The organism is Xanthomonas arboricola pv. juglandis, assembly GCF_001013475.1.
In the GTDB taxonomy this organism is placed as follows: domain Bacteria; phylum Pseudomonadota; class Gammaproteobacteria; order Xanthomonadales; family Xanthomonadaceae; genus Xanthomonas; species Xanthomonas arboricola.
The window spans coordinates 229,292-286,605 of record NZ_JZEF01000006.1 but is presented as its reverse complement, the minus strand read 5'-3'; the positions used below and the strand labels follow the sequence as shown (position 1 = coordinate 286,605).

The 57,314-nt window shown below is 64.8% G+C and carries 43 protein-coding genes, 2 tRNA genes, 2 rRNA genes, 1 other RNA gene and 3 pseudogenes (2 of these 51 running past the window's edge); 28 read left to right on the top strand and 23 right to left on the bottom strand.

What is annotated here, in order from left to right:
- From XARJCFBP2528_RS20435 to XARJCFBP2528_RS21720, 6 genes are all read left to right on the top strand, one after another.
- Positions 1-150, top strand: partial view of a glycoside hydrolase family 84 protein gene (locus XARJCFBP2528_RS20435; protein WP_026064812.1) — the end only. Its footprint begins 1,833 nt before the window's first position; the window shows 150 of its 1,983 coding nt (coding positions 1,834-1,983); its start codon lies off the left edge, out of view; it ends in the stop codon at positions 148-150.
- 422 nt (positions 151-572) lie between these two features.
- A protein-coding gene (locus XARJCFBP2528_RS20425) for an IS3 family transposase (protein WP_155410737.1) occupies positions 573-1,717 on the top strand; the annotation gives its coding sequence in 2 pieces (ribosomal slippage) (positions 573-810 and positions 810-1,717; 1,146 coding nt in all).
- A gap of 115 nt (positions 1,718-1,832) precedes the next feature.
- Positions 1,833-3,104: a Mu transposase C-terminal domain-containing protein gene (locus XARJCFBP2528_RS20420; protein ID WP_162200832.1), complete on the top strand. Its 1,272-nt coding sequence runs from the start codon at positions 1,833-1,835 to the stop codon at positions 3,102-3,104.
- Entirely contained in the window at positions 3,101-4,000 is a 900-nt protein-coding gene (locus tag XARJCFBP2528_RS20415) for a TniB family NTP-binding protein (RefSeq protein ID WP_016901983.1), read from the top strand. The genes XARJCFBP2528_RS20420 and XARJCFBP2528_RS20415 overlap by 4 nt, the downstream gene beginning before the upstream one ends.
- Entirely contained in the window at positions 3,997-5,016 is a 1,020-nt protein-coding gene (locus tag XARJCFBP2528_RS24480; RefSeq protein WP_080591319.1) for a TniQ family protein, read from the top strand. The genes XARJCFBP2528_RS20415 and XARJCFBP2528_RS24480 overlap by 4 nt, the downstream gene beginning before the upstream one ends.
- 755 nt (positions 5,017-5,771) lie before the next feature.
- Positions 5,772-6,371 (top strand): type III effector, encoded by a 600-nt coding sequence (locus XARJCFBP2528_RS21720; RefSeq protein ID WP_144422148.1) that lies wholly within the window; start codon positions 5,772-5,774, stop codon positions 6,369-6,371.
- 1,013 nt (positions 6,372-7,384) lie between these two features.
- Here the strand turns inward: XARJCFBP2528_RS21720 and XARJCFBP2528_RS23625 are convergent.
- Positions 7,385-7,558: pseudogene (locus tag XARJCFBP2528_RS23625) on the bottom strand (kinase); the annotation flags it as partial.
- Between the two features lie 6 nt (positions 7,559-7,564).
- On the opposite strand from XARJCFBP2528_RS23625, the gene XARJCFBP2528_RS20400 reads away from it, so the two are divergent.
- Positions 7,565-8,176 carry a PH domain-containing protein gene (locus XARJCFBP2528_RS20400; protein WP_016901979.1) on the top strand — a complete coding sequence of 204 codons (612 nt, stop codon included), beginning with the start codon at positions 7,565-7,567 and terminating at the stop codon, positions 8,174-8,176.
- A gap of 99 nt (positions 8,177-8,275) precedes the next feature.
- Here XARJCFBP2528_RS20400 and speE read toward each other — a convergent pair whose 3' ends face one another.
- Positions 8,276-9,133 (bottom strand): polyamine aminopropyltransferase, encoded by an 858-nt coding sequence (gene speE / locus XARJCFBP2528_RS20395; RefSeq protein ID WP_016901978.1) that lies wholly within the window; start codon positions 9,131-9,133, stop codon positions 8,276-8,278.
- 234 nt (positions 9,134-9,367) lie between these two features.
- On the opposite strand from speE, the gene speA reads away from it, so the two are divergent.
- The 4 genes from speA (at position 9,368) to XARJCFBP2528_RS20375 (ending at position 18,874) form a co-directional block, all read left to right on the top strand.
- On the top strand, positions 9,368-11,254 hold the full coding sequence (gene speA, locus XARJCFBP2528_RS20390) for an arginine decarboxylase (protein ID WP_016901977.1): 1,887 nt from the start codon (positions 9,368-9,370) through the stop codon (positions 11,252-11,254).
- Between the two features lie 888 nt (positions 11,255-12,142).
- Entirely contained in the window at positions 12,143-16,126 is a 3,984-nt protein-coding gene (locus XARJCFBP2528_RS20385) for a non-ribosomal peptide synthetase (RefSeq protein WP_016901976.1), read from the top strand.
- Entirely contained in the window at positions 16,119-17,453 is a 1,335-nt protein-coding gene (locus tag XARJCFBP2528_RS20380; protein WP_016901975.1) for a glycosyltransferase, read from the top strand. The genes XARJCFBP2528_RS20385 and XARJCFBP2528_RS20380 overlap by 8 nt, the downstream gene beginning before the upstream one ends.
- Before the next feature lie 293 nt (positions 17,454-17,746).
- Positions 17,747-18,874, top strand: a complete 1,128-nt coding sequence (locus tag XARJCFBP2528_RS20375) for an acyltransferase family protein (protein WP_016901974.1) — start codon at positions 17,747-17,749, stop codon at positions 18,872-18,874.
- A gap of 165 nt (positions 18,875-19,039) precedes the next feature.
- Here XARJCFBP2528_RS20375 and XARJCFBP2528_RS20370 read toward each other — a convergent pair whose 3' ends face one another.
- From XARJCFBP2528_RS20370 to radC, 5 genes are all read right to left on the bottom strand, one after another.
- Positions 19,040-19,795: an SDR family NAD(P)-dependent oxidoreductase gene (locus tag XARJCFBP2528_RS20370; protein WP_016901972.1), complete on the bottom strand. Its 756-nt coding sequence runs from the start codon at positions 19,793-19,795 to the stop codon at positions 19,040-19,042.
- 40 nt (positions 19,796-19,835) lie between these two features.
- Positions 19,836-20,387 (bottom strand): hypothetical protein, encoded by a 552-nt coding sequence (locus XARJCFBP2528_RS20365; RefSeq protein WP_016901971.1) that lies wholly within the window; start codon positions 20,385-20,387, stop codon positions 19,836-19,838.
- 5 nt (positions 20,388-20,392) lie between these two features.
- Positions 20,393-21,274 (bottom strand): SPOR domain-containing protein, encoded by an 882-nt coding sequence (locus XARJCFBP2528_RS20360; protein WP_016901970.1) that lies wholly within the window; start codon positions 21,272-21,274, stop codon positions 20,393-20,395.
- A 45-nt stretch (positions 21,275-21,319) separates the two neighbouring features.
- Positions 21,320-23,008 carry an arginine--tRNA ligase gene (argS, locus tag XARJCFBP2528_RS20355; protein ID WP_016901969.1) on the bottom strand — a complete coding sequence of 563 codons (1,689 nt, stop codon included), beginning with the start codon at positions 23,006-23,008 and terminating at the stop codon, positions 21,320-21,322.
- Between the two features lie 86 nt (positions 23,009-23,094).
- On the bottom strand, positions 23,095-23,772 hold the full coding sequence (gene radC, locus XARJCFBP2528_RS20350; RefSeq protein WP_016901968.1) for a RadC family protein: 678 nt from the start codon (positions 23,770-23,772) through the stop codon (positions 23,095-23,097).
- Positions 23,773-23,868: 96 nt separating this feature from the next.
- Between radC and coaBC the strand changes: the two genes are divergently transcribed.
- The 3 genes from coaBC to XARJCFBP2528_RS23760 are packed head-to-tail and all read left to right on the top strand — an operon-like array spanning position 23,869 to position 27,960.
- On the top strand, positions 23,869-25,137 hold the full coding sequence (coaBC, locus tag XARJCFBP2528_RS20345; RefSeq protein WP_026064187.1) for a bifunctional phosphopantothenoylcysteine decarboxylase/phosphopantothenate--cysteine ligase CoaBC: 1,269 nt from the start codon (positions 23,869-23,871) through the stop codon (positions 25,135-25,137).
- Entirely contained in the window at positions 25,134-25,601 is a 468-nt protein-coding gene (gene dut / locus XARJCFBP2528_RS20340; protein ID WP_016901966.1) for a dUTP diphosphatase, read from the top strand. The genes coaBC and dut overlap by 4 nt, the downstream gene beginning before the upstream one ends.
- A gap of 13 nt (positions 25,602-25,614) precedes the next feature.
- Positions 25,615-27,960: a phosphomannomutase/phosphoglucomutase gene (locus XARJCFBP2528_RS23760; protein ID WP_016901965.1), complete on the top strand. Its 2,346-nt coding sequence runs from the start codon at positions 25,615-25,617 to the stop codon at positions 27,958-27,960.
- Between the two features lie 313 nt (positions 27,961-28,273).
- Here the strand turns inward: XARJCFBP2528_RS23760 and XARJCFBP2528_RS20330 are convergent, their stop codons facing one another.
- The 10 genes from XARJCFBP2528_RS20330 to pyrE form a co-directional block, all read right to left on the bottom strand.
- A complete protein-coding gene (locus XARJCFBP2528_RS20330) occupies positions 28,274-28,807 on the bottom strand; it encodes a hypothetical protein (protein ID WP_016901964.1) in 534 nt (177 codons plus the stop codon).
- Positions 28,808-29,057: 250 nt separating this feature from the next.
- Complete coding sequence (locus XARJCFBP2528_RS20325; protein ID WP_016901963.1) at positions 29,058-29,399, bottom strand: lipid-A-disaccharide synthase N-terminal domain-containing protein; 342 nt, start codon at positions 29,397-29,399, stop codon at positions 29,058-29,060.
- On the bottom strand, positions 29,399-30,121 hold the full coding sequence (locus XARJCFBP2528_RS20320) for a glycosyltransferase family 2 protein (protein WP_024940453.1): 723 nt from the start codon (positions 30,119-30,121) through the stop codon (positions 29,399-29,401). The genes XARJCFBP2528_RS20325 and XARJCFBP2528_RS20320 overlap by 1 nt, the downstream gene beginning before the upstream one ends.
- A gap of 324 nt (positions 30,122-30,445) precedes the next feature.
- A complete protein-coding gene (locus XARJCFBP2528_RS20315) occupies positions 30,446-31,411 on the bottom strand; it encodes an NAD-dependent epimerase/dehydratase family protein (RefSeq protein ID WP_016901961.1) in 966 nt (321 codons plus the stop codon).
- A 48-nt stretch (positions 31,412-31,459) separates the two neighbouring features.
- The gene (locus XARJCFBP2528_RS20310; protein ID WP_039816709.1) at positions 31,460-32,185 is read right to left on the bottom strand and encodes a suppressor of fused domain protein; all 726 of its coding nucleotides are present in this window, start codon (positions 32,183-32,185) and stop codon (positions 31,460-31,462) included.
- Between the two features lie 43 nt (positions 32,186-32,228).
- Positions 32,229-32,537, bottom strand: coding sequence for a helix-hairpin-helix domain-containing protein (locus XARJCFBP2528_RS20305; RefSeq protein ID WP_016901959.1), 309 nt, complete (start codon positions 32,535-32,537; stop codon positions 32,229-32,231).
- Between the two features lie 33 nt (positions 32,538-32,570).
- A complete protein-coding gene (locus XARJCFBP2528_RS20300; protein WP_016901958.1) occupies positions 32,571-33,500 on the bottom strand; it encodes a ParB/RepB/Spo0J family partition protein in 930 nt (309 codons plus the stop codon).
- A complete protein-coding gene (locus tag XARJCFBP2528_RS20295; RefSeq protein WP_016901957.1) occupies positions 33,500-34,297 on the bottom strand; it encodes a ParA family protein in 798 nt (265 codons plus the stop codon). Before XARJCFBP2528_RS20295 ends, XARJCFBP2528_RS20300 begins: the two co-directional genes overlap by 1 nt.
- 115 nt (positions 34,298-34,412) lie before the next feature.
- The gene (locus XARJCFBP2528_RS20290) at positions 34,413-35,078 is read right to left on the bottom strand and encodes a hypothetical protein (RefSeq protein WP_100224744.1); all 666 of its coding nucleotides are present in this window, start codon (positions 35,076-35,078) and stop codon (positions 34,413-34,415) included.
- A 22-nt stretch (positions 35,079-35,100) separates the two neighbouring features.
- On the bottom strand, positions 35,101-35,760 hold the full coding sequence (gene pyrE, locus XARJCFBP2528_RS20285) for an orotate phosphoribosyltransferase (RefSeq protein ID WP_016901955.1): 660 nt from the start codon (positions 35,758-35,760) through the stop codon (positions 35,101-35,103).
- A 125-nt stretch (positions 35,761-35,885) separates the two neighbouring features.
- Between pyrE and XARJCFBP2528_RS20280 the strand changes: the two genes are divergently transcribed.
- The 3 genes from XARJCFBP2528_RS20280 (at position 35,886) to XARJCFBP2528_RS20270 (ending at position 38,509) form a co-directional block, all read left to right on the top strand.
- A complete protein-coding gene (locus XARJCFBP2528_RS20280) occupies positions 35,886-36,686 on the top strand; it encodes an exodeoxyribonuclease III (protein ID WP_016901954.1) in 801 nt (266 codons plus the stop codon).
- A gap of 241 nt (positions 36,687-36,927) precedes the next feature.
- The gene (locus XARJCFBP2528_RS20275; RefSeq protein WP_016901953.1) at positions 36,928-38,223 is read left to right on the top strand and encodes an AmpG family muropeptide MFS transporter; all 1,296 of its coding nucleotides are present in this window, start codon (positions 36,928-36,930) and stop codon (positions 38,221-38,223) included.
- 58 nt (positions 38,224-38,281) lie between these two features.
- A complete protein-coding gene (locus XARJCFBP2528_RS20270) occupies positions 38,282-38,509 on the top strand; it encodes a hypothetical protein (RefSeq protein ID WP_016901952.1) in 228 nt (75 codons plus the stop codon).
- An 89-nt stretch (positions 38,510-38,598) separates the two neighbouring features.
- Here the strand turns inward: XARJCFBP2528_RS20270 and XARJCFBP2528_RS20265 are convergent, their stop codons facing one another.
- Together XARJCFBP2528_RS20265 and XARJCFBP2528_RS20260 are read right to left on the bottom strand one after the other, a co-directional pair.
- Entirely contained in the window at positions 38,599-39,741 is a 1,143-nt protein-coding gene (locus XARJCFBP2528_RS20265; RefSeq protein ID WP_016901949.1) for an anhydro-N-acetylmuramic acid kinase, read from the bottom strand.
- Positions 39,742-40,023: 282 nt separating this feature from the next.
- A complete protein-coding gene (locus XARJCFBP2528_RS20260; RefSeq protein WP_016901948.1) occupies positions 40,024-41,442 on the bottom strand; it encodes a M23 family metallopeptidase in 1,419 nt (472 codons plus the stop codon).
- 171 nt (positions 41,443-41,613) lie between these two features.
- Between XARJCFBP2528_RS20260 and tyrS the strand changes: the two genes are divergently transcribed.
- The 7 genes and pseudogenes from tyrS (at position 41,614) to XARJCFBP2528_RS20225 (ending at position 48,855) form a co-directional block, all read left to right on the top strand.
- Positions 41,614-42,825 carry a tyrosine--tRNA ligase gene (gene tyrS, locus XARJCFBP2528_RS20255; RefSeq protein WP_016901947.1) on the top strand — a complete coding sequence of 404 codons (1,212 nt, stop codon included), beginning with the start codon at positions 41,614-41,616 and terminating at the stop codon, positions 42,823-42,825.
- Between the two features lie 424 nt (positions 42,826-43,249).
- A tRNA-Ala gene (locus XARJCFBP2528_RS20250) sits at positions 43,250-43,325 on the top strand.
- Between the two features lie 19 nt (positions 43,326-43,344).
- Positions 43,345-43,421 (top strand) — tRNA-Ile (locus XARJCFBP2528_RS20245).
- Between the two features lie 227 nt (positions 43,422-43,648).
- Positions 43,649-46,529, top strand: a 23S ribosomal RNA gene (locus XARJCFBP2528_RS20240).
- A 112-nt stretch (positions 46,530-46,641) separates the two neighbouring features.
- Positions 46,642-46,756: ribosomal RNA gene (rrf, locus tag XARJCFBP2528_RS20235) — 5S ribosomal RNA — on the top strand.
- 49 nt (positions 46,757-46,805) lie between these two features.
- A pseudogene (locus tag XARJCFBP2528_RS20230) lies at positions 46,806-47,222 on the top strand (DUF4380 domain-containing protein); the annotation flags it as partial.
- A 31-nt stretch (positions 47,223-47,253) separates the two neighbouring features.
- Positions 47,254-48,855 carry an OpgD/OpgG family glucan biosynthesis protein gene (locus XARJCFBP2528_RS20225; RefSeq protein WP_039510564.1) on the top strand — a complete coding sequence of 534 codons (1,602 nt, stop codon included), beginning with the start codon at positions 47,254-47,256 and terminating at the stop codon, positions 48,853-48,855.
- A 147-nt stretch (positions 48,856-49,002) separates the two neighbouring features.
- Here the strand turns inward: XARJCFBP2528_RS20225 and XARJCFBP2528_RS20220 are convergent, their stop codons facing one another.
- Positions 49,003-50,247, bottom strand: a complete 1,245-nt coding sequence (locus XARJCFBP2528_RS20220; protein ID WP_026064766.1) for a GAF domain-containing sensor histidine kinase — start codon at positions 50,245-50,247, stop codon at positions 49,003-49,005.
- A gap of 508 nt (positions 50,248-50,755) precedes the next feature.
- Positions 50,756-51,391 (bottom strand): thymidine kinase, encoded by a 636-nt coding sequence (locus tag XARJCFBP2528_RS20215; RefSeq protein ID WP_016904282.1) that lies wholly within the window; start codon positions 51,389-51,391, stop codon positions 50,756-50,758.
- Between the two features lie 113 nt (positions 51,392-51,504).
- Between XARJCFBP2528_RS20215 and rep the strand changes: the two genes are divergently transcribed.
- On the top strand, positions 51,505-53,481 hold the full coding sequence (rep, locus tag XARJCFBP2528_RS20210; protein WP_016904281.1) for a DNA helicase Rep: 1,977 nt from the start codon (positions 51,505-51,507) through the stop codon (positions 53,479-53,481).
- 63 nt (positions 53,482-53,544) lie between these two features.
- Positions 53,545-54,135: a GNAT family N-acetyltransferase gene (locus XARJCFBP2528_RS20205; RefSeq protein WP_016904280.1), complete on the top strand. Its 591-nt coding sequence runs from the start codon at positions 53,545-53,547 to the stop codon at positions 54,133-54,135.
- Positions 54,136-54,139: 4 nt separating this feature from the next.
- On the opposite strand, the gene XARJCFBP2528_RS23015 is transcribed toward XARJCFBP2528_RS20205, so the two are convergent.
- Positions 54,140-54,215: non-coding RNA, sX9 sRNA (locus tag XARJCFBP2528_RS23015), on the bottom strand.
- A gap of 77 nt (positions 54,216-54,292) precedes the next feature.
- Here XARJCFBP2528_RS23015 and XARJCFBP2528_RS20200 point away from each other — a divergent pair.
- A pseudogene (locus XARJCFBP2528_RS20200) lies at positions 54,293-55,328 on the top strand (DUF4272 domain-containing protein).
- Between the two features lie 136 nt (positions 55,329-55,464).
- On the opposite strand, the gene XARJCFBP2528_RS20195 reads toward XARJCFBP2528_RS20200, so the two are convergent.
- Positions 55,465-56,133 (bottom strand): YceH family protein, encoded by a 669-nt coding sequence (locus XARJCFBP2528_RS20195; RefSeq protein ID WP_047125039.1) that lies wholly within the window; start codon positions 56,131-56,133, stop codon positions 55,465-55,467.
- A 294-nt stretch (positions 56,134-56,427) separates the two neighbouring features.
- Between XARJCFBP2528_RS20195 and XARJCFBP2528_RS20190 the strand changes: the two genes are divergently transcribed.
- A protein-coding gene (locus tag XARJCFBP2528_RS20190; protein WP_026064699.1) for a 5'-nucleotidase, lipoprotein e(P4) family crosses the window boundary here: on the top strand, positions 56,428-57,314 show its 5' portion. The gene runs 76 nt beyond the window's last position; only the first 887 of its 963 coding nucleotides appear in the window; its start codon is at positions 56,428-56,430; its stop codon lies beyond the right edge, outside the window.

The window sequence follows — 57,314 nt, the reverse complement described above, 5'->3', positions numbered from 1 at the left end:
GCCGCAGCGATCCCCTCGATCCCCGGCGCCACGCGCTTCGGTGGCCCGGTCAAGATCGCCGATGGCGTGCTGGACCGCTTCGTCGCCGACGCGCCGCGCCTGATCGCCTACCGCGCGCCGGCGGCAGCCGAAGCGGCCGGCGCGCAGTGAGGAGCCGGGGCGGCGACCGGACGACCGGCTAGCCGCCTGGAGGGCGCCGCCGGTGCACGGCATCGGCGCGTGACCCTGTCCACTGTGGTTTCCCCGCGCCGTTGCGCACCACCTGGCGATTGCTCGCCAGGAAGATCGGCGCACCGTTGGCGTGGTGACAATTGGCAGAGTCTTTGCAACCGTATCGCCCAATCTCAAAGGCTTGGGCTTCAAGATGCGAGCGAAGGTATTGCAACCCACTGGCAAAGTTGGTGACACTAGCTTCGAATTCGATCCAAGTGACGCCACTGGGTTCCCAAGGCGCTTGCCGCCCGCTCGAAAAATTGGCCTAGGCCGCCGTGCACTTACCGGTCTCATCCTGATACGCCCAGGGTTTCCTAGACATCTCAAGGCCATGGAAAATGGCTGATTCGGAGGTGTCCATGAGCAGTAAGCGGTATACGGATGAGTTCAAGATCGAGGCGGTCCGGCAAGTGACTGATCGTGGGTTCAAGGTGGCAGAAGTCGCCGAGCGACTGGGTGTCACCACGCACAGCCTCTACGCCTGGCTGCGCAAGTTCGGCAAGCCTGGCGTGGTGCAGCGCGCCGAGGTGGACCAGAGCGCCGAGGTTCGGCGGCTGAAGGCAGAGTTGCGTCGAGTGACCGAGGAGCGCGACATCCTAAAAAAGGCCGCCGCGTACTTTGCCAAGGGGTAAAGGCAAAGTACGCCTTCATGCAAGCCCACTGCGGGGAATTCAGGGTGTGTGCGATGTGCCGGGTGTTGCGGGTCAACCGGGCGGGTTATTACGCCTGGTTACGCTCGCCCGACAGTGAGCGCGCCAAGGAAGATGATCGCTTGCTTGGACTAATCAAGCACCACTGGCTGGCCAGCGGCAGTGTTTATGGGCATCGCAAGATCACCACGGATCTGCGCGATCTAGGTGAGCGTTGTAGTCGCCATCGGGTGCATCGGCTGATGCGCACCGAGGGACTGCGTGCCCAGGTGGGCTATGGTCGCAAACCGCGCTTCCATGGAGGGATGCAGTGCAAGGCGGCTGCCAACCTGCTTGACCGACAGTTCGACGTGACGGAGCCGGACACGGCCTGGGCGAGTGATTTCACCTTCATCCGCACGCATGAAGGCTGGATGTATTTGGCTGTTGTGATCGATCTGTTTTCCAGGCAGGTCGTCGGCTGGGCGATGCGCGATCGGGCCGACACCGAGTTGGTCGTGCAGGCCTTGTTGTCTGCGGTGTGGCGGCGCAAACCCAACGCTGGTTGCTTGGTTCATTCGGACCAAGGGTCTGTCTACACCAGCGATGACTGGCGCAGTTTCCTGGCGTCCCATGGCTTGGTGTGCAGCATGAGTCGGCGTGGCAACTGCCACGACAACGCACCCGTGGAGAGCTTCTTCGGCCTGCTCAAACGCGAGCGGATCAGGCGGCGGATCTATCCCACCAAGGACGCCGCTCGCGCCGAGGTATTCGACTACATCGAGATGTTCTACAACCCCAACCGCCGCCACGGTTCAACTGGCGACCTGTCCCCTGTAGAGTTTGAACGGCGCTACGCGCAACGAGGGTCTTGAGTGTCTACGGAACCCTGGGCGTATCAGTCGACGCATGGACCTAGAGCCACCTAACGAAAGTACGCTGCGAAGGCGTATCGCCAGTCTGGCTGAAAAGCAGGTTGTCGAAAAGCGCATGGGCCGCAAAGCAGCCCAGGACCGATTCGACGCCCGCCCAGGGCGCTTTGAGGGTGCGGATTGGCCTAACGCGGTCTGGCAAATTGATCACACGCCAATGGACGTGGTGATCGTCGACGACGTGTACCGCCGACATATCGGACGCCCTTGGCTGACGGTAGCTATCGACGTGTACTCCCGTTGCGTCGCCGGCTTCCATCTGTCGCTCGACAAGCCCAGTGAAGTGTCGGTAGGCATGTGCTTGGTGCATGGCATGCTCAACAAAGAAGGCTGGCTGGCGAAAATGGGCATCCCATCGCCGTGGCCTATCTATGGCCGCCCAGACACTGTGCAAGCCGACAACGGCAAGGAATTCCATGGTGAGATGATCAGTCGCGCTTCGGCTGCCTACGGCTTCCGCCTGGAGTGGCGAATGGTGGAGACCCCGCACTGGGGAGGTCACATCGAGCGCCTAATTGGCACAACCAATGCCGAAATCCAAACAATCCCGGGCACAACATTTGCCAACGCTGCTGCGCGAGGCAAGTACAAGCCACACGAAGAGGCCATCATGACCTTCGCTGAGTGCGAACGTTACGTCGCCGAATACATCTGTGGCATCTATCACCAAGCGGTCCATTCAAGTCTCAAACGGCCACCAATTAAACAGTTTGAGGCTGGTGTGCTTGGTGACGGTACGACACCTGCGCGTGGTCTACCTGCGCCAATTGCGGACCCCAAAAGACTGCGCCTCGACTTCATGCCGGTGCTGAAGCGCACGGTGCAAGCCTACGGCCTGGCGATCGACGGCATCCGTTATTACGATCCTGTTTTGGACCCATGGGTCGGACGGCGCGACCCCAAGACCAAGAAGCCACTGAGTTTTCTAGTGCGACGGGATCCTCGGGATATCAGTGTGGTTTGGTTTCTCGATCCGGATATTGATCAGTACTACGCGGTGCCCTACAGGAATTTGGCATGGCCGCACATGACGCTATGGGAACTGCGCGAGATTCGTGTGCAGCTCAAGCGAGAAGGTCGCGCCGAGGTAGATGAGGACTTGATCTTCGAGACCTATGAGCGGCTGACGAAGCTCAAAGAGGATGCTCAGGCAAGCACCGTGAAAGCCCGTATGGCGATGCAAAAGCAGCGCGAGCGCGGCCGGCGTCGATCGATTGAAGAAGCACAATCCGGTACCCAAGTCCGCAAAGTTTTGCCTTTGCCTGCTGAAGAAGAGTGGGGCGACGAGTCAGGTGAACTGTCACCTTATGAGATCAAGTTGAAAAGATGAGCGACCTAGAGCATCTTCTGCCGGAAGTTCGCGCGGTGATGGATCAGTCGCCTGCGATGCGTCTACGGCAAATGCAGGGAAGCAAGTGGTTTAACTATGCCGCTGCTGAAACGATTCTGCAGCGGATGGAAACCTTGCTTGATCATCCCCCGACACATCGCATGCCAGGCATCTTGCTGCTTGGAGAATCCAATAGCGGAAAGACCTCACTCGGCTTGGAGTTCATGAGCAGGCACCCTGTCGATCCGAACTTGGAGGGCGACGCGGTACGCGTGCCTGTCCTTCGGATCGAGATGCCACCAAATCCAGATGAAACGCGAATCTACGACGAAATTCTTCTGCAGCTCATGCAGCCATTTCGCACAAAAGACCCTATCAGCGTAAAAGCACGCCAGGTCCAGACAGCACTGAAGATCGTCGGTGCCAGAATGCTGATCTTTGATGAGTTCCAGGCTGTCCTAAGCACAAGAAACGATCGGAGGCGCCTCGTACTTGAGGTCATCAAGCATCTCAGCAACACACTGCAGGTGCCTATCGTCGCTATTGGCACCGCCGAAGCTCATGTGGCGATCTCCAAAGATGAGCAGCTAGCCAACAGGCTGCATCCTGTTTGGATGCCTATTTGGCGACTCGATACGGAATTCCGCCGCCTAATGGCGGCATTTCAAGCAACACTTCCACTGCGGGAAAAGTCACCTTTGCAGGATAAACGAGTTGCTGCGCTCATACTCGAACTAAGCGAAGGTCTGTTGGGCGAGATGAATCTTTTGCTATCTAAAGCTGTGGAAGAGGCGATGGGGACAGGGAGGGAGTGCGTCGATGAGCAGTTATTACGCTCGCTCGATTACATTCCTCCGTCTCAGCGCCGGCAGCAGCGACGCCCAGTGAAAGCATGATGACGTGGGGTGGCGCAAGTTGGTGCGCTCACCCCAGGCTTCACGAGGGGGAGAGTTTTTCGTCTTGGCTACACCGTAGCGCCCAGGCCAATGGTGTCGGTGACCACAGTTTCTGCCAGCAGGTGCTCGGTGAACGCGCATCATGGAATCGCGACATTGATCGATTCGCTGACGCTAGCATGCTGCTCGCCGCTGCGAATTCGACAGGTGAGCGCATCGAGCGACTCCGAAACAGCGTAATCGCCAGCGTTGAGGGGCGAATGTTCAAGGAGCATCGTGGTCGCGGTGAACTTACCTGGGTGTTGCCAATTGGAATAAGGAGTAGAAAGAGAAAAGCTTTCGGTCAGCAGTGCTGTCCTGTATGCCTATCCGATGAACAGCCTTGGCTCCGGCTCAAGTGGCGTTTCGCATGGATGACCGTTTGTTCGATACATCAAGTCGTTCTACACGATGCTTGCAGGAGGTGCGGCTCTCCTATCATCCTGCACCGAATCAGCTCACATCCGCAGCGCGGGTTGCTGTGTAGTCACTGCGGCGACAGGCTAGCTGGCGTAGGCCTGCCTGCGACACAGGCAGAGGTGCAATTCCAACGCCGACTTGAGCGAGCTTTGGACAGTCGTTGGATGAACTGGTACGGAGTGCCTAACGCACCTTTGGAAATATTCAATGGTCTCCGTGCTCTGTCCCGGGGGCTATACACGAGCAGTCATGGCGTAGGGTTGGTGGAGCTCATGCCCAGCGGTATGTATCGAGCCAGGCCGACCCAACTTAGTCTTGGCATCGAGCACTGGCGACTGGAGCATCGGCGGTATGCAATGAGTGTTCTGCGACACGTCCTCATCGGGTGGCCAACCACTTTTCTCGCAAAAGGGATTGACCATCGCCTTTATCGTGGTCGCTTCGACGACGGAAAAGGCTCACGGCAGCCGGCTTGGCTAGATCAAGTGCTTCGGAGATTGGAGCGATCAGTACCCAACTTCCACAATCGGTGGGCGGGGCATCAGAAGAAAAAATGAGACGTAGTGGAGGGTCGGCATGATGTTTCTTATCGATCGGCGCCGATGACAAACAGCGGGTCGGGACTGATCGGCTTATCGTTGATATCGATCACCCACACGCCCCAGTGCGTCGCAAAAAAAGTGGCCCATGCGGACATCTGTTGTCTCTTTACCGCTGTCAAGAGAAATAAACACCAACCACTTCGCTCAAGGGGTCATCTCTTCGATGAGTGTCGATGTCCCGTCGGTCTTGGCGTCACACTACTTACTCCTCAATACAGCGAGAGTTGATAGTGAGCAGCTGGTTATCTGATTTCAGTCGAATACTCGACACCTCAGCGAGGTCCAGTACGTCGACCCCGCCAGCCTCTGCAACTTATGGGAGTCCTGGAAGTACGAGCTACCGAAATGAGGTTTTTTCGGCGTTATCGCCTAGGCCTGCGCGCTCTCCCGAACAACCCGAACCTGCTGATTTTTACAACCGCCGTTCCAGCGTGAACCCTCTGAGCGGTCTTGGGGCGCAATCGGTCGTAAAGATTCATAAGGAGTGCGAACCCGAGGAACTTGGGGTGAGCAGCTTTAGCGGTCGCAAGGTCACCGTGCGCAGCACCACTCTAAAGAACTTGAAAATCGCTTCGGAGGTCTTGAGGGAGGTACGGCATATGCTTCCTCATGGGCCTGGAAACCAGGAGGCGGATGTCGTTCTTTCCAAAGGTGAGTCTTGGGCCAGGGCGTCCGTGGCGAGAACCCGAGTGAACCGGAGCAGTACCGTATTGGAATACGCGCGAGCAGCTGCGGAAGCACAAGGTGGCTATTGCAAAGAGCATGCAAGTCTTGCCTACGCCGCGCTTTCGACGAGAACAATCAATGCCCCCGTTATGCGGGTGAACGATCGGAACGTAGATCACTCTTACGTTGTAATCGGCGATCCAAGGGATCCGCAATGGGGGGAGCGCAACACCGTGGTGGTGGATCCCTGGGTTCGCCTCCCAACCGCCGTAACCCTTGCCGAAGGGGGGCCGCTTGGCTATACGCTCGGCCCGGGAGGAGATTTGAGAAGCGTCAACGCCCCCCTTGATCCAGACGCAACTGATCTTTTGAGCAGCATTCAGCCTGTAAGCCGTGCGGAGGTAGAGCAAATGCTCGCCGAAAACGACAAGCCTGCGATCGGCGATGCATTGGTCGACTATATCGATGAAAACGTAAAACCCCGGGTTCATTTCTACGACATACGCCGCTCCGCAAGAGATCCAAGTGTGAAGTATTCGGACAGTCGCCTCAGTGGTGGCAAGACAATGGACCAGATGACGAGTGCGGCGCTCAATTACGAGAAGCAAGCCAATCTTGCATTGCAGCGCCATCGCGGGGAGTGATCGCTTTCGACGTTGATGAGGGTGGGCAGGGATTCGTGTGAAAAACAGCTAAAAGTGAGCTAACTCGCTGTCTACACAGAACTTTCAAGAACCCTGCCGACCCTCAATTTAAATCAGTCCCGCGAGATCCTGCGCTTGAAGCGTGCTGCGCACAAATCCCTGAGGACCCTCGAAACTTCATTGCCGCGAAAGGGTTTCCGGGGCACAGTCACAATTGCTGCGGATAACCGCAGAGACCAAAAATTCTTTGCTGACAGCAGGTTAGCTCACTTTTAGCTGTTTTTCACACGAATCCCTGCCGACCCTCTGGTGCGCGTCTCGCTAGCCGCGTTGCGGGGGATAGCGGTCGCATTTGCGAAGAACCGCTCTTTCGGGGAATACTCGGATCACTCCAGAGAGGCAGGCGGCAATGCCGACACTCAACCTGGGTTGCACTCGGTAACTGATCAGGCGGGCAATGAACCAAGACGTTATATCGAAGGATTGCGCGGTCGGGATTGGCGGGTTCTTTGGGTAGGAGGGTGCCGGCAGATTGCAGGCGGGGCGAGTCCGCTTTATGTGGACATTGTATTTGTACACTATCCGTTCCTTGGACGCGGTACTGCATCTTGGCGTGTGGAAACTCGTCCCATCGAAGAGCTCGGACTCTACGGTGTTCAGTCTCTATGGCGCAATGGACGCATGGTGGGCTATGACTCAAAAAAACACCCTATAAGAACTCTGAAGATCCATCCGCGACCGATTAGCTCAGGCACTCCCGGAGGAAGAAATAGTCCTTTTTCAGAAGAGGAATATCCGTTTTATAAAAGAAGTATCACTGCGGACTGTTACACATTTGATTCGGCTGAAGGGGTGGAATTAATTGTGCCGTGTTGGCAAATTTTGCATGCTTGGTACTTATTTGACCCACAGATCATTCCTTACGTAATTGGCGGTATGCTGGACGCGAACCAAAATTACGGGATCGAGACTCCGTGGTTGCCAGGGACGCAATGTGATGCAGGGCATGTGACCTACCATGCGCGGCCCTCCTTAGCCGAGCATCGCGGCTCGGCGCTGCATGCGGCCTCGTCGGCGGTCGGCGCGATCCCGGCCAGGCGCTGGCGCATCTTCCGGAAATTGGCCAGGTCGCTGCGCTGCAGTTGCCGCACCAGCGTGCCGCGCCGCAACCAGCGCGGGAAGCGCCAGGGCAGATGGACGCATTGGCGCAGTTTTTGACGGACGAGCAGGACCCGACGGCAGTGGGCAGGATCCTGCCCAAGGTCACCGAGTTGCTGACTCGCGACGAGCAGGTCGAGTACATCGCGGTGCAGAAGAAGATGGTGATGAACCTGTCACCTGACGCGGTGGTGCTGACCAACCGCAGGTTCATTGTGGTCTACCCGAAACTGTTCGGCATGACGTTTCGCGATTTCCCCTGGCGCGAGGTGCTCGATGTGCACATGAGCGAACAGATGCTCGGGGCCACCATCATGTGCCGCACCACGCAGGGCGCGTACGCATCCATCGATAGCCTTCCAAAAAAGCAGGCGCGGCGGGTCTACGCCTATGCCCAGCAGGTGGAAGAATCCGCCTACGAAAAACGCCAGCAGCTGGAATTCGACAAGTTGCGCGCATCGGCAGGTGGCGTGGTGGTGCACGCACCCACCGCGCAGGGCAGCGCGTCCTCGTCACCGCAGAGCACGGCAGCGGCCGCGGACGATCCGATCCAGGTGCTGAGCAAGCTCAAGCAGCTGCTGGATGCGGGACTGGTGACCCAGGAAGAGTTCGACGCCAAGAAAGCCGAGGTGCTGGCGCGGTTGTAGGGCGCTCGGCACGGTTGCCTGGTCACGGCCTGGCCTGGCCGTGATTACTGGCGCGCCGCCCGCATCCGCTGGCGGCGCGCTACGGTGCGTGAGCCGCGCTTACTCGCCCAGCGCCTTGGCCACGAACGGCGGTGCGACCAGCACGCCGGTATGCAGGTGCGCGGTGTAGTACAGCGTCTCGAAGCCCTTGGCCTGCGCGGCGTCCTGGCGGAAGGCGAAATCGGCGTTGGCCTGCTTGCTGGCCATGGTCACGCTCCACCAGCCGGTGGGGTAGCACGGCTGCGGGAAGGGCAGGGTCTTGAACGACTGGAATCCGGCCTTGCCCATTTCGGTGCGCATTTCGTTGATCAGCGCCAGCAGCGCCAGCGGCGATTCGGACTGCTGCACCAGGATGCCGTCGTCCTTCAGCGCCTTGAAGCAGCTCTCGTAGAAGGCCTTGTTGAACAGGCCCTCGGCCGGGCCGACCGGGTCGGTGGAATCGACGATCACGATGTCCACGCTGCCGGCTGGGCAGTTGGCCATGTAGGCCACGCCGTCGTCGAACAGCAGCTCGGCACGCGCATCGTGGTTGGAATCGCACAGCTCGGGGAAATACTTCTCCGACATGCGGGTGACCTGCTCGTCGATGTCGCACTGGGTGGCGCTTTCCACGCCCGGGTGCTTGAGCACCTCGCGCAGGGTGCCGCAGTCGCCGCCGCCGATAATCACCACGCGCTTGGGCGCGGCGTGGGTGAACAGCGCCGGGTGGCTGATCATCTCGTGATAGAAGAAATTGTCGCGGCTGGTCAGCATCACCGCGCCGTCGATCAGCATCAGCTTGCCCCAGTCGGTGGTCTGGTAGATCTCGATCTTCTGGAACGGGGACTGCACCTCGTCCAGCTTGCCGCTGATGCGGAAGCCGATCGCCGAGCCTGTCGGCTGGAAGTGTTCGATGTACCAGTTGTCGTTGGCGCTCATGCAAGGTCCTGAAAGATGGGGCTGTTCCTTCTCCCACTTAGGAGAAGGTGGCGCAAAGCGCCGGATGAGGGTCGGGCGCAGCCGCGCACAGGCAAGCTGCTGACGGCCATCCCGAACCCCCGCCAACCCCGCTCCAATCAGGAGCAGGGCGTGAAGTCGGCGCGGATTGTAACGGACCCTGCGCGTGCCAGGCGTTACACTTCACGCCCTTTTTGCCCCAGCCGAGTCAGCGAAATGAGCGATTGGTCCCTCGACCAAGCCCGCAAGACCTATTCGATCCCGCATTGGGCCGACGGGTATTTCGATGTGAACGACGCCGGACATGTGGTGGTCACGCCGACCAGCGACGGTCCGTCGGTGTCGTTGCCCGAGGTGGTGGACGCCGCGCGCGCAGCCGGCGCCAAGCTGCCGCTGCTGGTGCGTTTCCCGGACATCCTGGGCCAGCGCCTGGGCAAGCTGCAGGCGGCGTTCGCGCAGGCGCAATCCGAATGGGACTACGCCGGCGGCTACACGGCCGTCTACCCGATCAAGGTCAACCAGCATCGCGGCGTGGCCGGCACGCTGGCCAGCCACCACGGCGACGGCTTCGGCCTGGAAGCGGGCAGCAAGCCGGAGCTGATGGCGGTGCTGGCGCTGTCGCGCCCGGGCGGGCTGATCGTCTGCAACGGCTACAAGGACCGCGAATACATCCGCCTGGCGCTGATCGGCCGCAAGCTCGGCCTGCAGACCTTCATCGTCATCGAAAAGCCCTCCGAGCTGAAGCTGGTGCTGGAAGAGGCGCGCGCGCTGGACGTCAAGCCGGGCCTGGGCGTGCGCATGCGCCTGGCCTCGCTTGGCGCGGGCAAGTGGCAGAACAGCGGTGGCGACAAGGCCAAGTTCGGGCTGTCGCCACGGCAGGTGCTGGACCTGTGGAAGACGCTGCGCGACGCCGAGTACGCCGACAGCCTGCAACTGCTGCATTTCCACATGGGCTCGCAGATCTCCAACGTGCGCGACATCGCCAACGGCATGCGCGAGGCCACGCGCTATTTCGTGGAGCTGTCGCGGCTGGGCGCCAGGATCAGCCATGTGGACGTCGGCGGCGGCCTGGGCATCGATTACGAAGGCACGCGCTCGCGCAGCTATTGCTCGATCAATTACGGCCTGCATTCCTACGCCAGCAACATCGTGCAGCCGCTGGCCAGCGCCTGCGAAGAGCACGGCCTGACCCCGCCGCGCATCGTCACCGAATGCGGCCGCGCGATGACCGCCCACCACGCGGTGCTGATCGCCAACGTGTCCGAAGTGGAGCAGGCGCCGGAAGGCCGCGTGCCGGATGCGCACGACGACGAGCCGGCAGCGATCCGCCACCTGCGCGAGATCCACGACGAGCTCGATGTGCGCCCGGCGGTGGAACTGTTCCAGGAGGCGCAGCACTTCCATGCCGAAGGCTTGAGTGCTTACGCACTGGGCCAGATCGACCTGACCCACCGCGCGCGTATCGATGACCTGTTCTATGCGATTGCGCATGGCGTGCGTGCACGCCTGAGTTTCGACGAGAAGAGCCATCGCCCGGTGCTGGACGAGCTCAACGAGCGGCTGGTCGACAAGTACTTCGTCAACTTCAGCGTGTTCGAGTCGATTCCGGATGTGTGGGCGATCGACCAGGTGTTCCCGATCGTGCCGATCGAGCGCTTGAACGAAGCGCCGCAGCGGCGCGGCATCATCGCCGACATGACCTGCGACTCCGACGGCATGGTCAAGACCTACGTCGAGAACGAAAGCCTGGACAGCTCGATGCCGCTGCACACGTTGAATCCGGGCGAGAGCTATCGCATCGGCTTCTTCCTGGTCGGTGCCTACCAGGAAATCCTGGGCGATATCCATAACCTGTTCGGCGATACCGATGCGGTGGAAGTGGCCGTGGACGGCGATGGCTATCGCATCGCGCAGCAGCGCCGCGGCGATACCACCGATGTGATGCTGGACTACGTGGGCTATCAGCTGGACACGCTGCGTGCGACCTACGCCGAGCGCATCGCTGCCGCGCAGCTACCGCCCGAGCGCGCACAGGAACTGAGCGATGCGCTGGAAGCAGGGTTGACCGGTTACACCTATCTGTCCGACGAACCGTTGGGCTGAGGCACTGCGCGCTGCGGGGGCCGTGGCGCGCCATTCTGTTGCACCTTCGCGCGCAATGCATTGACGAGACGGCCCGCAGCACCGCTGTGCGGCCGTAATGCGGCATGGCTCCGGGTCCGAACCCGGCGCCATTGCCGGACGCGCTGGATTCTGCGCGCCCTGGCCGAGCCCGGTAACGTCCTGCCCTGGCGACGACGTGCGACGACCAACACCATCCGCTCAAGCCAGGGCCAGGCGATCACCAGCAACACCCATGCATGCGTGATCGACGCGGGTGGCAATGACAATCAAATAACCGTCGTGTGACCATGCGGTTGCAGACGGCATTCAAAAAAAGCGGCGTGTCTTGCGGAATGGTTGTCCCTGCGACGCAATAAAATCAATGCCGCTGCATGCAGTGGTCTTAGTGCATGCGGTCCCGGATACGCCATGAAACACGCAAAATTCCCGGCAAAAACGCCTTCGCCGGATTGCTGCGCGATGCATGGCAGTCTGTTCCGTAGCGTGCAACGCGCGAAAAACGCGATCTGTAGACGTATGCATCCAGAACACTAGTTGAAATCACATTTCAGCCAAAAATTTTTGCGGGCGACGTGGATTTCGTGATTTTTGCACGGTTTATCGCGGTGGCTAATTGTTAGTGTTTGTTTAACTTGTCGGGAAACAAGTGTTTTAGGAAAGTCAGTGCACGTCGTTGTATCGACGCTGCACGCCGCTTCGTGATGTGTTCCCATTGTGCGTTCCATCGTATATCGCCGGCATGCGCTGGCGGTCGTCGGTGTCTCTTACCTCACGTTTCAAGGCCAGGTGCTGATCCGGCGTCCCACTGACCGCATTGCGGACATGGCGCACCGGGCGACTGCGCGCCACACAAGAAGGATGCACGCAATGCACACCGACGCCTCTCCCGTGTTTCCCCTGACCAAAGCGCAACGCGGCCTGTGGGTCGCCAGCAAGTTGCATACCGACAACACCTTGATGTTGTCCGAAGCCCTGGAAATGTTCGGCCCGCTGGATCCGCAGCTGCTGATCCGCGCCAGCATGCAGCTGACGCGCGAATTCGACACGCTGCGGCTATGCATCGCCGAGCACGACGGCGTGCCGCATCAGGTTGTCCTGCCCGAATACACCGCCGCGATCCCGTATTTCAACGTCAGCGAAGATCCTTCCCCGCGCAACGCCGCCGAGCATTGGGTCGACGAAGAAATCCGCAAGCCGGAAGATCTGCAGCACGGGCCGTTATGGCATTGCGCGGTGTTCCGCCTTGGCGAAGACCACCATATGTGGGTGCAATGCGTCAGCCATCTGGTGATGGATGGCTATTGCGCCTCGATCATGATGCAGCGCATGGCGGTGCTGTATAACGCCTACGCAGAAAACATCGAGCCGGAGCCTGCGCAATACGGCAGCGCGCTGTCGCTGATCGAGCTGGAACAGCAGTATCGAGAGTCCGATCGTTTTCAGCGCGACCGCAGCTACTGGATGCAGCAGCTGGCCGATCTGCCGCCGCCGGCGACCCTGGCGCGTCCGGGCAATCACCTGTCGACCGGGTTGTTGCGTGGCACCGGACAATTCTCGCCGCAGCAGGTGGTGCGGCTGCGCGCGCTCGGCAAGGACTATGGCGCCAGCCTGCCGCAGATGCTGATTTCGCTGATCGCCGCGTATTACTACCGTTGCACCGGTGCCGAGGATCTGGTGCTGGCCATGCCGGTGACCGGCCGCATCAATGCGCGCTACCGGCAGACCGCAGGCCTGGTGGCCAATGTGATTTCGCTGCGCCTGAAAATGGATCCGCAGCAGCCGGTGCATGCGCTGTTCGCGCAGGTGTCCTCGGTGGTCAGGCACGCGCTGCGCCACCAGCAATACCGCTTCGAGGACGTGCGCCGCGATCTGGGCATGTTCGGGATCGATCAGAAGTTCGCACGCCTGGCAGTGAACATCGAAGCCTTCGATTACGCACTGCGCTTTGGCCAGGCCTATGCGATGCCGCATAACCTGTCCAACGGCCCGGCCGACGATCTGACCATCTTCTGCTACGAGCGCGGCGACGGTGCCGCGTTGCGCTTCGATCTGGATGCCAATCCGGCGCTGTACGACAGCGACGAGCTGGCCGAGCACTGCCGTCGCCTGACCCATCTGGCCGATGCGGTGCTGGCCGATCCGGAATGCGCGTTGGGCCAGATCGATGTGCTGGGCGATGCGGAACGCCGCCGCCTGTTGCAGACCTGGAACGCCACCGCCGCAGCGCTGCCGGAGCCGGCCACGCTGCTGCACGGCATGCTGCAGCGTGCCGAACTGATGCCGGCGGCAGTGGTGGTGCAATACGACAACCGCACCCTGGACTACGCCACGCTGTGCGAACTGGCCTCGCGCATCGCCGCGCAATGGGTGGCCGATGGCGTCCGCCCCGGCGACGTGGTCGCCATCGCGCTGCCGCGCAGCGAGCAATTGCTGGTGGCCTTGCTGGCGGTGATGTGGAGCGGGGCGGCGTACCTGCCGCTGGATCCGGAAAGCCCGGCCGCACGCAACCGGCAGATGCTCAACGATTCCGGTGCCATCGCGCTGGTCTGCGAGCCGGCGTTGTGCGAGCGCTATCTGCTCGGCGGCATGGTCTGGCTGGATCCGCGCCCGGCGGTGTTGCCGGCGGCGATCGCGCCGCTGGCCACGCCGGACGGTACGGCCTATGTGCTGTACACCTCCGGCTCGACCGGTGCGCCCAAGGGCGTGGAAATCAGCCATCGCAACCTGTTCAATTTCCTGCATGCGATGGAGCATGAGCTTGCGTTGCGTCCGCGCGACCGCGTGCTGGCGGTCACCACCATCACCTTCGATATCGCCGGGCTGGAGCTGTACCTGCCGTTGTTAGTGGGCGCGCGCGTGGTCATTGCACCGGCCGGCATCACCCACGATCCACGCAGCCTGTCGCGGCTGATCGTGCAGGAGCAGATCAGCATGGTGCAGGCCACTCCGTCGCTGTGGCGCATCCTGCTGGCCAATCAGGATCTGGCGCTGGACCGTATCCACGCCCTGGTCGGCGGCGAAGCCCTGGTGCCGGAACTGGCGACCCAGTTGCTGAGCCGGGTCGGGCGCCTGACCCAGTTGTACGGGCCGACCGAAACCACGATCTGGTCGACCATCATGCCGTTGCAGCTCACCGACGCTGCCGCCCCGCCGATCGGCAGGCCGCTGCTCAATACCCGCGTCTATGTGCTCGATGCGCAGCGGCAACCGCTGCCGACCGGCGCGATCGGCGAGTTGTACATCGGCGGCGCGGGCGTGGCCAAGGGCTATCGCGGCAAGCGCCAGCTGACCAGCGAGCGCTTCGTGCGCGACCCGTTCGCCGACGACGGCAGCAACATGTACCTCACCGGCGACCGCGTGCGTCAGCGCCGCGACGGCATGCTGGAATTCATCGGCCGCGCAGATGCGCAACTGAAGATCCGCGGCCATCGTGTGGAGCCGGCCGAAATCGAAAACGCCTTGCTGCTGCATTCGCAAGTGGCGCAGGCGGTGGTGGTCGGTCATCGCGATGGCGACCACGACGCACTGCAGTTGCTGGCGTATGTGGTGGGCAAGCATGGCGCAACGCCATCACCGGAGCTGTTGCGCGCACATCTGCAGCAGCGCCTGCCGGCGTCGATGATTCCCACCTTGTGGGTGCCATTGCAGGCACTGCCGCTGACAACCAATGGCAAGCTGGATCGCCGCGCCTTGCCGTCGCCGGGTGCGCTGCCGCAGCGCGCGCATGTGGCGCCGCGCGATGCGCTCGAACAGCAGCTGGCCGCGATGCTGCAGGACGTGCTGGGCATCGAAGTGGTGGGTGTCGAAGACAACTTCTTCGAGCTCGGCGGCGACTCGCTGCGCGCGGCAGAAATGGCCGCACGCTTCCCGCAGACGTTCGGTGTCGAACTGCCGCTGGGTACCCTGTTCCATGCGCCGACGATTGCCGGCCTGGCCGAGGTGATCAAGCGCAACGCGCAGATCCCCAACGACCCGCTTGGCGTGCTGTTGCCGTTGCGTGCGGGCACCCCGGGTACGCCGCCGCTGTTCTGCATCCACCCGGTGGTCGGTCTGGGCTGGTCGTATCTCACCTTGCTCGGCCAGCTCGATCCGCAGTGGCCGGTGTATGCCTTGCAGTCGCCCGGCTTGAGCGACCCGCAGCATCGCCCGGAAAGCATCGAGGCGATCGCGCGCGACTATCTGGCGCGGCTGCGCACGGTACAGCCGCAGGGGCCGTATCGATTGATCGGCTGGTCGCTGGGCGGCTTGATCGCGCATGCCATCACTGCCGAACTGCATGCGCTGGGCGAAGAAGTCGAATTGCTGGCGATGCTCGACAGCTACCCGCACCTGGAGCAGGCCGCGTCGCTGCCGGAATCGGAAAACGTGCGTGCATCGGTGCATGCGCTGGGCCTGCATCTGGCACCCGGCCAGCCGATGCCGACCACGGTGGCCGAACTGGCCAGCCTGCTGTGCGATCACTACGGCTTGAACGACCTGCCCGCAGTGCGCCAGCTGCTCGAACAACGCCCCACGTTGCTGGACGACATGGGCGGCATGACCCAGCACCACCTGCATCTGGCGCGGCGTCACCGTCCCAAGCCGCTGGACCAGGATGTGGTGTTCGTCGAAGCGAGCGTGCGCATGACCTCCGGCGGCGACGATACGGTGTGGGTGGATTACCGGCCGCAGGCCTGGCGCCCGTATGTGCGCCACCTGCAGTTGCATGTGCTGGACAGCGACCACCACTCGATGCTGTCGTCCACGCATTCGGCCACGCTCAGCGCACTGCTGCACGCGGCCACCACGAAAGCCGCACAACGCGATGGCAGCATCGCCACCGCCAGTGACGGGGTGGCCGAATATGCCTGAGTCTTCCTTCAACGCGGGACGCCAGCGCCCGGTGCTGATCGCCACCCTGGGCACGCATGGCGATGTGCGCCCGATCATCGCGCTGGGCCGTGGCTTGCAGGAGCGCGGTTACCCGGTGCGGGTGCTGACCAGCGCCAACTTCGAAGCGCTGATCCGCGCCAATGGGCTGGACTTCTTCCCGCTCAGCGGCGACCACCAGAAACTGCTGCAGGGCCATCCGGATGTCGCCGAGATGCGCGGTGGCTGGCGCGGCATCTGGGGCACCTTGCGTGCGCAGCTGCTGGAGTGGGCGCGCGACTGGGCCGAGCAGGGCCGTGCGGCCTGTGCCGGTGCCGGGCTGATTCTCGGCGTCGGCAGCGCCAGCCCGCTGGCGCATAGCCTGGGCCAGGCCTATGGCCTGCCGGTGGTGTTCACGCAATTGCAGCCGCTGACCGCCTCGCGGCATGTGCCGTTGATGGTGATGCCCACCGTGCGCCTGCCCGGGCTGGTGAGCGTGGCGCTGCATCACGCGGTGCGCTTTGCCGGCTGGCAGCTGATGCGCCCGGCGCTCAACGGCATCGTGCGCCCGGCCTTGGGGCTGCCGGCATATCCGTGGAGCGGGCCCGATCGCAGCGCGCAGCGCGTGGTGTATGGCTACAGCGAGCATCTGTGCCCACGTCCGCCGGACTGGCCGGACCGGGCCCAGGTCAGCGGGTTCTGGCAGTTGCCGCAGCCGCAGTGGCAGCCGCCGGCCGCGCTGCAGGCGTTTCTGCAGGCCGGCCCCCCGCCGCTGTATATCGGCTTCGGCAGCATGATCAGCACTGATGCGGCCCAGCTCACCGCCATCGTCAAGGCGGCGGTGCGTCTGACCGGTCAACGTGCACTGCTGGCCAGCGGTTGGGGCGGGTTGGCGGCCGCGGAAGACGCATCCGACGATGCCGAGCGCTTCTTCCAGCTGGAACAGGCACCGCACGATTGGCTGTTTCCGCGGGTGGCGGTGGCGGTGCATCACGGCGGTGCCGGCACCACCGGTGCGGCGCTGGCTGCGGGGATTCCGTCGGTGGTGCTGCCGTTCGGCTATGACCAGCCGTTCTGGGCGCACTGCCTGGCCCAACGCGGCGTCGCCCCGCCGGCGCTCGCACGGGTCGGATTACAGCCGGAGACCCTGGCCGATGCCATCAGCCAGGCCAGCGCGCCGAGCATGCGCGCAGCGGCACGCGCGCTGGGGCAGCGCATCCGCGAGGAAGACGGAATCGGCCGTGCAGTGGAGCAGCTGAAAGCCTGGGGATTGCTGCAACCGGCGGTGTCGGTGGCGCCGGCCGTGCGGATCGAGCAGGCCGTCGCGTGACACAGGCCGATGCGTGATGGTTGACGCTGTGGGGGAGCCACAGCGTCGGCGTTGCATTGGCTGCGGCAATGCGGCTGGCCTCACCGAAGCCCTTCGGCTGCTGCACGGGCGGGGTGCTAGCGTTTTGCTGTCGCCGATAGGTGGTCGACCGGACCAGGCCTGCACGACTGAGTGATGTGGAAACAGCGTCTGCATTGCTGATCCGAGCTGGCGACTGCGCCAGCGCTGGCGCCGGCATCGTCGCATCGGCGGGATGCGGCACAATCGGGCTCCCTCGGCTTTGCATCGCCCGCATGCGCTACCCCGCTCTCGATCTGCTGCGTGGCATCGCCATTGTCTGGGTGATGCTGTTCCATTCCTTCGTGGTCGGCGGTCTGGGGCCGGACTGGGCGTGGCTGTCGCGCTACGGCTGGATGGGCGTGGACCTGTTCTTCGTCCTGAGCGGCTTTCTGATCGGCACGCAGGTGCTGAGGCCGCTGGCGCGCGGGCAACGCCTGGACTTCAAGGAGTTTTATCTGCGCCGCGCGTTTCGCATCCTGCCGGCGTTCTTGCTGGTGCTGGTGATCTACATGGCGTGGCCGGACTTTCGCGAGTCGCCCGGGCTGGCGCCGTGGTGGATGTTCGTCACCTTCACCCTGAACCTGTTCGTCGACTACGGCCGTGATGCCGCGTTCTCGCACGCCTGGTCGCTGTGCGTGGAAGAACATTTCTATCTGGTATTTCCGTTGCTGGCGACGCTTCTGCTGCGTCGGCCCTCGGCTGCACGCTTTGGCGTGCTCTGCGTGCTGGTCGTGGTTGCCGGCATCGCGCTGCGTGCTGGCATCTGGTGGCACAACACTGCCCTGGACAGCGCTGGCGTCGGTCTGCAGCGCAACTGGTTTATCGAAGACATCTACTACCCGACCTGGAACCGTCTGGACGGTCTGCTGGCCGGTGTCGTGCTGGCGGTACTGAAGGTGTTTCGCCCCATGACGTGGCAACGGCTGCAGCAACACGGCAACGCCATCCTGTGTGCCGGCGTGGCGATTCTGGCGCTGGCACTGTGGCTGTTCCGCGAGCGCACCGGCCTGATCGGCAACGCGGTGGGCTGGCCGGTGCTGTCGCTGGGGCTGGCCTTGCTGGTGCTCGCCGGCACTGCCAGCAGCGGTGTGCTTGGCGGTTTGCGCGTGCCGGGCGCGGCATGGCTGGCGGCCATCTCCTACAGCCTGTATCTGACCCACAAGGCCGTCTTCCATCTCACCCAGGGCTGGTTCGGCCCGGCGCTGGAGGGGCGCGGCGTGCTGGCATTTGCGGTGTATGGCCTGGTGGCAGTGCTGGGCGGCGCGCTGTTGCACTACGCGGTGGAGCGCCCGTTCCTGCAACTGCGCGACAGGATGCTGCGGCCAGGCGCGCAGCCGTTGGCTGCCGCCGATCGCGGCTGACCAGGCAGAGCAAAACGCCGCGCAATGCGCGGCGTTGTCATCAGCCCTGGCGGTACGCCGGTTGCCGCGCCGCACCCAGCTTGGATGCGGCGCGATCTGTTCGCGCGCCGACCGCCACACCATCGGATCGCGACGCGACCGAGGCATTGGCGTTGCAGGCCATCGTCACTGCGCGTCGCGCGCCACCTGGAAACCGGCGAACGACTGCGTGACCGGCATGATTTCCAGCCGATTGATGTTCAGATGCGCCGGCAGGCTGGCGACGTAGAAGATCTGCTCGGCGATGTCCTCGGCGGTCATCGGGGTGGCGCCGCGGTACAGCGTGTCGGAGGCGGCCTGGTTGCCGCCGGTGCGCACCAGGGTGAATTCGGTTTCGGCCATGCCCGGTTCGATCGAGGTCACGCGTACGCCGGTGCCGTGCAGGTCCGCGCGTAGGCCCAGCGAAAACTGCTGCACGAACGCCTTGGTGCCGCCGTACACGTTGCCGCCGGTGTAGGGGTAGGTCGCCGCGACCGAGGCGATGTTGATGATGGCGCCGCGGCGTGCGATCAGCGCCGGCAGCAGGCGGTGGGTGAGGGTGACCAGCGCGGTGACATTGGTGTCGATCATCTGCTGCCACTGGGTCAGGTCGGCCTGTTGTGCAGGCGCGGTGCCCAGCGCCAGCCCGGCGTTGTTGACCAGCACATCGATGTCGGCAAACTCGGCCGGCAATGCGTCGATCGCTGCCGACAGGGCCTGCGCATCGCGCATGTCGAAGGCTGCGGTGTGCACCTGGCCGGCAGGCAGCTCGGCCGCCAACGCATCCAGGCGCTCGGCGCGGCGGCCGGTGGCGATGATCTTCCAGCCGGCGGCGGCAAAACGGCGCACGGCGGCGCTGCCGAATCCGGAGGTGGCACCGGTGATCAGAACGGTCTTGGACATGGGGGATAACTCCTGCGAACGAGGGGGTCAGGCAAAGGGATCAGGGGGTGGTGGCAGCGCCGGATACGTGGGCCTGGGCACGGCGCGCGCGCAGCTTGGCCTCATCACTGAGCGGCTCGCGCGTCACTACGCGGCCGTGTTGCACCTGCAGGAGCAGATACGGTGCTTCTGCGGCGCCGGGTGCGGTGTCGCCGGTGCTCGCGGCGGTTGGCAGGGCGATCACCAGCTCGCCATCGATCCAGTCCGCGGCGACCGGAGCGGTTCGCCCGGGGAACAGCACATCGAGCGGTAACGCCGGCGGCGCGGTGTCGCAGGCACCGATGACGATGCGATCCAGCAGCACCTGCGTCTGCTCCACGCGCCAATCGGCCTGGTAACCGCGCCAGTTTGCACTGCAACTGCCCAGCGCCGGCCGCGCATGCGCTACGAACCGTTGCCAGGTGGCCTGGTCGTCCAGCACCGGCGCCAATGGCTCGGCCAGCAGCACCGCGTCCTGCCCGTCGATCCGGATGTGGTCGGGAATCTGCTCGGTGGCGTGCGCCGCGCCGATCAGTCCCCACCACAACCACAGGCCGGCGGCGCGCTGCAGCACGGCGGCTACTGTGCCTTGATCGCGATGGCGGGCAAGCCGCTACCGGTCAGCTTCTGCTTGGCTTCGGCCAGTTCGCTGGCGCTGCCGTACGGCCCCATGCGTACGCGGTAGACGGTCTTGCCGCTGATGTCGGCCGACTCCACGCGTGCGGCCAGGCCCATCATCGCCAGCTTGGCCTTGGTCGATTCGGCATCGCCGGAGGCGCCGAACGAGCCGGCCTGCAGGATGTAGCGGGTGTTGTCGGTCACTGCAGAGGCAGCTGCCGGGGTGGCAGCTGCTGCCGTCGCTGCCGGCTTCGGCGCAGCGGTTGCAGCCGGCGTGCTCAGTGCCGCAGTGCTGGCCGGGGCCGGGGTGGCGGCCGGGCGTGCCGGGGCGGTCTCGGCCAATGGCTTCGGCGCGCTGGCGGCTGTTTCGGTCACCGGGACCGGCACGCTGGCGGCCGGCGTGGCTGCCGCCACACTCGCACCCGGTGCAGGCGCGACCGGCTTGCCTTCCAATGCGGCGCGCGCACGTGCAGCTTCCTCGGCGCGCGCGCTGGCCGCCAGTTCGGCATCTGACATCTGTACTTCCTTGCCGGGCAGCAAGGTATAGAAGTCGTACTGGGTCTGCGCATCGCCCGGCTTGGCCTGCGGCTTGGGCGGTTGCGCGCTGGGCTTGGGCAGCTCGGCCGGCGTATCCACGTCGGCATCGGCCACCGGCTCGGGCTGTGCGTCGGGGTTGGCGCGTGGGCCTACGCGCAGGAAGCCGTCGCCGTCCTTCTTGAACAGGTTGGGCGCGGCCAGAAAGATCACTGCCGCAATCGCAGCGCCCGCCACCAACCACACCCAACCGGGGGTGCCATTGCTGGTGTTGCGTCGCGCCTGACTCTTACCGCGTCGTGCTGCCATCTACCACTTCTCCGAATCACGTCGTTGCGGGCCATGCGGCTCGGCTTACATCTTTTCTGGGGCGCTGACGCCAAGCAGTTCCAGGCCGTTGGCAAGCACCTGTTGCGTGGCGACGGCGAGGGTGAGCTTGGCGTCGCGCTCTGCGGCATCGTCCACCAGCAGTTTGGTGTTGTGATACCACGTGTGGAAGGCGTGCGCCAATTCACGCAGGTATTGCGCGATCTGGTACGGCTCCAGCGTCTGCCCGGCGATTTCCACCACCTCCGCATAGCGCGACAGCTCGACCATGACGTTGAGCGAATGCTCGTCGTCCAGGCGCGCCAGCTCGGCCAATCCGTGCGCCTGCTCGTACTTGTAGCCCTTCTCCTGCGCCTGCCGCAGCACGCTGCAGACGCGGGCATGCGCGTACTGCACGTAGAACACCGGGTTGTCGTTGCTCTGCTGCCGCGCCAGGTCGATGTCGAAGGTGAGCTGCGAGTCGGGCTTGCGCGCGATCAGGAACCAGCGCACCGCATCGGCGCTGGTTTCCTCGATCAGATCGCGCAGGGTGACGTAGCTGCCGGCACGCTTGGACAGTTTCACTTCCTCGCCGCCGCGCATCACCGTGACCATCTGGTGCAGCACGTACTCCGGCCAGCCTTGCGGGATGCCCAGTTCCAGCGCCTGCAGGCCGGCGCGCACGCGCGTCAGCGAGCCGTGGTGATCGGCCCCCAGCTCGGTGATCGCGCGCTCGTAGCCGCGCTGCCACTTGGTCAGGTGATAGGCCACGTCCGGCACGAAGTAGGTGTAGGTGCCGTCGGACTTGCGCATCACCCGGTCCTTGTCGTCGCCGAAGTCGGTGGACTTCAACCACAACGCGCCGCCTTCCTCGTAGGTATGGCCGGAGGCGATCAGCTTCTGCACCGCCTCTTCGACCTTGCCGTCCTTGTACAGCGAGCTTTCCAGGAAATAGATATCGAAATCGACGCGGAACGCGGCCAAGTCGTGGTTCTGCTCGTTACGCAGGTAGGCCACGGCGAAGCGGCGGATCGCGTCGAAGTCGGCAGGGTCCTTGCCGCCGGTGACCAGGTGGCCTTCCAGGTCGACGGTGTCGCCGGCCAGGTAGGCGGTGGCCACATCGGCGATGTAGTCGCCGCGGTAGCCGTTCTCCGGCCAGCCGTCGCTGTCGGGGGTGAGCCCCTGCGCGCGCGCCTGCACCGACAGGGCCAGGTTCTCGATCTGCACGCCGGCATCGTTGTAGTAGAACTCGCGCTTGACGTTCCAGCCGTTGGCATCGAGCACGCGCGCCAGGCTGTCGCCGATCGCCGCGGCGCGGCCGTGGCCGACGTGCAGCGGGCCGGTCGGATTGGCCGACACGTATTCCACGCCCACCGAGCGGCCGTTGCCGGCCAGCCCGCGGCCGTAGTCGTGGCCCTGCTTGAGCACATGCGCCACTTCGCGCTGGTAGGCGGTGGGGGCGAGATGGAAATTGATGAAGCCCGGGCCGGCGATCTCCACCTTGGCCACGTCGTCGCTGGCCGGCAATGCGGCGACCAGCGCCTGGGCCAGCGCGCGCGGGTTGCTGCGCGCCGGCTTGGCCAGCAGCATCGCGGCATTGGTGGCGAAGTCGCCGTGCTCGCGCGTCTTGGGCCGCTCGACCACAAAATCCGGCGGCAGGGTGTCGGCAGGCAGGGTGCCGTTGGCGCGCAAGGCTTCAATGCCTTGGCCGATCAGTGCGCGGAGTTGGGCTTTCACGTGGGATCTGCTTGGAACGAAACCACCGATTTTACCCGACCGCGCGCCCCGGGGTCGGGCCGACGGTTCAGGTCACCGCCACGCGCTCATCCCAGCCAGCCGCGCTCGGCCAGCGAGACCGGACGCCCGTCACCGATCACGAAGTGGTCCAGCAGGCGGATATCCACCAGCTCAAATGCACCCAGCAGGCGCCGGGTGACCGCGCGGTCGGCCTCGGACGGCTCCGGATTGCCTGAAGGGTGGTTGTGCCCGACGATCACCGCCGCGGCGTTGTGCAGTAGCGCCCGCCGCACCACTTCGCGCGGGTGGATGTCGGCCCCGTCGATGGTGCCGGTGAACACTTCCTCGAAGGCGATGGCGTGATGGCGGGTGTCCAGGTACAGCACCGCGAATACCTCGTAGGGGCGCGCACGCAGCCGCTGCGAGAAGTAGCGGCCGACGCTGGGCGGGTCGCTGAGTGCGTCGCCGCGTTCCAGTGCGCTCAGCAGGTGGCGGTGCGCCAGTTCCAGCGCCGCACTGAGCTTGCAGGCCGAGGCCGGACCCAGGCCGGGCAGGCGCGCCAGGGCGGGCGCCGTGCGATCCAGCAGCACGCGCAGCGGGCCGTGGCGCAGCAGCAGATTGCGTCCGGTCTGGACGGCGTCCTGGCCGCGCAGGCCGGAGCCGACAAAGATCGCCAGCAGCTCGGCATCGGACAGGGCAGGCGCCCCGCGCGCCAGAAGTTTCTCGCGCGGGCGTTCGTGGGTGGGCCAGTCGTGAATGTGCATATGGCGAGATTGCCGGTGCTCATCGCTCACGCCTATCAGGCCGGACGGGGGCATCGGCTAATCTAGTTGTCCTTGTAACCGTAGGACGACTCCGACGTGATCGGCTCCACTCAGGCCCGCCCCCTGGACGGACAGCGCTTGCTGCTGTGCGTCGGCGGAGGCATTGCCGCTTACAAATCGCTCGAACTGGTCCGTCGCCTGCGCGACGCCGGTGCGCAGGTGCAGGTCGCCATGACCAGCGGCGCGCAACAATTCGTCACCCCGCTCAGCTTCCAGGCCCTGTCCGGGCAGCCCACCCGCACCACGTTGTGGGACAGCGCCGCCGAGCAGGCGATGGGACATATCGAACTGGCGCGCTGGGCCGATCAGGTGATCGTCGCTCCGGCCACCGCCGACCTGCTGGCGCGGCTGGCCCACGGCCTGGCCGACGATCTGGTCAGCACGCTGTGCCTGGCCACCACCGCGCCGCTGACCGTGGCCCCGGCAATGAACCACCGCATGTGGCTGCACCCGGCCACGCAGGCGAATGTGGCGACCCTGTCCGCACGCGGCGTGCGCGTGGTCGGTCCCGAGGACGGCCCGCTGGCCGAAGGCGAGTCCGGCCCCGGCCGGCTGGCCGAGCCGGCGGCGATCATCGCCGCCCTGGCCGGTGGTGCCGGCATCGCCGCGCCGCTCGCCTCCAAGGCTGCTGCCGCCCCGGCGTTCGTGCCCAGCAGCGCGCAACTGGACGGCCTGCGTATCGTCATCAGCGCCGGCCCCACCTTCGAGGACCTGGACCCGGTGCGCTACGTGGGCAACCGCAGCAGCGGCAAGATGGGCTATGCCCTGGCCGCTGCCGCCGCCAGCCAGGGCGCCGAGGTGGTGCTGGTCAGCGGCCCGGTGCACCAGACCACCCCGGCCGGGGTGCGGCGGATCGACGTGCGCTCGGCTGCGCAGATGCGCGATGCGGTGCTGGGTGCGTTCCCGGCCGACATCTACATCGGCGCCGCCGCAGTGGCCGACTACACCCCCAAGCGGGTGGTCGCGCAGAAGATCAAGAAGACCGGCGAGACGCTGACCCTGGAGCTGGTGCGCACCCCGGACATCCTGGCCGAGGTCGCCGCGCAGACCGGCGCGCTGAAGCTGGTGGTCGGCTTTGCCGCCGAAACGCACGACGTGGAGCATTACGCGCGTGGCAAGCTGGCCGCCAAGCGGCTGGACCTGATCATCGCCAACCAGGTGGGGATCGAGGGCGGCGGCTTCGAAAGCGACAACAACGCCGCCACCGCCTACTGGCAGGGCGGCGAGCGCGCCTTCCCCAGCAGCAGCAAGACCGAACTGGCCGACCAGCTGTTGGCCCTGATCGCGGAGAGATTGCAGGCATGAGCACCCCGACCCAGTCCTTGCAGGTGAAGCTGCTCGACCCGCGCTTTGGCGATCTGTGGCCGCTGCCGGCCTACGCCACCGACGCCAGCGCCGGCATGGACCTGCGCGCGGCGCTGGAAGCGCCGATGACACTGGAGCCCGGCGATGCGGCGCTGATTCCCAGCGGCATCGCCATCCATCTGGCCGACCCGCAGCTGTGCGCGGTGATCCTGCCGCGCTCGGGCCTGGGCCATCGCCACGGCATCGTGCTCGGTAACGGCACCGGACTCATCGATGCCGATTACCAAGGGCCGCTGCTGATCAGTACCTGGAATCGCGGCCGTGAGGCCTTCACCATCGAGCCGGGCGACCGCATCGCCCAGCTGGTGATCCTGCCGATCGTGCGCGTGGGCTTGCAAGTGGTGGATACTTTCGTCGACAGCGCGCGGGGAGCGGGTGGATTCGGCCACACCGGCGTGCGCTGACGGGGGACGTCACATGAGCAAGGCGAACGAGCGCAGGCAGTCGATGTCCAGCGTGCGTACGAGTGGTCCGGTGTTGGGGGGGGTATTGGTGCTGCTGGCTGCCTGGTTCGGCTGGAGCAGCTACACGCAATGGCGCCAGGATGCGGTTGCGCAGGAGCTGGAACAGGCGCGCGACCGCGCCGTGCAGGACATCAGCCGAGCCATGGCCCAGCAGGCCAGCCAGCTCGACGCCGTGCTCAAGCAGCCACAGGTCATCGCCGCGTTGGCCAATGGCGACGCGCTGGCGGCCGCCTCAAGCATCCGCGAGCGCTTCAAGGGCGCCGAGGATGTGCAGGTCCTGTCCGGCGACCTCGCTGCCGCCTACGACAATCCCAAGGACTTCGGCTACGCGCGGCTGAGCCTGCTCGAGTCGGCACTGGTGGCCGAGCGTGCGCAGGTGCACGTGGTGCGCGATGCCAAGCAGGTCCGTCTCGGCGTGGCGGCAGCGGTGCGCCTGGGCGCGCAGCCGGCGGTGGCGTACGCGCGGCTGCCGTTGTTGCGTCTGACCGGCCCGCTGGATGCGATCGCAGTGCCCGGCAGCGCGTACCTGGCCTTGCGCCAGGGCAGCTACAACGTCGCCCAGCAAGGCGATGCGGTGCTGGCCGATGCCGCCGAAACCCTGGCCAGGCCATTGGGCAACAGCGGCCTGCGCGTGGCCGCCGCGGTGCCGCAACGCGATGACGGCCCGCTGGGTCTGGGCGCCGTGGGCTGTGCGATCGTGGCCGCGCTGCTGCTCGTCATCGCCGTGCTGTTGGTGCTGGCCAGCCGTGGCCGCGTCGCCTTGCCGCGTCGCCGCGTGGCCGGCGAGCCGACCGCCGACGAGCCCACCTTCAGCCAGAGCCTGCAGCACGACGCCAGCCTTGCCAGCCAAGCGCGCGCGCTGGAGGCAGATGTGCCGCCAGCGCCGCCGGCGCTGGTGCCGGCCGTGCAGGTCGCCACCGAGATGTTCCGCGCCTACGACATCCGTGGCGTGGTCGGCAAGGACCTCAACCCCGGCGTCGCCGCGTTGATCGGCCAGGCCATCGGTAGCGTGATGCAGGCGCAGGGCCTGCGCGAGGTGGTGGTCGGCCGCGATGGACGGCTGTCGGGCCCGGAGCTCGCCAATGGCCTGATCGACGGCCTGCGTCGCGCCGGCTGCCAGGTGATCGACATCGGCCTGGCGCCCACCCCGGTGGTGTACTTCGGCGCCTACGAACTACGCGCCGGCAGCTGCGTGGCGGTCACCGGCAGCCACAATCCGCCCGACTACAACGGCTTCAAGATCGTGATCGGTGGCGAGACCCTGTCCGGGGCGGCGATCGCCGAACTGCACCAGCGCATCAACGAAGGCCGCCTGCATACCGCGGCAACGCCTGGCGATCTGGAACAGCGCGACATCAGCGACGCCTACATCCAGCGCATCGCCGACGACGTGCAACTGGACCGCCCGATCAAGGTGGTGGTGGATGCCGGCAACGGCGTGGCCGGCGATATCGCACCGCGCCTGCTGGAAGCGATCGGCGCCGAGGTCATCCCGCTGTATTGCGAGATCGACGGCACCTTCCCCAATCATCATCCCGACCCGAGCGAGCCGCACAACCTCGACGACCTGGTCAAGATGGTGCAGCGCTTCGATGCCGACATCGGCGTGGCCTTCGATGGCGATGCCGATCGTCTGGGCGTGGTCACCAAGCAAGGTGCCATGGTGTTCCCAGACCGTCTGCTGATGCTGTTCGCTGCCGATGTGCTGCAGCGCAATCCCGGCGCGCTGGTGATCTACGACGTCAAGTGCACCGGCAAGTTGTCCGATCACGTGCTGCGCAACGGCGGCAGCCCGTTGATGTGGAAGACCGGGCACTCGCTGATCAAGGCCAAGATGCGCGAGACCGACGCCGAACTGGCTGGCGAGATGAGCGGGCACTTCTTCTTCAAGGAGCGCTGGTACGGTTTCGACGACGGCATCTATGCGGCCGCACGCCTGCTGGAAATCCTGGCCCAGCGCGAGGAAACCCCGTCGGAGGTGTTGGACGCCCTGCCCGAAAGCGTGTCCACCCCGGAAATCAAGGTGCCGGTGGATGGCGATGCGCACGCGCTGGTCGCGCGCATTGTCGAGCGTGCCCAGGCTGGTGAGGAATCGCCGTTCGAGTCGGCGCGGCTGTCGACGATCGACGGGCTGCGTGCGGACTTCGCCGACGGCTGGGGCCTGGTGCGTGCCTCCAACACCACGCCGATCCTGGTGCTGCGCTTCGAGGCCGATACCGAAGACGCACTGCAGCGGATTCGCGGGTTGTTCCGCAGCCAGTTGCAGGCCCTGCTGCCGGATCATCCACTGGAATTTTGACCGGCCGGTGCGTCATGGGCGACTGCCCTGCCGGCTTACCGGCAGGGCAGGTCGCGGCGCCGTAGCTGCCGACCACACCGTGCTCGGCGCTGGCAGATGCAGGCGATCACCGCAGCGCGCGGCCCGCTCCGACAGGCGTAGGCGGTCGACGTCAGACGTCGCCCGAAAAGATGCCGCTCGACGTCAGACGTTGATCGAGCAGGCGCCGCTGGACGTCAAATGTTGATCGAGCAGACGTCGCTCGCACCGATATCCTGCAAGGCTGACAGGCGAAGACGCGCATCAATAGCCGGACGAATGTACGCGATCACGGTCACCTGCCTCCCGGACCCGGCATGCGTGCGCGATCATCTGGCGCTGCAATCGCGGTGCCGTGTGCAGCGTGGCCGTGCAACAGCCAGACCGCATCCCAGTACGGATACCCACCGATCTGCGCGGCCAGCCCTGCGCGTACTGGCAACGCCACCAGCGCGCGCGCGAACTGTCGGTGGTCCTCAGTCGGCGCAAGCGCCGATGCCTGCATCTGCGGCTGCCACACCGTCCCGCCACGGCCGCGCGCACGATTGACCGCATCGGCAGCCGCCTGTCGCGCGAGGGAGGCCAGTTGCAGCAGCGCAGCCTTGCCAGGCGCCTGCAACAGCGCGCACCAACTGTCCGGCAGCAGCACCCAGCACAGCAACTGCGCACCCTGCCAATGACCGGCCGCCGCAAGGCTGGCCGCTGCCGCTCGCGCGCAACGCCAGTCGGAAAACAACGGCACCTGCTGATGCGTGTACAGCTGCAGGTACCAATGCGCCGCAATCGGTGCCGACCCGGACAACGGACGATGGAGGAGCGCGTTGGACATAGGCACAGCATGCCGATGAGCAAACAGCCGCGGCATCGGCCACGCGCCTCATCCCAGGTCGGTAACCATCGCATCGCGACGTACGAAAAAACGCGTTGACCCCAGCTAGCGAGCCCCTGACGTTATCCACCGAAAGCAGAGTCAATGCAGCACGCTCAATCAGCTCAGCTAAGCAACCAGCATCGCCTCAAAGCCCGGAAACGTGGAGCAGGAGTGCCGCGTTTACGAATCCCCACTCCCCAATCCCCGCTCAATGCACCGCCCGATCCCGCCTCCAGCCGCGATGCTTCACATCCAGATACAGGCTGTAGAACGCGGTAAACGCCGGAAACAGGTTCTGCAGCACGCCCACCGAATCCTGCTTGGCCGAGAACACGAAATAGCTCAGCGTCATCAGGCTGCCGACCACGCTCATGTACCAGAACATGCGCGGGATCACCGGCTTGCCGGCGCGCTTGGAAGCGACAAACTGCACCAGCCAGCGGCCGCCGAACATCAGTGCGCCCACATAGCCGATCAGCTTCCAGCCGGTGACATGCAGCCCGGTCCAGTACAGCCAGGTCAGCGGTTGATCCAGCCAATGCAGTTCCATCAGCGCTCCTGCACCACGGTGCGCTTGCTGCGGGTGATCAACCAGGCCACGCCGCGCAGGTCGCGGATGCCGACCAGCGCGCGATTGAGGTTGTTGTACTTGGACACGCCGGCGGTGCGATGGCGGTGATGCACCGGCACGCTCACCGTGCGCCAGCCGGCGCGCTGCATCAACGCCGGCAGATAGCGGTGCATATGATCGAAGTAGGGCAGGTCCAGGAACGCCTCGCGCTCGAACAGTTTGATGCCGCAGCCGGTATCGGGGGTGTTGTCGTGCAGCATGCGCGAACGGATCGCGTTGGCCCACTTGCTGGCCCAGCGCTTGGACCCCGAATCCTGGCGGTTGACCCGCCAGCCGGCGAACAGCTTCACCTGCGGCTCGGCGCTGGCGCGCGCGGTCAGCAGTTTGGGAATGTCGGCCGGATCGTTCTGGCCGTCGCCGTCGAGCGTGGCGATCCAGCTCGCACGCGCGGCCTTGACGCCGTTGCGCACCGCCGTGCTCTGGCCGCTCTGGGTGACGTGATGCAGCACGCGCAGTTCCGGCGTGGTGGTCTTCAGGCCTTGCAGCACCGCCAGGGTGTCGTCGCGCGAGTGGTCGTCGACATAGACGATCTCGAACGCCACCAGCCCGCGCAAGGCGGCGACGATCTCGCCGACCAGGGCGGCGACGTTATCGCGCTCGTTGAACACCGGGACGACGACGGAAAGCTGGGGTTGGCTCATGGATTCGTGGTGGCCAGATGAAGGCTGAGCGAAAAAGATCGCGCATTGTGCCCTGACTGTCTGAGTCAGGCATGAAGCGAACCCGCGTTATGTGCGCTGGAGCGAGCGTCAAGCAGCCTGTAGCGTGTACTAGCGTGTTAAATAACCGGACCCGCGCAGCCGGCAGGAGGTCGTGATCCGCGCCAGGATGGTGCAGGTAGGGCGCGGAAAGCTCAACGCTCCAGCACGCCGCCCTGCCGATACGCCCGTCGCTGCGGGCGCGACCTCGCGTCGATATGCGATTGTCTGGCCGCTGCGCCGCTGTGCTGACGTGGCAAGCGCGCCCTAGGCGCGCTCGCCGAAATAACTGCGGCACCAGTCCACCACCTGCGGCAGGCCGTGCTCGACCGGGGTGGCCGGCTCGAAGCCGAAGGCGGCGTGCGCGCGCTGCGTATCGGCCATGGTGCGGATCATGTCGCCCGGCTGCATCGGCCGGTAGACCTTCTCGGCCGGGCGCCCGGCAGCCTGGGCAATCACGTCGATGAAGTATTCCAGCTCCACCGGGGTGTGGTTGCCCAGGTTGAACACCCGGTGCGGCACCGGCTCGCCGCTGGGCGTGTCCAGCGCGCCCAGCACGCCCGCCACGATGTCGTCGACGAAGGTGAAGTCGCGCTGCATCCTGCCGTGGTTGAACACCTCGATCGGCCGCCCCGCCAGCACCGCGCGGCTGAAGATCAGCGGCGCCATGTCCGGCCGGCCCCACGGCCCGTACACGGTGAAGAACCGCAGCCCGGTCGCGCGCAGGCCGTACAGCTGCGCATAGGTATAGCCCATCAGCTCGTTGGCGGCCTTGGTCGCCGCATACAGCGAGCGCGGCTGGTCCACGCGCTGGTCTTCGGAAAACGGCGGGGTGGCCGAATCGCCGTACACCGAACTGCTCGAGGCATACACCAGGTGCTGCACACCGCGGTGCCGGCACAGTTCGAGCATGTTGACGAAGCCGACCAGGTTGCTGTCGACGTAGGCGGACGGGTTTTCCAGCGAGTAACGCACCCCGGCCTGCGCGGCCAGATGCACCACGCGTGTGGGCCGGATTTCGTCGAACAACGCGGCTAGGCCGTTGCGGTCGGTCAGGTCCAGCGTGCGGATGTCGATGCCCGGGCACAGCGCCGCCACCCGGTCGCGTTTGAGCTGCGGGTCGTAGTAGCTGTTGTAGTTGTCCAGGCCCACCACCGATTCACCGCGCGCAGCCAGCGCGCGGCAGGTGTAGGCCCCGATGAAACCGGCGGCGCCGGTGACGAGAATGGTCATTGCAGTGGTCCTGGAGATATCGGAAGCGGGCGGGCAGGCAGGTGGCGCTCAGAACAGCCCGAAGCGCTTTTTGGCGACGTTGACGCGATCAAGCGCAATGATGTCCCCAATCCCCTTGGCATCGAAGCGATCCAGCAGCGCATCGCTGCCGTCCTTCAGTTTCAGCGCCATCTCCTCCGGATACAGCGGCACCACCGTCATGAACACGATGGTCTTGTCGGCATCGATGGCCAGGCGCGCAAATCCCTCGGGCGTGCTCACCGGTGGCAGCACGATGGCGCCGTCGAAGCGCACGCCGGGTGCGTAGGGTTCGGCCGGGTGGCCATTGGGAATGGTGTGGCCGAAGCCCAGCCAGGTCTCGAACTTGTGCGGCAGCCGGGCCAGGGTCTTGAGCAGGCGGATCGGCCAGTAGTGGCGCGGGTCTTCGAAGTCGCGCTGGTCCATCGGCCAATCGGCGGGCAGGCTCAGCATCAGCTCCATGTACTGCGGCGCTTCCACACCTTCGGGCAGGGTCATCGGCCGGTCGCTCATGCCCGAGGTCACCAGCCGCAGGTACGGGACATCCGCGGTGGCGGGCACCACATGCACGTCCAGATGCACGGCGTCGGAGATGATTTCGTGCAGCACTGCCGAGATCGGCCCCAGGTGCTGCTCGATATGTGCGCTGATCTGCTCGATGCAGTCGCCGCCGTGTGCCGGCTCGAATGCCTTTTCCTGCGCGTGCAGCATCAGCGTGCTGCCGCCGGGGCTGATCTGGTCGTCTTCAGTGCTCATGGGTTGCTCCGGTTGATGGCCGCACCTGATCGCATGCGCGCACTCACCCCAGACTGAGCGGTGCTTCGCTGGCCAGGGTTGCCTTGCGTTCGGCGCTGAACGCCCACCACGGCCGTGGCGCCTCGCCTTGCATGAAGCGCGTGATCGACAGGAACACGTCGATCACGCAGGGATCGTGCAGCACGCCGGTGCGCAGACACAGCTGCGCATACATGTCGTAGGCATCGCGACCGCGCAGTTGCGCGGCAACCCGGATGCCGATCCGCTGCAGATCCTTTTCGCAGGCCGGCCCCACGTTCGGCAGGTCGGTCAGATGCAGCAGGTGCTTGCGATCGACCTTGGCGGGATTCATTGCCGGGGATGCTCCTGGTGCGGGTGCACAGGCTCAGCTGCGCTGCAGGCGCAGGCGTTCGAGCACGCCGTCCAGCGTGTCCAGGTCGGTGTAGTGGATCACCAGCTTGCCCTTGCCGCCGCGGCCGTGGTTGAACACCACCTTGGTGCCCAGCGATTCGGACAGTTCGGTCTCCAGCGAGGCGATATCGGCCTGCGGCGCAACGGCGGCCGGCTTGCCCTTGCGCAGGGCGCCGGGCACCTTGCCGGCGGCGAACTGCTGCGCACGGTGTTCGACCTCGCGCACCGACCAGCCCTGGTCGGCCGCTTCCTGCGCCAGCTTGCTGGCCAGCTCCGGCGCCAGGGTGAGCAGCGCACGCGCATGGCCCATTTCCAGGCGGCGGGTTTCCAGCAGCACGCGGATCGCCACCGGCAATTCCAGCAGCCGCAGCAGGTTGGACACCGACGCACGCGAGCGGCCCACCGCACCGGCAGCCTCGGCGTGGGTCAGCGAAAATTCGTCGATCAAGCGCTGCAGCGCCTGCGCTTCTTCCAGCGGGTTGAGGTCTTCGCGCTGGATGTTCTCGATCAGCGCCATCGCGATGACGGTGCGGTCGTCCAGCTCGCGCACCACCACCGGGACTTCGCTCAGCCCGGCCAGCTGCGAGGCGCGCCAGCGACGTTCGCCGGCCACGATCTCGAACTGCCCCGGCGCCAGCTCGCGCGCCACGATCGGCTGGATCACCCCCTGCGCCTTGATCGACTCCGCCAGCTCGGCCAGCTTGACCTCGTCCATCTCCTTGCGCGGCTGGTACTTGCCCGGCTGCAACTGGGTGACCGGCAACCGGCGCAGGCTGTCGCCCGGCTGCAAGGCCTCCTCGCTGGCCGCGCCCGGCGCCGCGGCGGCGGCCGCGCCCTTAGGCCCCAGCAGCGCTTCCAGGCCACGGCCCAGGCCGCGCTTCTTTGCGGGGATCGGCTTGTTCATCAGACGGTCTCCACGGGCCGGTAGGCCTTGTTGCGGTCGTTCTGGCGGCGCACGATTTCGCCGGCCAGCCCCAGGTAGGCCACGCCACCGCGCGAGGTGCGGTCGTAACCGACGATGCTCTGGCCATGGCTGGGTGCTTCGGCCAGGCGCACGTTGCGCGGCACGATGGTGCGGAACACCTTGTCGCCGAAATGCTCGGTCAGCTCTGCCGACACCGCATTGGCAAGGTTGTTGCGGATGTCGAACATCGTGCGCAGCACGCCTTCGATTTCCAGCGCCGGATTGAGGTTGGCGCGCAACGCCTCGATGGTTTCCAGCAGCGCGGTCAGTCCTTCCAGCGCGTAGTACTCGCACTGCATCGGCACGATGATCGAATCGGCCGCGGTCAGGGCATTGAGCGTCAGCAGCGACAACGCCGGCGGGCAGTCGATCAGGATGAAGTCGTACTCGTCGCGGATCGGCGCCAGGGCGCGCTTGAGCCGCTGCTCGCGCTCGCCCTGATCCATCAGCTGGATCTCGGCCGCGGTCAGGTCGATGTTGCCCGGCAGCAGGTCGAAGCCTTCCGGCGCGGTGACGCGGATTTCGGCGGCGGTGTTTTCGCCCAGCAACAGGTCGCAGGTCGAGGCGGCCACATCGCGCTTGTCGATGCCGCTGCCCATGGTCGCGTTGCCCTGCGAGTCCAGATCCACCAGCAACACACGCTTGGGCGCGCGCGCCAGGCCGGCCGCCAGATTGACCGCGGTCGTGGTCTTGCCGACGCCGCCTTTCTGGTTGGCAATGGCGATGATCCGGGCCATGCGGGAGAGCCTCGTGGGCAGGGAGTAAGACCGGCCATTATGCGGGCAGGGCGTCGGATCGGGAAATGCCGCCCGCCGCAGTGCGCTGCACGGGCGGGAATGACGGCTGCGCCGGTCAGCCGGTTGGCGCAGCGCCGGCCGGCGGCTCCTTCATCGCCCGGTAGCGCTGCAGGATGTCGGCGATCTCGCCGTCCAGCGCCACCCGTTGCTGCTCGAAGCTGGTCTGCAGACGCAATTGCGCCATCAGCTCGCGATGGCGTTGCTGGATGTCGGCGGCCAGCTTGTCGGCCACCGCCTGGCCGGCCAGTTCGCGGTCGCCGGCGCTGCGCAGCATGCTGGCCAGCCCTTCGCGCAGGCTGGTCACGTTGAAGCGCGCGGTGTGGATGTTGTTGTCGACGATGGCGATGCGCTCGTTGAACACCCGGCGCAGGTCGTCCTCGCTCTGGTAGGACATCAACATCGCCTGGTCGGTGCGCTGGCGCATCTGCTCGGCGGCCAGGTCGGCCTGGCGTTGCTGCTCGCTGGCGGCTGCTGCGGCGCGCTCGTCGCTGTTCATGGCGCGCTGCACCTCGGCGCTGCGCAGGCCGCTCTTGGCGTTGAATTCGTCGCGCGCCTGATTGACCGCCTCCGGCGGCAGCGTATCGCTGCACACCCGGGCGCCGTTCTGGTTCCAGCAATACAGCTTCTTCGCGGCCGGCTTGTCCTGCGCGATGGCAGGTGCGGCGGCCACGGCTGCCGCAACGGCGGCGAGTAACGCCAAACGGGTGTGTCTCGGCATCATCGCAGCCCCCTGTCGCCTGCCGTCAGCCTGTGGTGTCGGTGCCGTAGCGGCCACGATAGGCCAGCAGCGGTTCCCGGAAGCCGACAAGGTCGGCGTTTCCTGCCGCAAAAGCAAGCAGGTCGCCCAGGTTGGCCACCGCGATCACCGGGATGCCGGCCTCGGCCGCCACCGCCTGCGCAGCCGAGCGGCGATCCTGCTCGGAGGCGATCTCCTGCCGGTCCAGCGCCACCACGATCCCGGACGGAATGCCGCCGGCGCCACGGATGATGTCCAGCGCCTCGCGGATCGCGGTGCCGGCGGTGATCACGTCGTCGACGATCAGCACCTTGCGGCCCTCAAGCGCCGCACCGATCAGGCTGCCGCCCTCGCCATGGTCCTTGGCTTCCTTGCGGTTGAACGCCAGCGGCAGGTCGCGCCCGCGCCCGGCGTAGGCGCAGGCCAGTGCGGTCGCCAGCGGGATGCCCTTGTAGGCTGGCCCGAACAACAGGTCGAACTCCACCCCGGCCGCATCGATCGCATCGGCATAGCACTGCGCCAGCTGCGCAGTCTTGGCGCCCGAATCGAAGCGCCCGGCATTGAAGAAATACGGGCTGAGCCGCCCGGACTTGAGCGTGAACTCGCCAAAGCGCAGGGCATCGGCGCCCAGGGCCAGCTGCAGGAAACGGGTGCGGTGGTCGGTCATTGACGGGAATGGGGAATGGGGAATGGAGAATCGGGAATGGTAAACGCATCGCGCCTCGGCAGCCTTCGCAGCTGCGCTGGGGTAGGCTTTACGATTCCCTATTCCCGACTCCCCATTCCCGGCCTATGCGCATCATCAGTTTCAACGCCAACGGCCTGCGCTCGGCCGTCACCAAGGGTTTCTTCGAGTGGTTCGCCGACCAAGACGCCGACGTGCTGTGCGTGCAGGAGACCAAGGCCCAGGAGCATCAGCTGGCCGGTCCCAAGTTCCTGCCCACCGGCTACAAGGCCTGGTTCCGCGACGCCAGCACCAAGAAGGGCTACAGCGGCGTGGCCATCTACAGCAGGCACGAGCCCGATGAAGTGCGCACCGCGCTGGGCTGGCCCGAGTTCGACGAAGAAGGCCGCTATGTCGAAGCGCGCTTCGGCAACCTGAGTGTGGTGTCCTTCTATATCCCGTCCGGCTCGTCGGGCGAGTTGCGCCAGGGCTACAAGTTCCAGGTGATGGAATGGCTGCGGCCGATCCTGGAGCAGTGGCTGGCCAGCGGCCGGCAGTACGTGCTGTGCGGCGACTGGAACATCGTGCGCTCGGCGCTGGACATCAAGAACTGGAAGTCCAACCAGAAGAATTCCGGCTGCCTGCCGCCCGAGCGCGACTGGCTCAACGGCCTGTGCGCCGACGCGCTGGAAGACACCAACGCCGCCAGCGGCCGCGGCTGGGTCGATACCTACCGCGTGCTGCATCCCCAGGGCCAGGACTACACCTGGTGGAGCAACCGCGGCGCAGCGCGCACCAACAACGTCGGTTGGCGCATCGACTACCAACTGGTCACCCCCGGCCTGCGCGACAAGGTGAAGGCCTGCTCCATCTACCGCGAGCAGCGCTTCTCCGACCACGCGCCGTACATCGTGGATTACGCGGAGTGAGTGAGGGCGCGCAGCTGGCAGTGACGAGCATGGGGACCGTTGGCCAGGCCCCCCAGTGGTGTGCTTCCAGCCACTGCGTGGAGATCAACCTCGAGTGCGTGCAGGCTGTGCCTGGCCGCAGCCTGATGGCGGTGGATCCTTCATGGAGCCAATCATGCGTTTCCGGCAGGTCAATCCGCGCAGAGGCTAGCGATACTGCCCGCCCGGCAACAATCAGCACTCGTTCCCAGCGGCCACACGCATGACCAAGCCTGTACCCAACTACAAAGGACTGCGTGGCATCCGGCAGGCCTTCGCCACGCCATCGGCTGCAACCATGGCACTGCTGGGTTTCGGCAGCGGTCTGCCGTTCCTGTTGATCGCCTCGCAGACCCTGTCCACCCGGCTGCGCGACGTCGGGCTGGATCTGGGCAGCATCGGTCTGATCAGCCTGGCCAGCTTCTTCTACCTGCTCAAGTTCCTGTGGGCTCCGCTGATCGACCGCTATGCGTTCCCGATCACCGCGTTTCTGGGCCGCCGGCGTTCCTGGCTGCTGGTCTCGCAACTCGGCGTCACCGCCGGCCTGTTCGCACTGGCGTTTTCGCGCCCGGACATGAGTGTCACCGGCCTGGTCGCCTGGGTGCTGTTCGCCTCGTTCTGGGGCGCCACGCAGGATTCGGTGGTGGATGCCTACCGCATCGAAATTGCCCCAGACACGGCGCAGGCGGCCTTGGCGGCGACCTACACCCTGGGCTATCGGATCGGCCTGATCCTCGGTGGCGCCGGGGCGCTGTACCTGGCCGAATACCTCAACTGGACCTCCGCGTACCTGGCCATGTCGGCGCTGATGCTGCTGCCGATCATCACCACCCTGGTATGCCGCGAGCCGGACCGGCCGCTGGTCACGGTGGTGCGTCGCATCGACGTAGCCGGCGCTTTCTGGCAGCCCATTTCCAGTTTCTTCTCCAGCAATGGGCTGGCGCTGGGCATCGTCCTGCTGGCATTTGTCGGCCTGTTCAAATTCCCGGATCAGGTGATCGGCGTGATGGCCGGGCCGTTCTATCTGGATTCTGGCTACACCAAGGCCGACATCGCCACGGTGTCCAAGCTGTTCGGTGTATGGATGGGCATCGTCGGCGCGTTCGCCGGCGGTGCGGCGGTGGCGGCGTTCGGCTTCCGTCGCATGCTGCTGGTGGCCGCCCTGGGCGTGGCGCTGTCCAACCTGGCGTTTTTGTTGATGGCGCAGAACCCTGGCAAATTGTGGGCGTTCTACGCCGCACTCAGTGCCGACAATCTGTTCCAGGGGTTCGCCGGTACCGTGCTGGTGGCCTTCATGTCATCGCTGACAAATCGCAATTTCACCGCCACCCAGTACGCCCTGCTGGTTTCGCTGGCCAATTTGCCGGGTAAATTCGCCGGCGGTGTGTCCGGGTTCCTGGTCGAGGCCACCTCCTACAGCACCTTCTTCATCCTCAGCGCCCTGACCGTGGTTCCCACGCTGGCCCTGCTCGCCTGGCTGTGGCCGCGGCTGGATGCCCGCGATGGGCGCCCGGATTGAAACGGCCGCCAAGGTTGTCGATGATGCAGGCGGGGCAGCGCAGTGCACGAGGCAGGGCATGACCGATCTGGTGTTGCGGGACATCGATCCATTGCTGGTGGACAGGATTCGTCGCATCTCCGTCGCTCGCGGCTGGACCCAGCACCAGACCGTGATGCATCTGCTCGAACAGGGCCTGTTCGCCAGCGAATACGAAGTCACCGGCGGCCTGCAACACCCGGAAGTCGATGCCCTGGCCGAAGCGATTGCCGCGCTCAAGGCGCTGCCGGCAGGGAATAGTCCGTAGCTGCAAACGGTCAGCCAGCGCTGCCTCGCGTGCGAATCCGCTTGGCGCGAGGATGCTGCGAATGCGGGCGCTCGCACTGACCAGGCCTGTCACGCCGGATAGATCGCCCCCAGCAACCGCGGCCCGGCCGCCCCGGTCACCGACGGCAGATTGGCGGCCCGGCCTGCGAGCAGCTCCGCGGCCAACCATGCGAACCCCATTGCCTCCAGGTAGTCCGGATCCAGCCCATGCCGCGCGCTGGATTCCACCACCACGCCCGGCAGTCGCGCTACCAGTCGTGCCATCAACACCGGATTGCGCACCCCGCCACCGCAAACCAGCACCCGGCGGGTATCGGGCTGCAGCCGCAGCAACGCGTCGGCGACGCTGGCTGCGGTCAGTTCGAGCAGGGTCGCCTGCACATCGGCCGCAGACAGCGCTACGTCTCCCAGCGACCGCATCGCCTGCATCGCCCAGTCCAGATGGAACTGCTCGCGTCCGGTGCTCTTGGGCGGCGCCAGCGCAAACCACGGGTCGGCCAGCAACGCCTGCAGCAGTGGGGTATCGACGCGCCCGCTGGCGGCGAACGCACCGTCGGCATCGAACGCCGTGCCGCGATGCTGTTGGCACCAGCTGTCCAGCAACGCATTGGCCGGGCCGGTATCGAAGCCCAGCACCGCGCCATTGCACGGGATCAGCGTCAGGTTGCCGATGCCACCCAGATTGAGCACTGCGCGATCTTCATCGCCCGTGCCCAGCATGGCCAGATGGAAGGCCGGCATCAGCGGCGCGCCCTGACCGCCGGCAGCCACATCGCGACGGCGGAAATCGGCCACCGTGGTGATGCCGGTGTGCTCGGCAATCCGGCTGGCATCGCCGATCTGCCAGGTGAAGGCCGGATCGGCCTTGGGTCGATGCCGAATGGTCTGCCCATGCGAGCCGATCGCGCGAACGCGCCCACGCGCGATGCCGCTGTCGCGGATCAGTTGATTGGCCGCGGCCGCAAACGCCAGCCCCACCTGCGCATCCAGGTGTCCAAGCGCATCGATGGCGATCACGTCGGCGCCCTGGCCCAGCATCACCAGCGTTTCGCGCAGTTGCGGCTCCCAGGCCATGGTCGTGCCGGCAACCAGTTCGCAGCGGCGGTGGCTGTCATCGGCAAAGCGCACCAGTGCGGCATCAATGCCGTCGGCGCTGGTGCCCGACATCAGGCCCAGGTAGAGCGGGGATTCCAGGTGTTCCGGAGCAGACATGCCAGAGCCAGTTGCACAGTGGTCATGCAGCTTGTGCAGCCGGCGTGGGAGAGTCAACCGGCCCTGCACGCCTCGCGCGGCAGGGCCGATAGGCTGTGCGCTCGCCAGGCAGCGCTATACGCGCAGTGCCGACTGTCGCGTCGGCGTCCGGGTTCCCACTTATGACCAGCCTTAGCCCGGCTCTGGCCGTGATATCGCGTGAGCTAAACCCTTCGCGAATAGGTGCGCAGCCATCCGACCGGCGATGGCCAGGTCGGCGGCTGAGAAGTCAGCCGCCGACACTCAACCGCGCGGCTTGCCCTTGGCAGGCTTGCCGGCGTCGGCGTAGATCAACTTCTCCATGCCTTCGATACGCGCCAGCGCCGGCGCCGTCTGCGCGCGGAAGGCGGCCAGTTCGGCACCCTGCAAGGGCTCGGGCGGCGGCATGGTCACCGACATCGGGTTGCGCTGCTGCCCGGCAACGCGGAATTCGTAATGCAGGTGCGGGCCGGTCGCCAGGCCGGTCATGCCGACATAGCCGATCACCGTGCCCTGGTTGATGCGCTGGCCGGCCTTGATCTTGCCGAAGCGCGACATGTGTCCGTACAGCGTGCTGAAGTTCCTGCCGTGGTCCAGGATCACCACATTGCCGTAGCCGCGCTGGGTGCCGACGAACACCACCCGCGCATCGCCGGCAGCCATGATCGGCGTGCCCGAGGCTGCCGCGTAGTCCACGCCCTTGTGCATGCGCATGGTGCCCAGCACCGGATGCTTGCGTGCGCCAAAGGTCGAGCTGATGCGGCTGTAGGCCACCGGCATCCGGATGAAGCTCTTCTTCAACGGCCGGCCGGTGATGTCGAAATACTCGGCCGGCTTGCCGGCACGCTCGAAACGGAAGCCGGTATAGGTCTTGCCGCCGGTGGTAAAGGTCGCCGCCAGGATGTCGCCGGTATTGATCCGCTCGCCCTCGCGCCAGGTTTCGTCCATCACCACGCTGAAGCGATCGCCCGGCTGCAGATCCTTGTCGAAGTCGATGTCGTACTTGAAGATCTCGTCGGTCATGACCGACACCGCCGCCGGGGACAGCCCCGACTTGCCGGCCGAGGCGTACAGCGAGCTGCTGATTTCCCCGCTTGCCACCACCGTGCGCGTGGTCGTCGCCCGCTCGGTGACGTTCTCGCGCACGCTGTCGCCCAGCAGGCGCAGCTCCACGCGGTGGCTGTCGTCGCGGTCGAAGCGCAATGCGCGCAACTCGCCCGGCGTCGGCATATCGAAGGCAATCTCCGCACCCGGACGCAGCTTGGTCAGCGCCTCCTTGGTGCCCGGATGCGCCAGTACCTGGTACATCACCGCGGTCGGGATTCCCAACTCGCCGAACAAGGTGCTCAGCGTCTGCCCGGACTTGACCTGCAGGATTTCCCAATCGGTGCTCGGCGCCAGCTGCTTGCGGCTCGGCACCAACGGCGGCAGCGGCAAGGCCAGCGTGGAATGGCTGGACAGCGGGGTGTCGATGGCGTTGGAGAAGCCCGGCACAATCGTGGCCACCAGCGCACCGATGGTCGCGAACAGGCTGGCATGGATCCAATGACGGCGTGTCCATTGGTCGTTGAATGCCGCCGGCAGATGCGCCTTGAGCTTGCGATGCAGGGCAGTGTCGTGGAGGACGTGGAGGCGTTCGTGAAAGCGCCGCTTGCGTGCACGGCCCTGCTCTGAGTTCTGCATCGTTCTAATTCCTCGCTGGCTCGAAGTGCGAGCCCAATCGCCGGTACCATAGACAGCCTGTAACAGCGCGTCAAACCATTGAGCCTGTTCGTTTATTTACATTTGGCGCGGAATTAACCCGCGTTTAACATCGTTCACGTTGTTGACGGCAAACGCCGCTGGAGTCTGTGGTTGGCCACTATCGAAGAATCCCTCGCACTCATCGGTCGCGGCGCCGAGGAGATCCTCAAGCTCGATCAGCTCGAAGCGCGACTGAAATCAGGCGTCCCCCTGCGGGTCAAGGCCGGTTTCGATCCCACCGCGCCGGATCTGCATCTGGGCCACACCGTGCTGCTCAACAAGATGCGGCAGTTCCAGCAGCTCGGGCACCAGGTGATCTTCCTGATCGGCGACTTCACCGGCATGATCGGCGACCCGAGCGGCAAGAACGTCACCCGCAAGCCGCTGAGCCGCGACGATGTGCTGGCCAACGCGCGCACTTATGAGGAGCAGGTCTTCAAGATCCTGGACCGCGAACGCACCGAGGTGCGCTTCAACTCCGAGTGGTTCGGCCAGATGAGCGCGGCGGACATGATCAAGCTGTCCGCGCAGCACACGGTGGCGCGCATGCTCGAGCGCGACGACTTCGCCAAGCGCTTCACTGGCCAGCAGCCGATCGCCATCCACGAATTCCTGTATCCGTTGGTCCAGGGCTACGACTCGGTCGCCCTGAAGGCGGACGTCGAACTGGGCGGTACCGACCAGAAGTTCAACCTGTTGATGGGCCGTGGCCTGCAGGAGCACTACGGCCAGGCTCCGCAGGTCGTGCTGACAATGCCGCTGCTGGAAGGCCTGGACGGCGTGGCCAAGATGTCCAAGTCGCTGGGCAACTACATCGGCATCAATGAGCCGGCCATCGACATCGTCACCAAGACCATGAAGATCGGCGACGAGCTGACCTGGCGCTGGATCGATCTGCTGTCTTTCGACATCAGCGTGGCCGAAGCAGAGCGTTTGAAGGCGCAGGTCGCCTCGGGTGAACTGCACCCGCGTGAGGTCAAATTGCGGCTGGCGCGGGAACTCACCGCACGTTTCCACGACGCTGCTACCGCGGAGCAGGCCATCGCCGGCTGGCACGCGGTAGTGACAGGGCAGGGCGACACCAGCCTGTTGCCGCTGCAGCAGGTCGCTGTACCTGCCGAGGGTCTGCGGATCGCAAGCCTGCTCACCGCAGCCGGCCTGACGCCGAGTAATTCGGAGGCCACGCGCAAGCTCAAGGAGCGAGCGGTCAGGATCGATGGCGAAGTGGTCGAAGATCCGGCACGCCAGTTCGGGCCAGGCTTCGAAGGCGTCTTCCAGGTGGGCAAGCGTAACTTCGCCCGCGTAGCGCTGGTCAGCGGCTGAGCTGCGAAGGGTTGCTGCATGGCGGCAACCTCCGCTCTGCGGTGACATCTATATAGGTGCACCGGGATGCATGAGCCGGATCAGCGGCTTGCCATAGCGGACTATCAGGACGTGTCACCGCGCGGGAATGGAAAAATCGTGAAATTTTTTTCACAAACCCCTTCCCAAACTCTCCGGTTGGGCCTATAGTTCGCCTCCCCCGACGCAACGGCCCCGCAAACGCGGAACCAGAGCGAAAAGGGTTCGAAAATTCCCTGATTTAGGGTGTTGACGAAACGGAAAAGCCGGCTATGATGGGCGGCTCGCTACACGGAAAGACGCTCACCTCCTTTTGAGCATGACGTCATCGTCTTGCGGGCGTCCTCACAAATTACCTGCATTCAGAGATTCATACCGGCACAGGTCGGTATGCGAAGTCCCTTTTGGGGCCTTAGCTCAGCTGGGAGAGCACCTGCTTTGCAAGCAGGGGGTCGTCGGTTCGATCCCGACAGGCTCCACCATATTGAGTGAAAAGACTTCGGGTCTGTAGCTCAGGTGGTTAGAGCGCACCCCTGATAAGGGTGAGGTCGGTAGTTCGAGTCTACCCAGACCCACCACTCTGAATGTAGTGCACACTTAAGAATTTATATGGATCAGCGTTGAGGCTGATACATGTTCTTTTATAACTTGTGACGTAGCGAGCGTTTGAGATATCTATCTAAACGTGTCGTTGAGGCTAAGGCGGGGACTTCGAGTCCCTAAATAATTGAGTCGTATGTTCGCGTTGGTGGCTTTGTACCCCACACAACACAACATGTAACTCCGAGGCAACTTGGGGTTATATGGTCAAGCGAATAAGCGCACACGGTGGATGCCTAGGCGGTCAGAGGCGATGAAGGACGTGGTAGCCTGCGAAAAGTGTCGGGGAGCTGGCAACAAGCTTTGATCCGGCAATATCCGAATGGGGAAACCCACTGCTTCGGCAGTATCCTGCAGTGAATTCATAGCTGCTGGAAGCGAACCCGGTGAACTGAAATATCTAAGTAACCGGAGGAAAAGAAATCAACCGAGATTCCCTAAGTAGTGACGAGCGAACGGGGAGCAGCCCTTAAGCTGGAATGGCTTTAGAAAAACAATCTGGAAAGATTGGCCATAGAAGGTGATAGCCCTGTATTTAAAAGGGCCACTCCAGTGAAGACGAGTAGGGCGGGGCACGTGAAACCCTGTCTGAATATGGGGGGACCATCCTCCAAGGCTAAATACTCCTGACCGACCGATAGTGAACCAGTACCGTGAGGGAAAGGCGAAAAGAACCCCGGAGAGGGGAGTGAAATAGATCCTGAAACCGTGTGCGTACAAGCAGTAGGAGCTCGCAAGAGTGACTGCGTACCTTTTGTATAATGGGTCAGCGACTTACTGTTCGTGGCAAGCTTAACCGTATAGGGGAGGCGAAGGGAAACCGAGTCTGATAAGGGCGCATAGTCGCGGGCAGTAGACCCGAAACCGGGTGATCTAGTCATGGCCAGGGTGAAGGTGCCGTAACAGGTACTGGAGGCCCGAACCCACGTCTGTTGCAAAAGACGGGGATGAGCTGTGATTAGGAGTGAAAAGCTAATCGAACCCGGAGATAGCTGGTTCTCCTCGAAAGCTATTTAGGTAGCGCCTCGGACGAATACTACTGGGGGTAGAGCACTGTTATGGCTAGGGGGTCATCGCGACTTACCAAACCATTGCAAACTCCGAATACCAGTACGTACTATCCGGGAGACACACGGCGGGTGCTAACGTCCGTCGTGAAAAGGGAAACAACCCAGACCCACAGCTAAGGTCCCAAATTCACTGCTAAGTGGAAAACGATGTGGAAAGGCATAGACAGCCAGGAGGTTGGCTTAGAAGCAGCCACCCTTTAAAGAAAGCGTAATAGCTCACTGGTCGAGTCGGTCTGCGCGGAAGATTTAACGGGGCTAAGCAGTGAACCGAAGCTTGGGGTGCATAAAACTTGTTTTATGCGCGGTAGAGGAGCGTTCCGTAAGCCTGCGAAGGTGGATTGAGAAGTCTGCTGGAGGTATCGGAAGTGCGAATGCTGACATGAGTAACGATAATGCGGGTGAAAAGCCCGCACGCCGAAAGCCCAAGGTTTCCTTGCGCAACGTTAATCGACGCAGGGTTAGTCGGTCCCTAAGGCGAGGGCGAAAGCCGTAGTCGATGGGAAGCAGGTTAATATTCCTGCACCTCGCGTGAGTGCGATGGAGGGACGGAGAAGGTTAGGTGTACCGGGCGTTGGTTGTCCCGGGGAAAGGCGGTAGGTTTGGATCTTTGGCAAATCCGGGATCCTTTAAGACCGAGCACCGAGACGAGCCTTTATGGCGAAGTCACTGATACCACGCTTCCAGGAAAAGCTCCTAAGCTTCAGCTCACGAAGACCGTACCGTAAACCGACACAGGTGGGTAGGATGAGAATTCTCAGGCGCTTGAGAGAACTCGGGTGAAGGAACTAGGCAACATGGCACCGTAACTTCGGGAGAAGGTGCACCCTTTTTGGTGGCTCATGCGAGCTATAGCTGAAGAGGGTCGCAGAAACCAGGCCGCTGCGACTGTTTATCAAAAACACAGCACTCTGCAAACACGAAAGTGGACGTATAGGGTGTGACGCCTGCCCGGTGCTGGAAGGTTAATTGATGGGGTCAGCCGCAAGGCGAAGCTCTTGATCGAAGCCCCAGTAAACGGCGGCCGTAACTATAACGGTCCTAAGGTAGCGAAATTCCTTGTCGGGTAAGTTCCGACCTGCACGAATGGCGTAACGACAGCGGCGCTGTCTCCACCCGAGACTCAGTGAAATTGAAATCGCTGTGAAGATGCAGCGTTCCCGTGGCAAGACGGAAAGACCCCGTGAACCTTTACTATAGCTTTACACTGAACGTTGAGTTCGTCTGTGTAGGATAGGTGGGAGGCTATGAAACTGTGGCGCTAGCTGCAGTGGAGCCATCCTTGAAATACCACCCTGTCGTGCTTGACGTTCTAACCTAGATCCGTTATCCGGATCAGGGACCGTGTATGGTGGGTAGTTTGACTGGGGCGGTCTCCTCCTAAAGAGTAACGGAGGAGCACGAAGGTACGCTCAGCGCGGTCGGACATCGCGCACTGTGTGCAAAGGCATAAGCGTGCTTGACTGCAAGATCGACGGATCAAGCAGGTACGAAAGTAGGTCTTAGTGATCCGGTGGTTCTGTATGGAAGGGCCATCGCTCAACGGATAAAAGGTACTCCGGGGATAACAGGCTGATACCGCCCAAGAGTTCATATCGACGGCGGTGTTTGGCACCTCGATGTCGGCTCATCACATCCTGGGGCTGTAGTCGGTCCCAAGGGTATGGCTGTTCGCCATTTAAAGTGGTACGCGAGCTGGGTTCAGAACGTCGTGAGACAGTTCGGTCCCTATCTGCCATGGGCGTTGGAAGTTTGAGAGGGGCTGCTCCTAGTACGAGAGGACCGGAGTGGACGAACCTCTGGTGTTCCGGTTGTCACGCCAGTGGCATTGCCGGGTAGCTATGTTCGGAAGCGATAACCGCTGAAAGCATCTAAGCGGGAAGCGCGCCTCAAGATGAGACTTCCCGGGGCACAAGCCCCCTAAAGGAACCATATAGACTATGTGGTTGATAGGTCAGGTGTGTAAGTACAGCAATGTATTGAGCTAACTGATACTAATGATCCGTGCGGCTTGACCATATAACCTCAAGTTGCCTTGGTCCCAACGAACGTTGGTAGATCACCAAACGCAAGCTACGTCACAAGTTACCTATGCGAGACGAGCGCTATTAAGCGCTGCTCCAACCGTCTCCCTGGTGAAATTAGCGCTGTGGAACCACCCGATCCCATCCCGAACTCGGAAGTGAAACGCAGCTGCGCCGATGGTAGTGTGGCTCAAGCCATGCGAGAGTAGGTCATCGCCAGGGGCTTTACCCGAAACCCTCAGTCCAATAGGACTGAGGGTTTCTTTTTGTACGACAGGACGGGCTGATTCAGCGCGGCAAGGTGTTGTTGCAGCCTTCGGCAGGCTGGATGGCGGGCTTTGCGGGCGACCAGGTGCTGGTGATCCGCTTTGCGCATCAGCCGCTGTCCGCGATCCATCCGGAGCAAGGGCAGGTGGAGCTGTATCTGGACGCGCCGCCGCCGCATCCCGAGCGCGGGCTGCTGGAAATGGAAGTGCACGCACCGTACCGGCAGCTGGCGCCGGGCGAGCGCATGCAGGCGAACGAGCAATGGACCTTGCTGCGCTACACCGGACCCGACGCGCAGCAGGCGCAACACCAGTTCCTGTGCAGCAAGGCGCAGGAGCTGCAGCTGACCAATGCGTGCGCGCCTTCGTCTCTGCCGCGCCCTGACCCCCGCATTCACCTCCGTGCCGAGCTGTGGCTATGATGGCGGCCATTCCCTGAGCAGACCGATGCGCATGCAACGACGCCACTTCCTGAAGAATGCCGCCGCCGCATTGGCCGCGCTCGGTTTGCCGGCGCTGCCGCAGTGGGCGTTGGCGGCCAAGGCCGTTGGACTGCGTCGCTTGGGGCAGCCGCAGGCATTCGACTATGGCTGGCTCAAGGGGCAGGCGCGTGCGTTGGCCACGGTGCCTTACAAGAGCCATAAGCAGCTGCTTCCCGGGTCGCTGGAAGCGTTGAACTGGGATCAATACCAGTCGATCCGCTACCGCCAGGACCATGCGCTATGGGCCGACGGCAACGGCAAGTTCCAGGCGAAGTTCTTCCATCTGGGGCTGTATTTCCACACCCCCGTGCATATCTACGACATCGTCGACGGCCAGGCGCAGCAACTTGCGTACGACCCGGCGGCGTTCGATTACGGCAGCAGCGGGCTGGGCGGCAAGCAGTTGCCCAAGGACCTGGGCTTTGCCGGGTTCCGTCTCAACACGCGCAAGGACACCGATCGCGATTTCTCGGCCTTCCTGGGCGCGAGCTATTTCCGCGCGGTCGGCAAGGAAGGCCAGTATGGGCAGTCGGCGCGCGGGCTGGCGATCGACACCGGTACCGGTGGGCCGGAGGAGTTCCCGGACTTCATTGCCTATTACCTGGAGCAGCCGGCCGACGATTCGAACACCGTGGTGGTGTACGGGCTGCTGGACTCGCCCAGCGTTGCCGGTGCGTATCGCTTTGCCATCACCAATGGCGAGGTGCTGGTGATGGAGATCGACAGCGCGCTCTATCCGCGCAAGACCATCGAGCGATTGGGCATCGGCCCATGCACCAGCATGTACCAGGTCGGCGAAAACGATCGCCGCATGGACTGGGACTGGCGGCCGGAAATCCACGACACCGATGGCCTGGCGATGTGGACCGGCGGCGGCGAGTGGATCTGGCGGCCGTTGTGCAATCCGCCGCAGCTGCGCTTCAACATGTTCGTCGATGAGAATCCGCGCGGATTCGGCCTGCTGCAGCGCGATCGCAACTTCGACCACTACCAGGACGACGGCGTGTTCTACGAGAAGCGCCCCTGCCTGTGGGTGGAACCCAAGAACGGCTGGGGCAAGGGCTCGGTGCAACTGGTCGAGATTCCGACCGTGGACGAGACCTTCGACAACATCGTGGCGTTCTGGAATCCGCAGGACAAGCCGCAGCCGGGGCAAGAGTTGCTGATGGGGTACCGGTTGTATTGGGGCGCGCATCCGCCGGCCAGCTCGCCGCTGGCGCATTGCGTGGCCACGCGCACCGGCCTGGGCGGCATCGTCGGGCAGAAGCGCAGCCATTTCTCGTGGCGGTTTGCGGTGGATTTTGCCGGTGGCGAACTGGCTGCGTTGGCCAAGGACCCCAAAGCCAAGGTCGAGGCCATCCTCCAGGTGTCGCGTGGCAGCACCGAGATCGTGTCGGCGCGTCCGCTGCATGAGCTCAAGGGCTATCGGGCGATGTTCGACCTGGTGCCGCCGGATGACAGCACCCGGCAGATCGATATCCGCCTGTTCCTGCGCGCCAACGGCAAGCCGCTGACCGAAACCTGGCTGTACCAGTGGACGCCGCCACCGGCGAGCGAGCGCAAGATCTACTAGCGCACAGGGACGTCGCGCGACCGATAAGGAAAGCGATTGTCAGGCAGGTGCGGATGGCGCAGTGACGACAGGCCGCCGATTTCGGATGTCGACCGCGGCTGCGTTGCAGCCGCACACTCGCGGATGCGTCGACCAGGCGCCGCGGACTCAGGCCGACGTCGCGCTGTTGACCAACTGCATGCGCGCACGCGGGCGCACGCAGGCCAGGTCCACCCGGAAGCAGGTGCCGTCCTTGCCGCTGAGGATGCGCAGTTCGCCTTGATGGGCCCGGGCGATCTGGGCGGCCATGTGCAGGCCCAGATCCACTTCGGGCAAGGCGCGTCCGCCGGTGTGCACGTGGGTGGAGGCCTGCAGCACGTCGAGCCGGCGCGGATCGATCCCGTCCAGATTGCAGACCTCGATGCGCAGGCGGCCCTGCTCGGTGACCGCGACCGCCTTGATCAGCGAACTCTGTTGCCCCTGCACCACGGCGTTGATCATCAGGCTGCCGAACATCTGCGCCAGGCGCACCGCATCGCCATGCACCGGCTCGTCGATGGCCACATGCGTGGACAGCACCTGGTTCGGATACGCGGCGCGGGTTTCGTCGACGACCTGCGACAAGGCATCGAGCAGATCGCTGCCGTTGCCGTAGTCCAGTTGCAGCCAGTCGCGTTCGATACCGCGCGCGAAATCGTTGGCGAAGTCGATCAGTTCTTCCATGCGCCGCAGGCTGCGCTGCATCGACCGGATCGCGCCACCCTGGCGCTGGTTGAGCGGGTCGATCGCCAGCATGTCCACCACCGCATGCATGGACTGCAGCGGGTTGCGCAGATCGTGGCCAAGGATGCCGATGAACTCTTCGCGCAGGCGCGCAGAGGCGCCGATACGCCCCAGTTCGCTGCGTGCGCGCCGCGATTCCTGCGCGCTCTCTTCGGCGCGTTGTTCGGCCTGGATCTGCGCTGCCAGCAGTTGCGCCAGCAGCTCGACCTTTTCCACCATCGGCGCGTCCATGACGCGCGGCAACGGGTCCAGCGCGCACAAGGTGCCGAACACGCTGCCGTCGTCGAACTTGATCGGCACCGAGACATAGCTCTCGAAACCGTACAGCCGCGGCGTGGGGTGATCGCGGAAGACCGGGTGCTCGGAGGCATGGCCGAACCACAACGCGTTGCCCTGGGTACGCACGCTGTCGCAGAAGGTGGTGACCAGGGGCAGCTCGTCGCCGGGCGCCAGGCCGAACGACAGCTCGTCGCGGACCTGGCAGGTGATCCAGCGCGTATCGGTCACGCGCGCAACAGCCGCGAACCCCATGCCGGTCAGGCGGGTGAGAATGGTCAGGACATCGGGGACCGACGATAGCCGGCCAACACGCGCGATATCTGCGCGTAACTCGGGAGGAAGCGGACCCATGAATTGCCTCCCGACAAGTGGATGGTCGCCAGTTTACAGGACTGTGGTTGCGCCTGGTTGCGCGCGGATCGCTGCAACGGCCCCGCAACGATACGCCTGTTGATGTGTAGCGAAGATGCAGTGGCGACCGCATGCCTGCAAGGGTTTAGCGACGCATCACAAGCGCATATCAGGCCAGCGCGCCAAGAGCATCCGGCTGAATTCTTCAGCTGCCGCCCCGCCGGGGTTAGCCGTCCGCTGGCACGTAAATACCGGGCCGATAATGCCGAATCATCCGGGAGCTGGAGGATCGCGAGCGCGCATCAGGTCCATCGGGCGGGATCGGGTAACGGCCGCCGTGCGTCGCTGCAGTTGCGCGTATTCAACGCGTCGCCAGGTGCGAAACGACGTTGGCACGCCATGCCACCCGCGTCGGTGGCCATGTCGATGGCCGGTCCGTGGACGATCGGCGTTGCCAGCCGCGGGCAACCCGTCCAGCATCGCGCTGCCCTCCAACAGGGCGTGGGCGTTATGCGCCCGCCGGTGGCAGCGGCAATGCGATCTGCAACGGGTCGATGCGCCCTTCGCCACGCATGATCTTCTTGAACTCGGCGCGGCTGACCGACACGTAGCGCTCGTTGCCGCCGATCTCCACCTGCGGGCCGTCCTGCACCGCGTGCCCTTGCGCGTCCACGCGCACGGTCATGGTGGCCTTGCTGCCGCTGTGGCAGATGGTCTTGATCTCCTCCAGCTCGTCGGCCCAGGCCAGCAGGAACTGGCTGCCCTCGAACAGCTCGCCGCGGAAGTCGGTGCGCAACCCGTAGCACAGCACCGGAATGCGCAGGCGGTCGACCACCTCGCTCAACTGCCAGACCTGGCCGCGATTGAGGAACTGCGCCTCGTCCACCAGCACGCAGTGCAGCGCGCCTTCGGCCTGGATGTCGCGCTCGATCAGCTGCTGCAACTCGGTGTTGCGATCGAAGGTGCGCCCATCCGCGCGCAGCCCGATCCGCGAGGCCACCACGCCGCTGCCGGCGCGGTGATCGAGCTTGGGCGTGAGGATCAGGGTGCGCATGCCGCGTTCGCGGTAGTTGTGCGCGGACTGCAGCAAGGTGGTGGTCTTGCCGGCATTCATTGCCGAGTAGTAGAAGTAGAGCTTGGCCATCGGGGGATTTTACCGGGCCGGGCGGCCGGCGGTGACAGCCATCTGCATGAACCGGCGGCGCAGGCCTGCCCGACGCGGCGCCGGTACAATGGCCCGCTCTGTTGGAAGTCTCTATGCACGGTCTCAATCCCCCGCAAAGCGCCGCAGTGCTGCACTGCGAAGGTCCCCTGTTGGTGCTGGCCGGCGCCGGCAGCGGCAAGACGCGCGTGATCGTGGAGAAGATCGCGCACCTGATCGCCACCGGCCGCTATCCGGCCAAGCGCATCGCCGCGATCACCTTCACCAACAAGTCGGCTAAGGAAATGCGCGAGCGTGTGGCCAAGCGCATCCGTGGCGATGGCGCCGATGGCCTGACCATCTGCACCTTCCACGCGCTGGGGCTGAAGTTCCTGCAGATCGAGCACGCCGCTGCCGGCTTGAAGCGCGGCTTTTCGATCTTCGATTCCGACGATGCCGCCGCCCAGATCAAGGACCTGATGCACGGCGCCAAGCCGGATGCGATCGAGGATGCCAAGAACCTGATCTCGCGCGCCAAGAACGCCGGCCTGTCTCCCGAACAGGCGATGGCGGCAGCGCGCAGCAATCGCGAAAAGGAAGCCGCCAGCCTGTACGAGCGTTATCAGGCGCGGCTGACCACGTTCAACGCGGTGGACTTCGACGACCTGATCCGCCTGCCGGTGCAGATCCTGGAGGCCAACGAAGAGATCGTACTGGGCTGGCGCGAGCGCATCGGCTATCTGCTGGTGGACGAGTGCCAGGACACCAACGATGCGCAGTACCGGTTGCTGAAAATGCTGGCCGGGCCACGCGGCAACTTCACCTGCGTGGGCGACGACGATCAGAGCATCTACGCCTGGCGTGGCGCCAATCCGGAAAACCTGCAGCAGATGGGCCGCGATTATCCGGCGCTGGAAATCATCAAGCTGGAACAGAACTACCGCTGCTCCAACCGCGTGTTGCGTGCGGCCAATGCCTTGATCGCGCACAACCCGCACGAACACCTGAAGACGCTATGGAGCGACCAGGCCGATGGTGAGCGCATCCGCGTGTGGGAATGCCGCGACAGCGAGCACGAAGCGGAAAAGGTTGCCGCCGAGATCTCGTTCCTGGGGACCGCCAAGCAGGTGCCGTGGAGCGATTTCTGCATCCTGTTCCGCGGCAATTTTCAATCGCGGCCGCTGGAAAAGGCGCTGCAGCTGCTGCGCGTGCCGTATCACCTGACCGGTGGCACCGCGTTTCTGGAGCGGCAGGAAGTCAAGGACGTGCTGTCGTGGCTGCGGCTGATCGTCAATCCCGACGATGACGCCGCGTTTCTGCGCGCCGTGCAGTCGCCCAAGCGTGAGGTCGGGGCGACCTCGCTGGCGCGGTTGGCCGAGCTCGCCAGTGCGAAGTCGGTACCGATGTCGCGCGCGGCCGAGTCGATGGGCGCGCTGCAGCACCTGCCGCCGCGTGCGGCCAATGGCCTGAGTGCGTTCACCGATATCCTGCGCGATATGCGCGAGCATTCGGCCACGCTGCCGGCGGGAGAACTGGTGCGCATGCTGGCCGAAAAATCCGGCCTGCTCAACGACCTGCGCAATCAGTCCAAGGACGACACCGGCTTCCAGCGCCGCAAGCGCAATCTGGACGAGCTGGCCGAGTGGTTCGAAGGCGGCCCGCGTGGTGCCAGTGCCAGCGACCTGGCCGCGCAGCTGGCGCTGTTGTCGCGCAACGACAAGGACGACGGCGGCAACCAGGTGCGCATGATGACCATGCACGCGTCCAAGGGGCTAGAATTCCGTTATGTGTTCATCGTCGGCTGCGAAGACGGCGTGCTGCCGCATGAAGTGAGCCTGGAAGAAGGCAACCTGCAGGAAGAACGCCGGCTGCTGTATGTGGGCATCACCCGTGCCAAGGAGCAGCTGTGGATGAGCCACAGCAAGTTGACGCGCAAGTTCGGCGAGCATGTGCGGCTCAAGCCCAGCCGCTTCTTCGACGAGATCCCGGCCGAAGAATTGCAGCGCGATGGCGCCGACCCGGTGGCCGATGCCGAGCGCAAGAAGGAGCGCGCCAGCGCGGGCCTGGCGGCGATCCAGGCGTTGTTCGACTAGCGGTTGTTGCGTACTACGCAGGCTTGCCAGCGACACGTCTGCACGGCAGGCTGGGTTGCCCTGATGCCGGAGTGCGCCGTGACCGTCGTGATCGAAACCCCGCGTTTGCGCCTGCGCACGCTCGACCCCGAGCGCGATGCCGATGCGGTGCTGGCATTGGTCAACGACCCCGGTTTCATCGCCGGCATCAACGACCGCGGTGTGCGGACCCGCGAGCAGGCGCGTGATCATCTGCGCGAGTGGGCGCAGGCGCACCAGCAACGCTACGGCTTTGCGCACTGGGCGGTGGAGACGCGCGCCGAGGGCGCCTTTGCCGGCACGTTGGGCTTGTTGTGCCGCGATACCTTGCCGGTGCCGCATATCGGCTTTGCACTGCTGCCCGAACATCGCGGCAAGGGGTTTGTGAGCGAAGCCGGGCGCGCGGTGCTGGCGCATGCGCGCGATGTGCTGGGGTTGTCGCAGCTGTGCGCGATCGTGTCGCCAGGCAATGTCGATTCGATCCGCGCGCTGGAAAAACTCGGGCTGCAGCGGCAAGGCCTGCGCGTGTTGAGCCAGGAGGCCGATCCGGTGCTGTATTACACGATCGAGCTGGGCCCCGCCGACATGGACAGCCGGGCAGGCCTGCGGCACCCTGGCGGCGACGCTCACCGCTGAACGCGGCCGGCACAACGTAGCGAGCAGTCGTCAGCGCAGCCTGGACGGCGCGGAAGAACTCCGGTGCACACCTGGCACAGGAGACTGCGCGCACCGACCGCAGCTGCCTGGCGATGAGCGCCATCGTGGTGTCCGTCGCCCCAACCAGGACACGTGCATGCCATTGCTGGTCAACGCCTATTCCACGCTGCGCGAGCCGGTGTGGCCGGATTTCCTGCCGCGCGCCGCCGTGCAGCACCGCGACCACGCCGATCCGGAACTGGCCAATCATCTGCACGGTTTTGTCGGCTACGTGAACCAGGCCGGCGACGGCCAGATGACCCAGCCGCGCTATCACCTGATGCGGCATGTACAGCGGGTGCGTCAACACTTCACGTTCGAGGTCGACGATGCGGCGTTCGGGGAATTGGCGCAGTGGGCCGAGCAAGCCAATGCGGTGTGTTTCCTGGCCGACGGCAGCGTGCGCGATCCGCACGGGCGGGTGCTGATCAGCCAGGGCGAGCCGGCGATCGATGCGCAGGCGCAGGTGCCGTATCCGCCGGATGCCTTGCAGCGGCGTGCGCAGCAACTTGCGCAGCTGACCGCGCAAGGCATCCGCGTGCCACCCGGCCTGCCGCCGGTGCCTGGCGAGGCCGAAGCGCGGGTGCGCGATGCTGCGACGGTGACGCAGCGCATGCTGGGCCTGTTTGCGGTGGCCTTGCGCGCGGAGATGCTGGCCGCCGGCGATACGCCACCGGCGTTGGAAGAGATGGACGCCCGCCTGCCCGGCGTGGCGGCGGCACTGTCGCCGCAGGAGCGCGCCTTTTTTGCCCAACCCGCGCCGGAGCCGCAGCAGCTCGCCAACTTCGGCTGGCGCTACGAGAGCCTGGCCGTGCTGCAGTGGGCCCTGGGGCTGGCCGAGGCGCTGCCGGAGCCGACCGACCTGTGCGATGTGCCCCTGGCTGCCCAGCGCGCGCTGGAGCATGCCGACGCGGCGACGCGGCCGTCGCTGACGCTACGGCCGGTGCCCGAACTGCTGGATGCGCTGGACCGGCACTTGCGCCTGCACTGGGCAGTGCGCCAGGCCGGCCAGAGCGAGCAACCGCCGCCGGCCGGCATCGTGCCGGGCGGTGGTCTACGAGCGGCACTACGCCCTCAACTGGCTGCTGCACTTCGAAGACGCCGACTGGGACGAGGTGGATACGCCGACGTAAGCGGGGCCGGGGCGCAACCTGCGCCATCACCGCCTGGCAGGGCCCCTCGTCCGGTAGCCGGGCCGGTCGGTGCGTGCATTGCGATCGGCGTGGGCGGCGACGTGCAGCGGGCATCTCCAGGCGCAGACCGTCGCGCTCAGGCGCCCGCCGCCTCCAGGCGCGCCTGCACCGTGGCCAGCGCCTCCTGCAGCTCGGCGACGGTGGCTTCCAGTGTTTGCACGCGCGCGTCCAGCTCGCTGTTGTCGGCGTTGCTGCGAGGGCCTGGCGCAGCGCGCGCGGCCGCAGCCTGCAAGGCCTCCACATCCAGCTCGCCACTGAGCAGATGCGCATAACGCTCTTCGCGCTGGCCGCTGGCGCGTGGTAGTTGCACGGCCAGGCCGCGCTGGATCAGCCGGTCCAGATGGTGGCGCACGTCGTCGGCATCGTTGAAGCGTGTCAGCCGCTCGCTGCGCGCGAACAGCTCGCCCAGCGTCTGCGGGCCGCGCAGCAGCAACAGACCGATCAGGGCGACCTGCTGGCGGGTCAGGTCCAGCACGCTGCCCAGCCGGTGCTCGTAGCGCTCGGCGCGCGAGGAGAACTGCTGGCGCACCAACCCCAGGGTCTCGAGTTGACGCAGGGCGTGATGCACCACGCCGGTCTGCAGGTTCAGCACCGGCTCGCGTGCGGTCTTCTGGTTGGCGGCCACCTGCGCGGCGTTGACCGTGAGCGGATACGCATCCGGCGTGGTCGCCTCCTTTTCGATCAGGCAGCCGAGCACGCGGGCCTGGGCGGTGTCGAGGACGGGCGGGGAAGGTGTCTCTGTCATGGGGGCGACTCCGGGGCAATCAGCGCACAAGGATATGCCGTTCCTGCATCGGCGTTCTTCAGGCTACGATCCCGCCGGCGATGCCGGCATCGGCAGCGGAAGCGAAGAGGCGGTCAGGTGCGGAGGCGGTCGGTTGCCCGCAGCGTGCGCAGGCGCATGCAGCACTCGCGCATCGCCATGAACCCCGCGATCGCGATGTCTTCTTCCATGCGCCTGCGGCACTGCCATCAGCTGGAGCGGGCGGTGCGGCGCGAACCCGCTAAAATCGCGGTCTTCATTGCCGCTCCTGTTCTGGTGGATGCCATGCGCCCCTCGCTTTACGCACCCTTGTCCCTGCTCGCCTGCACCGCGCTGGCCCTAAGCGCCTGCAAGCCCGCCGACAAGGAGCTGGCCCAGCGCGCGCAGGACGCCGCCGTGTCCGCCAATGCGGCCGCCAGCGCCGCCGCCAAGACCACCCCGCAGCCCGCAGCCGCCAGCGCACCGGCCGGCGACGACAACCTCAATGCGGTGCTGTGGATGCAGCGCTCGGAGGAGTACCGCGCGGTGGCCGAGCAGACCTATCGCGCTGCTGCCGACAAGCTGGACGCTGCGCTGAAGCAGCCCAACTGGGATGCGCTGGTGCCCGAGGAGCGCGGCAATGCCGCCAGCGGGCTGAAGCCGGCGGTGGTGCTGGACGTGGACGAAACGGTGCTGGACAACTCGCCCTACCAGGCGCGCCTGCTGCGCGACGGCAAGGAATACGACGAGCTGAGCTGGGACCAGTGGGTGGCGGAGAAGAAGGCCACCGCGGTCCCGGGCGTGGTGGACTTCGCAAAGGCGGCCAACGCGCGCGGCATCACCCTGATCTACATCTCCAACCGCGCGGTGCACCTCAAGGACGCCACGCTGGCCAACCTGCGCAGCGTCGGGCTGCCGGTGGCCGACGACAGCGTGTTTCTGGGCCTGGGTACGGTGGTCAAGGGCTGCGAGCAGAACGGCAGCGAGAAGAACTGCCGGCGCCAGCTGGCCGGGCAGACGTACCGCGTGCTGATGCAGTTCGGCGACCAGCTCGGCGACTTCGTGCAGGTCACCGCCAACACCAGCCAGGCGCGGGGCGCATTGCTGCAGCAGTACCACGACTGGTTCGGCGAGCGCTGGTGGATGCTGCCCAACCCCAGTTACGGCGGCTGGGAGCCGGCGCA

What these genes read in the sequence shown, in the direction of transcription:
- XARJCFBP2528_RS20270 (WP_016901952.1), top strand. Translation starts at nt 38,282, where the DNA reads ATGACCGATCTGGTGTTGCGGGACATCGATCCATTGCTGGTGGACAGG.
- XARJCFBP2528_RS20420 (WP_162200832.1), top strand. Translation starts at nt 1,833, where the DNA reads ATGGGCCGCAAAGCAGCCCAGGACCGATTCGACGCCCGCCCAGGGCGC.
- XARJCFBP2528_RS20305 (WP_016901959.1), bottom strand. Translation starts at nt 32,537, where the DNA reads ATGAATCCCGCCAAGGTCGATCGCAAGCACCTGCTGCATCTGACCGAC.
- speE (WP_016901978.1), bottom strand. Translation starts at nt 9,133, where the DNA reads ATGAGCGCCAACGACAACTGGTACATCGAACACTTCCAGCCGACAGGC.
- XARJCFBP2528_RS20295 (WP_016901957.1), bottom strand. Translation starts at nt 34,297, where the DNA reads ATGGCCCGGATCATCGCCATTGCCAACCAGAAAGGCGGCGTCGGCAAG.
- pyrE (WP_016901955.1), bottom strand. Translation starts at nt 35,760, where the DNA reads ATGACCGACCACCGCACCCGTTTCCTGCAGCTGGCCCTGGGCGCCGAT.
- XARJCFBP2528_RS24480 (WP_080591319.1), top strand. Translation starts at nt 3,997, where the DNA reads ATGATGACGTGGGGTGGCGCAAGTTGGTGCGCTCACCCCAGGCTTCAC.
- XARJCFBP2528_RS20325 (WP_016901963.1), bottom strand. Translation starts at nt 29,399, where the DNA reads ATGGAACTGCATTGGCTGGATCAACCGCTGACCTGGCTGTACTGGACC.
- XARJCFBP2528_RS20310 (WP_039816709.1), bottom strand. Translation starts at nt 32,185, where the DNA reads ATGAGCACTGAAGACGACCAGATCAGCCCCGGCGGCAGCACGCTGATG.
- dut (WP_016901966.1), top strand. Translation starts at nt 25,134, where the DNA reads ATGAGCACCCCGACCCAGTCCTTGCAGGTGAAGCTGCTCGACCCGCGC.
- XARJCFBP2528_RS20275 (WP_016901953.1), top strand. Translation starts at nt 36,928, where the DNA reads ATGACCAAGCCTGTACCCAACTACAAAGGACTGCGTGGCATCCGGCAG.
- XARJCFBP2528_RS20380 (WP_016901975.1), top strand. Translation starts at nt 16,119, where the DNA reads ATGCCTGAGTCTTCCTTCAACGCGGGACGCCAGCGCCCGGTGCTGATC.
- XARJCFBP2528_RS20320 (WP_024940453.1), bottom strand. Translation starts at nt 30,121, where the DNA reads ATGAGCCAACCCCAGCTTTCCGTCGTCGTCCCGGTGTTCAACGAGCGC.
- XARJCFBP2528_RS20385 (WP_016901976.1), top strand. Translation starts at nt 12,143, where the DNA reads ATGCACACCGACGCCTCTCCCGTGTTTCCCCTGACCAAAGCGCAACGC.
- XARJCFBP2528_RS20375 (WP_016901974.1), top strand. Translation starts at nt 17,747, where the DNA reads ATGCGCTACCCCGCTCTCGATCTGCTGCGTGGCATCGCCATTGTCTGG.
- XARJCFBP2528_RS20300 (WP_016901958.1), bottom strand. Translation starts at nt 33,500, where the DNA reads ATGAACAAGCCGATCCCCGCAAAGAAGCGCGGCCTGGGCCGTGGCCTG.
- XARJCFBP2528_RS20400 (WP_016901979.1), top strand. Translation starts at nt 7,565, where the DNA reads ATGGACGCATTGGCGCAGTTTTTGACGGACGAGCAGGACCCGACGGCA.
- XARJCFBP2528_RS20290 (WP_100224744.1), bottom strand. Translation starts at nt 35,078, where the DNA reads ATGATGCCGAGACACACCCGTTTGGCGTTACTCGCCGCCGTTGCGGCA.
- XARJCFBP2528_RS20370 (WP_016901972.1), bottom strand. Translation starts at nt 19,795, where the DNA reads ATGTCCAAGACCGTTCTGATCACCGGTGCCACCTCCGGATTCGGCAGC.
- XARJCFBP2528_RS20220 (WP_026064766.1), bottom strand. Translation starts at nt 50,247, where the DNA reads ATGGGTCCGCTTCCTCCCGAGTTACGCGCAGATATCGCGCGTGTTGGC.
- speA (WP_016901977.1), top strand. Translation starts at nt 9,368, where the DNA reads ATGAGCGATTGGTCCCTCGACCAAGCCCGCAAGACCTATTCGATCCCG.
- XARJCFBP2528_RS20280 (WP_016901954.1), top strand. Translation starts at nt 35,886, where the DNA reads ATGCGCATCATCAGTTTCAACGCCAACGGCCTGCGCTCGGCCGTCACC.
- XARJCFBP2528_RS20225 (WP_039510564.1), top strand. Translation starts at nt 47,254, where the DNA reads ATGCAACGACGCCACTTCCTGAAGAATGCCGCCGCCGCATTGGCCGCG.
- XARJCFBP2528_RS20315 (WP_016901961.1), bottom strand. Translation starts at nt 31,411, where the DNA reads ATGACCATTCTCGTCACCGGCGCCGCCGGTTTCATCGGGGCCTACACC.
- XARJCFBP2528_RS23760 (WP_016901965.1), top strand. Translation starts at nt 25,615, where the DNA reads ATGAGCAAGGCGAACGAGCGCAGGCAGTCGATGTCCAGCGTGCGTACG.
- rep (WP_016904281.1), top strand. Translation starts at nt 51,505, where the DNA reads ATGCACGGTCTCAATCCCCCGCAAAGCGCCGCAGTGCTGCACTGCGAA.
- XARJCFBP2528_RS20415 (WP_016901983.1), top strand. Translation starts at nt 3,101, where the DNA reads ATGAGCGACCTAGAGCATCTTCTGCCGGAAGTTCGCGCGGTGATGGAT.
- XARJCFBP2528_RS20260 (WP_016901948.1), bottom strand. Translation starts at nt 41,442, where the DNA reads ATGCAGAACTCAGAGCAGGGCCGTGCACGCAAGCGGCGCTTTCACGAA.
- XARJCFBP2528_RS20330 (WP_016901964.1), bottom strand. Translation starts at nt 28,807, where the DNA reads ATGTCCAACGCGCTCCTCCATCGTCCGTTGTCCGGGTCGGCACCGATT.
- radC (WP_016901968.1), bottom strand. Translation starts at nt 23,772, where the DNA reads ATGCACATTCACGACTGGCCCACCCACGAACGCCCGCGCGAGAAACTT.
- XARJCFBP2528_RS20195 (WP_047125039.1), bottom strand. Translation starts at nt 56,133, where the DNA reads ATGACAGAGACACCTTCCCCGCCCGTCCTCGACACCGCCCAGGCCCGC.
- XARJCFBP2528_RS20265 (WP_016901949.1), bottom strand. Translation starts at nt 39,741, where the DNA reads ATGTCTGCTCCGGAACACCTGGAATCCCCGCTCTACCTGGGCCTGATG.
- XARJCFBP2528_RS20360 (WP_016901970.1), bottom strand. Translation starts at nt 21,274, where the DNA reads ATGGCAGCACGACGCGGTAAGAGTCAGGCGCGACGCAACACCAGCAAT.
- XARJCFBP2528_RS20215 (WP_016904282.1), bottom strand. Translation starts at nt 51,391, where the DNA reads ATGGCCAAGCTCTACTTCTACTACTCGGCAATGAATGCCGGCAAGACC.
- XARJCFBP2528_RS20205 (WP_016904280.1), top strand. Translation starts at nt 53,545, where the DNA reads ATGCCGGAGTGCGCCGTGACCGTCGTGATCGAAACCCCGCGTTTGCGC.